General features: G+C 40.8%; 56 protein-coding genes and 3 riboswitches (2 of these 59 cut by a window edge). Of the genes, 22 read left to right on the top strand and 34 right to left on the bottom strand.

Going from position 1 to position 57,671, the window contains the following annotated elements; all coding sequences use genetic code 11:
* The 4 genes in view from VB732_RS05300 to VB732_RS05285 are tightly spaced (each overlapping or abutting the next) and all read left to right on the top strand, a layout consistent with a single transcriptional unit that may run on beyond the window.
* Window positions 1-28, top strand: partial view of an energy-coupling factor ABC transporter permease gene (locus VB732_RS05300; protein WP_323229808.1) — the 3' portion only. 752 nt of this gene lie to the left of the window's left edge; only the last 28 of its 780 coding nucleotides appear in the window; its start codon lies off the left edge, out of view; the stop codon is at window positions 26-28.
* Window positions 15-317, top strand: a complete 303-nt coding sequence (locus VB732_RS05295) for an energy-coupling factor ABC transporter substrate-binding protein (protein WP_322677886.1) — start codon at window positions 15-17, stop codon at window positions 315-317. The genes VB732_RS05300 and VB732_RS05295 overlap by 14 nt, the downstream gene beginning before the upstream one ends.
* Complete coding sequence (cbiQ, locus tag VB732_RS05290) at window positions 314-1,126, top strand: cobalt ECF transporter T component CbiQ (RefSeq protein WP_323229806.1); 813 nt, start codon at window positions 314-316, stop codon at window positions 1,124-1,126. The genes VB732_RS05295 and cbiQ overlap by 4 nt, the downstream gene beginning before the upstream one ends.
* On the top strand, window positions 1,101-1,934 hold the full coding sequence (locus tag VB732_RS05285; RefSeq protein WP_323229805.1) for an ABC transporter ATP-binding protein: 834 nt from the start codon (window positions 1,101-1,103) through the stop codon (window positions 1,932-1,934). The genes cbiQ and VB732_RS05285 overlap by 26 nt, the downstream gene beginning before the upstream one ends.
* Before the next feature lie 41 nt (window positions 1,935-1,975).
* Here VB732_RS05285 and VB732_RS05280 read toward each other — a convergent pair whose 3' ends face one another.
* The 19 genes from VB732_RS05280 to VB732_RS05190 all read right to left on the bottom strand — a co-directional run bounded on the left by VB732_RS05280 (window position 1,976) and on the right by VB732_RS05190 (window position 20,627).
* Window positions 1,976-2,989 carry an ABC transporter ATP-binding protein gene (locus tag VB732_RS05280; protein WP_323229804.1) on the bottom strand — a complete coding sequence of 338 codons (1,014 nt, stop codon included), beginning with the start codon at window positions 2,987-2,989 and terminating at the stop codon, window positions 1,976-1,978.
* Between the two features lie 72 nt (window positions 2,990-3,061).
* A complete protein-coding gene (locus VB732_RS05275) occupies window positions 3,062-4,144 on the bottom strand; it encodes an iron ABC transporter permease (protein WP_323229803.1) in 1,083 nt (360 codons plus the stop codon).
* 2 nt (window positions 4,145-4,146) lie between these two features.
* Window positions 4,147-5,364: an ABC transporter substrate-binding protein gene (locus VB732_RS05270; RefSeq protein WP_323229802.1), complete on the bottom strand. Its 1,218-nt coding sequence runs from the start codon at window positions 5,362-5,364 to the stop codon at window positions 4,147-4,149.
* 180 nt (window positions 5,365-5,544) lie between these two features.
* Window positions 5,545-6,417: a (2Fe-2S) ferredoxin domain-containing protein gene (locus VB732_RS05265; RefSeq protein WP_323229801.1), complete on the bottom strand. Its 873-nt coding sequence runs from the start codon at window positions 6,415-6,417 to the stop codon at window positions 5,545-5,547.
* Between the two features lie 35 nt (window positions 6,418-6,452).
* Window positions 6,453-8,519: a TonB-dependent receptor plug domain-containing protein gene (locus VB732_RS05260; protein WP_416235729.1), complete on the bottom strand. Its 2,067-nt coding sequence runs from the start codon at window positions 8,517-8,519 to the stop codon at window positions 6,453-6,455.
* Window positions 8,520-8,899: 380 nt separating this feature from the next.
* Window positions 8,900-9,050: riboswitch (cobalamin riboswitch) on the bottom strand.
* A 242-nt stretch (window positions 9,051-9,292) separates the two neighbouring features.
* The gene (locus tag VB732_RS05255; protein WP_323229799.1) at window positions 9,293-10,702 is read right to left on the bottom strand and encodes a serine hydrolase; all 1,410 of its coding nucleotides are present in this window, start codon (window positions 10,700-10,702) and stop codon (window positions 9,293-9,295) included.
* Window positions 10,703-10,973: 271 nt separating this feature from the next.
* Window positions 10,974-11,135 carry a hypothetical protein gene (locus VB732_RS05250; RefSeq protein ID WP_323229798.1) on the bottom strand — a complete coding sequence of 54 codons (162 nt, stop codon included), beginning with the start codon at window positions 11,133-11,135 and terminating at the stop codon, window positions 10,974-10,976.
* Between the two features lie 262 nt (window positions 11,136-11,397).
* The gene (locus VB732_RS05245; protein WP_323229797.1) at window positions 11,398-12,519 is read right to left on the bottom strand and encodes a fatty acid desaturase; all 1,122 of its coding nucleotides are present in this window, start codon (window positions 12,517-12,519) and stop codon (window positions 11,398-11,400) included.
* Window positions 12,519-14,174: a radical SAM protein gene (locus VB732_RS05240; protein WP_323229796.1), complete on the bottom strand. Its 1,656-nt coding sequence runs from the start codon at window positions 14,172-14,174 to the stop codon at window positions 12,519-12,521. Before VB732_RS05240 ends, VB732_RS05245 begins: the two co-directional genes overlap by 1 nt.
* Window positions 14,175-14,224: 50 nt before the next feature.
* Window positions 14,225-14,680 (bottom strand): hypothetical protein, encoded by a 456-nt coding sequence (locus tag VB732_RS05235; RefSeq protein ID WP_323229795.1) that lies wholly within the window; start codon window positions 14,678-14,680, stop codon window positions 14,225-14,227.
* A 5-nt stretch (window positions 14,681-14,685) separates the two neighbouring features.
* Window positions 14,686-15,546, bottom strand: coding sequence for a class I SAM-dependent DNA methyltransferase (locus VB732_RS05230; RefSeq protein WP_323229794.1), 861 nt, complete (start codon window positions 15,544-15,546; stop codon window positions 14,686-14,688).
* A gap of 169 nt (window positions 15,547-15,715) precedes the next feature.
* Window positions 15,716-16,141, bottom strand: coding sequence for a ubiquinol-cytochrome c reductase iron-sulfur subunit (locus VB732_RS05225; RefSeq protein ID WP_323229792.1), 426 nt, complete (start codon window positions 16,139-16,141; stop codon window positions 15,716-15,718).
* A 138-nt stretch (window positions 16,142-16,279) separates the two neighbouring features.
* Complete coding sequence (locus VB732_RS05220) at window positions 16,280-16,669, bottom strand: hypothetical protein (protein ID WP_323229790.1); 390 nt, start codon at window positions 16,667-16,669, stop codon at window positions 16,280-16,282.
* Between the two features lie 339 nt (window positions 16,670-17,008).
* On the bottom strand, window positions 17,009-17,473 hold the full coding sequence (locus VB732_RS05215; RefSeq protein WP_181927356.1) for a hypothetical protein: 465 nt from the start codon (window positions 17,471-17,473) through the stop codon (window positions 17,009-17,011).
* Window positions 17,460-18,515: a cobalamin biosynthesis protein CobW gene (cobW, locus tag VB732_RS05210; protein WP_323229787.1), complete on the bottom strand. Its 1,056-nt coding sequence runs from the start codon at window positions 18,513-18,515 to the stop codon at window positions 17,460-17,462. The genes VB732_RS05215 and cobW overlap by 14 nt, the downstream gene beginning before the upstream one ends.
* A 117-nt stretch (window positions 18,516-18,632) precedes the next feature.
* Window positions 18,633-19,634: a methyltransferase domain-containing protein gene (locus VB732_RS05205; protein WP_323229785.1), complete on the bottom strand. Its 1,002-nt coding sequence runs from the start codon at window positions 19,632-19,634 to the stop codon at window positions 18,633-18,635.
* A gap of 23 nt (window positions 19,635-19,657) precedes the next feature.
* A complete protein-coding gene (locus tag VB732_RS05200; protein ID WP_181927352.1) occupies window positions 19,658-19,912 on the bottom strand; it encodes a hypothetical protein in 255 nt (84 codons plus the stop codon).
* A gap of 259 nt (window positions 19,913-20,171) precedes the next feature.
* Window positions 20,172-20,321, bottom strand: coding sequence for a hypothetical protein (locus VB732_RS05195; RefSeq protein ID WP_181927351.1), 150 nt, complete (start codon window positions 20,319-20,321; stop codon window positions 20,172-20,174).
* Window positions 20,285-20,433: riboswitch (cobalamin riboswitch) on the bottom strand. Its footprint overlaps the gene before it by 37 nt.
* Window positions 20,434-20,492: 59 nt before the next feature.
* Complete coding sequence (locus tag VB732_RS05190; RefSeq protein WP_323229783.1) at window positions 20,493-20,627, bottom strand: hypothetical protein; 135 nt, start codon at window positions 20,625-20,627, stop codon at window positions 20,493-20,495.
* A gap of 169 nt (window positions 20,628-20,796) precedes the next feature.
* Here VB732_RS05190 and VB732_RS05185 point away from each other — a divergent pair, with 169 nt between their 5' ends.
* The 5 genes from VB732_RS05185 (at window position 20,797) to VB732_RS05165 (ending at window position 26,126) form a co-directional block, all read left to right on the top strand.
* A complete protein-coding gene (locus VB732_RS05185) occupies window positions 20,797-21,762 on the top strand; it encodes a DUF4351 domain-containing protein (protein WP_323229781.1) in 966 nt (321 codons plus the stop codon).
* Between the two features lie 82 nt (window positions 21,763-21,844).
* Window positions 21,845-23,293, top strand: a complete 1,449-nt coding sequence (locus tag VB732_RS05180) for a ribonucleotide reductase N-terminal alpha domain-containing protein (RefSeq protein WP_323229779.1) — start codon at window positions 21,845-21,847, stop codon at window positions 23,291-23,293.
* Window positions 23,265-24,044: a hypothetical protein gene (locus tag VB732_RS05175; protein ID WP_323229777.1), complete on the top strand. Its 780-nt coding sequence runs from the start codon at window positions 23,265-23,267 to the stop codon at window positions 24,042-24,044. The genes VB732_RS05180 and VB732_RS05175 overlap by 29 nt, the downstream gene beginning before the upstream one ends.
* A gap of 179 nt (window positions 24,045-24,223) precedes the next feature.
* Window positions 24,224-25,282 (top strand): ribonucleotide-diphosphate reductase subunit beta, encoded by a 1,059-nt coding sequence (locus tag VB732_RS05170; protein ID WP_323229776.1) that lies wholly within the window; start codon window positions 24,224-24,226, stop codon window positions 25,280-25,282.
* Window positions 25,283-25,550: 268 nt separating this feature from the next.
* Entirely contained in the window at window positions 25,551-26,126 is a 576-nt protein-coding gene (locus tag VB732_RS05165) for a restriction endonuclease (RefSeq protein WP_323229775.1), read from the top strand.
* Window positions 26,127-26,233: 107 nt separating this feature from the next.
* On the opposite strand, the gene VB732_RS05160 is transcribed toward VB732_RS05165, so the two are convergent.
* From VB732_RS05160 to VB732_RS05140, 5 genes are all read right to left on the bottom strand, one after another.
* Window positions 26,234-26,617, bottom strand: a complete 384-nt coding sequence (locus VB732_RS05160; protein ID WP_323229833.1) for a DUF4346 domain-containing protein — start codon at window positions 26,615-26,617, stop codon at window positions 26,234-26,236.
* Between the two features lie 183 nt (window positions 26,618-26,800).
* Window positions 26,801-29,053 (bottom strand): 5-methyltetrahydropteroyltriglutamate--homocysteine S-methyltransferase, encoded by a 2,253-nt coding sequence (gene metE / locus VB732_RS05155; RefSeq protein WP_323229774.1) that lies wholly within the window; start codon window positions 29,051-29,053, stop codon window positions 26,801-26,803.
* A gap of 75 nt (window positions 29,054-29,128) precedes the next feature.
* Window positions 29,129-29,539, bottom strand: coding sequence for a DUF1636 domain-containing protein (locus VB732_RS05150; protein WP_323229773.1), 411 nt, complete (start codon window positions 29,537-29,539; stop codon window positions 29,129-29,131).
* 298 nt (window positions 29,540-29,837) lie between these two features.
* Window positions 29,838-29,981, bottom strand: a riboswitch (cobalamin riboswitch).
* A gap of 355 nt (window positions 29,982-30,336) precedes the next feature.
* Window positions 30,337-30,576: a hypothetical protein gene (locus VB732_RS05145; RefSeq protein ID WP_323229772.1), complete on the bottom strand. Its 240-nt coding sequence runs from the start codon at window positions 30,574-30,576 to the stop codon at window positions 30,337-30,339.
* A gap of 62 nt (window positions 30,577-30,638) precedes the next feature.
* On the bottom strand, window positions 30,639-30,851 hold the full coding sequence (locus tag VB732_RS05140; protein WP_185564453.1) for a high light inducible protein: 213 nt from the start codon (window positions 30,849-30,851) through the stop codon (window positions 30,639-30,641).
* An 81-nt stretch (window positions 30,852-30,932) separates the two neighbouring features.
* Between VB732_RS05140 and VB732_RS05135 the strand changes: the two genes are divergently transcribed.
* The 3 genes from VB732_RS05135 to VB732_RS05125 all read left to right on the top strand — a co-directional run bounded on the left by VB732_RS05135 (window position 30,933) and on the right by VB732_RS05125 (window position 32,628).
* A complete protein-coding gene (locus VB732_RS05135) occupies window positions 30,933-31,181 on the top strand; it encodes a hypothetical protein (RefSeq protein WP_323229771.1) in 249 nt (82 codons plus the stop codon).
* 39 nt (window positions 31,182-31,220) lie between these two features.
* Window positions 31,221-31,556: a cytochrome c6 PetJ gene (gene petJ, locus VB732_RS05130; protein WP_323229769.1), complete on the top strand. Its 336-nt coding sequence runs from the start codon at window positions 31,221-31,223 to the stop codon at window positions 31,554-31,556.
* Window positions 31,557-31,653: 97 nt separating this feature from the next.
* Window positions 31,654-32,628 carry a tetratricopeptide repeat protein gene (locus tag VB732_RS05125; protein WP_323229767.1) on the top strand — a complete coding sequence of 325 codons (975 nt, stop codon included), beginning with the start codon at window positions 31,654-31,656 and terminating at the stop codon, window positions 32,626-32,628.
* A 184-nt stretch (window positions 32,629-32,812) separates the two neighbouring features.
* On the opposite strand, the gene VB732_RS05120 is transcribed toward VB732_RS05125, so the two are convergent.
* Window positions 32,813-33,658, bottom strand: a complete 846-nt coding sequence (locus VB732_RS05120) for a M56 family metallopeptidase (RefSeq protein WP_323229766.1) — start codon at window positions 33,656-33,658, stop codon at window positions 32,813-32,815.
* Window positions 33,658-34,077: a BlaI/MecI/CopY family transcriptional regulator gene (locus VB732_RS05115; protein ID WP_323229765.1), complete on the bottom strand. Its 420-nt coding sequence runs from the start codon at window positions 34,075-34,077 to the stop codon at window positions 33,658-33,660. The genes VB732_RS05120 and VB732_RS05115 overlap by 1 nt, the downstream gene beginning before the upstream one ends.
* A 537-nt stretch (window positions 34,078-34,614) precedes the next feature.
* Between VB732_RS05115 and VB732_RS05110 the strand changes: the two genes are divergently transcribed.
* The 6 genes from VB732_RS05110 (at window position 34,615) to VB732_RS05085 (ending at window position 40,715) form a co-directional block, all read left to right on the top strand.
* Window positions 34,615-35,115, top strand: a complete 501-nt coding sequence (locus tag VB732_RS05110; protein WP_181927336.1) for a DUF2231 domain-containing protein — start codon at window positions 34,615-34,617, stop codon at window positions 35,113-35,115.
* Window positions 35,112-35,717, top strand: a complete 606-nt coding sequence (locus VB732_RS05105; protein WP_181927335.1) for a DUF2231 domain-containing protein — start codon at window positions 35,112-35,114, stop codon at window positions 35,715-35,717. Before VB732_RS05110 ends, VB732_RS05105 begins: the two co-directional genes overlap by 4 nt.
* Window positions 35,718-36,623, top strand: coding sequence for a cytochrome c oxidase subunit II (locus VB732_RS05100; RefSeq protein WP_323229763.1), 906 nt, complete (start codon window positions 35,718-35,720; stop codon window positions 36,621-36,623). It abuts the gene before it with no gap.
* 43 nt (window positions 36,624-36,666) lie between these two features.
* Entirely contained in the window at window positions 36,667-38,346 is a 1,680-nt protein-coding gene (gene ctaD / locus VB732_RS05095) for a cytochrome c oxidase subunit I (RefSeq protein ID WP_323229761.1), read from the top strand.
* 117 nt (window positions 38,347-38,463) lie between these two features.
* Complete coding sequence (locus VB732_RS05090; RefSeq protein WP_323229760.1) at window positions 38,464-39,084, top strand: heme-copper oxidase subunit III; 621 nt, start codon at window positions 38,464-38,466, stop codon at window positions 39,082-39,084.
* Between the two features lie 80 nt (window positions 39,085-39,164).
* Entirely contained in the window at window positions 39,165-40,715 is a 1,551-nt protein-coding gene (locus VB732_RS05085) for a GMC family oxidoreductase (RefSeq protein ID WP_323229759.1), read from the top strand.
* A gap of 455 nt (window positions 40,716-41,170) precedes the next feature.
* Here VB732_RS05085 and VB732_RS05080 read toward each other — a convergent pair whose 3' ends face one another.
* From VB732_RS05080 to VB732_RS05045, 8 genes are all read right to left on the bottom strand, one after another.
* On the bottom strand, window positions 41,171-41,548 hold the full coding sequence (locus tag VB732_RS05080) for a DUF1636 family protein (RefSeq protein WP_323229757.1): 378 nt from the start codon (window positions 41,546-41,548) through the stop codon (window positions 41,171-41,173).
* 4 nt (window positions 41,549-41,552) lie between these two features.
* Window positions 41,553-42,515 carry an iron-siderophore ABC transporter substrate-binding protein gene (locus VB732_RS05075; RefSeq protein ID WP_323229756.1) on the bottom strand — a complete coding sequence of 321 codons (963 nt, stop codon included), beginning with the start codon at window positions 42,513-42,515 and terminating at the stop codon, window positions 41,553-41,555.
* Between the two features lie 55 nt (window positions 42,516-42,570).
* Window positions 42,571-45,084, bottom strand: a complete 2,514-nt coding sequence (locus VB732_RS05070) for a TonB-dependent siderophore receptor (RefSeq protein ID WP_323229755.1) — start codon at window positions 45,082-45,084, stop codon at window positions 42,571-42,573.
* Between the two features lie 106 nt (window positions 45,085-45,190).
* The gene (locus tag VB732_RS05065) at window positions 45,191-46,189 is read right to left on the bottom strand and encodes an AraC family transcriptional regulator (RefSeq protein WP_323229754.1); all 999 of its coding nucleotides are present in this window, start codon (window positions 46,187-46,189) and stop codon (window positions 45,191-45,193) included.
* A 124-nt stretch (window positions 46,190-46,313) separates the two neighbouring features.
* The gene (locus tag VB732_RS05060; RefSeq protein WP_323229753.1) at window positions 46,314-46,532 is read right to left on the bottom strand and encodes a FeoC-like transcriptional regulator; all 219 of its coding nucleotides are present in this window, start codon (window positions 46,530-46,532) and stop codon (window positions 46,314-46,316) included.
* 28 nt (window positions 46,533-46,560) lie between these two features.
* Window positions 46,561-48,897 (bottom strand): Fe(2+) transporter permease subunit FeoB, encoded by a 2,337-nt coding sequence (gene feoB, locus VB732_RS05055; RefSeq protein WP_323229751.1) that lies wholly within the window; start codon window positions 48,895-48,897, stop codon window positions 46,561-46,563.
* Window positions 48,894-49,139: a FeoA family protein gene (locus VB732_RS05050; RefSeq protein WP_181927325.1), complete on the bottom strand. Its 246-nt coding sequence runs from the start codon at window positions 49,137-49,139 to the stop codon at window positions 48,894-48,896. Before VB732_RS05050 ends, feoB begins: the two co-directional genes overlap by 4 nt.
* 301 nt (window positions 49,140-49,440) lie before the next feature.
* Window positions 49,441-49,812, bottom strand: a complete 372-nt coding sequence (locus tag VB732_RS05045) for a FeoA family protein (protein ID WP_323229749.1) — start codon at window positions 49,810-49,812, stop codon at window positions 49,441-49,443.
* A gap of 529 nt (window positions 49,813-50,341) precedes the next feature.
* On the opposite strand from VB732_RS05045, the gene VB732_RS05040 reads away from it, so the two are divergent.
* The 4 genes from VB732_RS05040 to VB732_RS05025 all read left to right on the top strand — a co-directional run.
* On the top strand, window positions 50,342-52,900 hold the full coding sequence (locus VB732_RS05040; RefSeq protein ID WP_323229748.1) for a TonB-dependent siderophore receptor: 2,559 nt from the start codon (window positions 50,342-50,344) through the stop codon (window positions 52,898-52,900).
* A gap of 11 nt (window positions 52,901-52,911) precedes the next feature.
* The gene (locus tag VB732_RS05035; RefSeq protein WP_323229747.1) at window positions 52,912-53,928 is read left to right on the top strand and encodes an ABC transporter substrate-binding protein; all 1,017 of its coding nucleotides are present in this window, start codon (window positions 52,912-52,914) and stop codon (window positions 53,926-53,928) included.
* Window positions 53,929-54,165: 237 nt separating this feature from the next.
* Window positions 54,166-56,694 carry a TonB-dependent siderophore receptor gene (locus tag VB732_RS05030; protein ID WP_181927321.1) on the top strand — a complete coding sequence of 843 codons (2,529 nt, stop codon included), beginning with the start codon at window positions 54,166-54,168 and terminating at the stop codon, window positions 56,692-56,694.
* Window positions 56,695-56,856: 162 nt separating this feature from the next.
* On the top strand, window positions 56,857-57,671 hold the 5' portion of the coding sequence (locus VB732_RS05025) for an ABC transporter substrate-binding protein (RefSeq protein WP_323229746.1). The gene runs 214 nt beyond the window's last position; the window shows 815 of its 1,029 coding nt (coding positions 1-815); the start codon lies at window positions 56,857-56,859; its stop codon lies off the right edge, out of view.

Genomic DNA, 57,671 nt, shown 5'->3' with positions numbered 1-57,671 from the left:
GGAACCCCAAGGAAATGAGTCAATCTAAAAAAGGGTTGAGTAACTGGCTGTTGGTAGTAGCTGTATTAGCCTTAGCAGTTGCACCGTTAATATTTGTGCGTGGTGGCGAATTTGCCGGTTCCGATGACAAAGCAGAAAAAGCAATTACTGAAATACAACCTGGATATAAACCCTGGTTTAAATCATTTTTTGAACCAGCTAGTGGTGAAATAGAAAGTTTATTATTTGCTTCGCAAGCAGCTTTAGGTGCTGGAGTAGTCGGTTATGCAATTGGGTTGTATAAAGGACGTTCCCAACAACAAAAACGTGAAGAATGAGCCTGCAAATAGATACTTTAGCTTATACTAATCGACTGCGAAGATTGCCACCAGAACATAAACTAATTTTTGCATTTACTACTCTTGCTATTTCCCTTGCTACCCATCCGCTAGTGCAAATTTTAATCGCGCTTTGGATGGGTATTTGGACAGTTATTTATGCAAGAATTCCGGCTGGTGTTTATTTTCGGTTGTTAATGTTCACCATAGTTTTTTGTTTGACGAGTTTACCAGCATTAATGGTGAATGGGGTTGCGATTAATGATTTGCCAAGGGTACAATTAGATTCCTGGTATGGACTAACTCTCGGACACTTCTATATTTATATCAGTCATAGTGGCAGTATCCAAGCATGGGGAATTCTAACCAGAGCATTAGCCTCTGTTTCTTGCCTATATTTTCTCATGCTAACTGTCCCTTTTACGGAAATTTTACAAACTCTGCGTTACTTAGGATTCCCAGTGCTTTTAACCGATTTATTATTATTAATGTATCGGTTTATTTTCATCCTGCTGAACACAGCCGATGAATTGTGGACAGCGCAAAATTCCCGTGGTGGCTACCGTACTTGGCGAACTGGAATGAAAAGTTTAGCACTACTAATCGGACAACTATTACAGCGAACCTTACAAAAATATAGTCAGTTCTCTCTCGGATTGCAAGCACGGGGTTTTGTAAGTGAATTTCGAGTTTGGCATCCTCGTCGCTATCGTCCTCAAGCACGATATATCATCGAAGCGATTTGCGGTTGTGTAGGATTAATAGGATTAGAGTTTTGGCGAAATGCAGGAATATTTACTCGAATTTGAGCAGGTATATTACACCTATTCAGGCGCACAGGAATCAGCTTTGAATGGTCTAACACTGAAGATTCCATCTGGTAAAAGATGTGCGTTAATTGGGCAGAATGGTTGTGGTAAAACGACGCTATTTTTATTAGCTAACGGTTTATATAAACCTGATTCTGGCGTTGTCCGTTGGCGTGGTGAAGCGTTAACTTATAATCGTAATTATCTGGGTAATTTAAGACAGAAAGTTGGACTAGTATTTCAAGACCCAGAACAACAATTAGTAGCTTCCACTGTTGAAGAAGATATATCTTATGGTTTGTGTAATTTAGGTTTACCAGAACCAGAAATTAAAGACCGAGTAGAACAAGCATTAGTTGAATTTGAACTGACTACTTTAGCAGAAAGACCAGTGCATCATCTGAGTTTAGGACAAAAAAAGCGAGTTTCCATAGCAGATGTGATGGTGTTGCAACCAGAATTGTTGGTGTTGGATGAGCCAACTGCATATCTAGATATAAAACATACTCGTAACTTGATAGCAACCATGAAAAAAATTCATGAAGATGGAACTACTTTATTGATGGCAACCCATGATTTGGATTTAGTCTATCGGTGGGCAGATTGGGTTTTTGTCATGGATAAAGGGCGGCTGATGCTAGAAGGTAAACCACAAGATGTATTTAGCCAGCGTACACTTTTATCAGAGTTAGAGTTGGGCGTACCATTGATATATGAGATGTTATTTGATGGGCTATCTGCTGAGGAGGGAGTAGTTATAGAACGAGTGCGACAACGGATATTAGAGCGATTTCGTAATTTTTCCTGATTATATAGTTAGAGAATCTCAATAAATTAGGGACAATGCTTTTATAAACAATCCAAAAATTTAATCAGTTCATACAATGAATAATAAGTATATACAGTCTGGCTGTTTGTGATTTTCCACAAAAATTGTTTAGAGTTTGATATTACTTCTACTGAGATTGGTAAGCTATTGTGACTTTGATTAACTTTGAAGCCTGCACGTTTTAAAGCACGAATAGTCCATATAGTTGCAATACCCTCACCTATCAAATTAATTTCTCCTTTGTGGGATGTATGGAGATGAAATTCCCCAGAAGCAACATCAAACTCTACACCTTCACTCTCAAAAGTATCAGCAAATGCACCACTCAACACTAAATCTTCCGGTGCGCCAACGTGTAAAATCCCATTAGCTGTTAATAACCAAACCTTATCAGCCAGACGCAAAGCTAAATCTAAATCGTGGGTAGAAAGGAGAATTGCTTGATTGGTTTCTCGTGCTAACTGACGCAATAATTGCATAATTTCCACCCGTCGCGGTAAATCCAGAAAAGCTGTTGGCTCATCAAGTAACATCACAATAGGCGACTGAGCCAAAGCACGCGCAATCATGATTTTTTGGCGTTCACCATCGCTTAATTCGCTAACTTGGCGTTGTGCTAAGTGTACTGCTCCTACAGATTTTATTGCCCAAGTTACTATAGCTTCATCTGCGGGTGTCAAATTTCCCCACCAATCAGTGTAAGGATATCGCCCCAAACTCACCAAGGTGTAAGCTGATAGCATTCCCACATCAACTTTCTCGGTAAGTACCAAACTCAGGCGTTTGGCTAATTCTTGTGGTGCTAACTTGTAAATATTTTCGCCTAAGAGTCGCACTTCACCTGATATTGGGGGTTGCATTCCGGCGAGCGATCGCAGTAATGTAGATTTACCCGCACCATTGGGGCCGAGTAAGCAAACAAGTTCCCCAGCTTGCAGAGATACAGAAATATCAGACGCAACACACCGAACAGTTTTTCGGGATGTCTTATAACCAATAGTCAAGTTATGAGTTGTTAAAATCGAGTTACTCATGAGAAACTTCACCTTAAAAACACTTTGCGTACCTCTGCGCTTACCTTGGCGTACCTCTGCGTTTCAAAAATCTTAAAAAGACTTTTGGGAATTACGCCGCAGAATTACCCAAGTAACAACAGGAGTTCCAATCAAAGCAGTAACAGCATTTAAAGGTAAAACCATCTGACTCACCGCAAGTTGAGAAAACAAATCTGCAAACAATGCTAAGATTGCACCCATCATTGTTACACTAGGGATTAATATCCGATGGTCGGAAGTATTAAAAAGACTACGACAAAGATGAGGAATTGCTACACCTAAAAATGCGATGGGGCCACAAAAAGCAGTAATTGCTCCAGCTAATATAGATGCACTAGTAATAATGGAAAATCTAGTTTTCTGCACCGTTAAACCTAAACTACGTGCATAAGATTCACCTAGTAAAAGTGCATTCAAGGATTTTGATTGCAACACTGCTCCCAATAAACTCAAAAGTATCACAGGAATTAAAACAACTAACTGTTTCCAAGTCACCCCAGCAAAACTTCCAAAAGTCCACATAATATAACTTTGAATGCGTTCTTTGGAGCTAAACTGCAACAAAATACTAACAATTGCACTAGTAGCATAACCAAACAATAAACCTAAAATTAATAACGTCATCGTATCTTGCACTCGGCGAGAAACAATTAACATCATCCCTAAAACTGATGCTGCGCCGAGACTTGCGGCTATGACTAAACCAAAATCGCTAATGATTCCCAAATCTGCTAATAATGTTGGTGTTGTAGCACTTGCTGTCAGCACAACTAACGCTACACCTAAACTTGCACCAGAACTAATACCCAACACAAAAGGCCCAGCTAAGGGATTTTTAAATAAGGTTTGCATTTGTAAGCCACTCACACCTAAAGCCGCACCTGCTAAAGTTGCAGTTAAAGCTTTAGGTAGCCGAAATTTGAGAATAATATGAGTCCATGTCACTTTTTCTGCTTCTTGTCCGAGCAAAACTTTGACTACTTCATTAACAGGAATATCAACTGAACCTAAAGCCAAGTCTAATAAAAAAGCCAAGATTAAACTTATAAGTATAATTAAGAAAATAATGGTTTTGAAAACCGGATTTTTTTGGTTTATTAGGGGAATTTTAAATTTATATTTTTCGCTGAACATTATTAATTAAGTTTGTGGTAATAAAATAGTTTATGGTTAGGTAATATCTCTGGATGCAGTATTTTAATCAAGTCAGATAAAACCATATCTGGGTTACTAATTCCGCCTTCCCAGTAATCATTACCTCCGTTTTCATTGACACGGGCATTATTATTGTAAAGATTGCCCGTTTTCACAGCCTTAAAATCAGCATAGCGATTATCTTCTGCGACTAAATCCTTTAATTTATTCCAAGATTGACTAAAATTCAACCAGTAGTCAGCATTGGCTGCACGTTCCAAAACAACTTCAAAAGATAAAGGTAAACTACCAGAGGATTTATCATCACTCCAAAGATAGTTTGCTCCTGCATCAGCCAGATATTTAGCTACATAACTTTTACCTCCAGGCATATACCAAGTTCCTTTAAAATTGAACCCAACAAATATAGTTGGACGATTTTTTACAGATTTAGCTTTTTCAGCTACTCGTGCATATTTATTGGCAATTTCACTAAATATTTTTTCTGCTTGTTCGTCTTTATTAAAAAACAGAGCCGTAAATTTTAACCATTCGCTTCTTCCCAATGGCGCATCTTCCATATATTCAGAATTTATACCCACTTTCAAACCCGCCTCTGTGAGTTTGCCATAACTATCAGTTTGGGAGTTTCCAGTACCAAAAGTTGTCACTAAGTTGGGATTTAATTCTAATAATTTTTCTATATTCACATTTGAATTATTCCCTACTTGTGCTATCTTTCCGGCTTTGATTCTCTCGACTACATCAGGAGTATTGACTTGTTTAGTATTACTAATACCAATCAATTTATCAACTACACCTAATTTCGCTAGGTGGGGTAAATGAGTAGTAGATAGAGAAACTATGGAATTAATGGGAACTGTAATTACCTGCGCTTGATTAAATTCTTTTGGTGTGGGAGTTCCACATTGGACTAAAACATATTGAAACTTGGTGTTGGCATTCTGCAAAGGATTTTTTGTAGTGACGATTTTGTAGTGTTTATGATACTCTACTGCGAAGCCTGTGGCATGAGTAATCTTGATTTTATTAGGGAAGTAATCAGTATTAGGATCATAGTTTTGAATACAGCCGTTATTATTAGCATTTGTAGAGGTATCAATTGCTGTACTATGGCAAGCAATAATTAAAGTGGCAATTAAGAAGAATTGGCATAAAAAAATAATGGGTTTTGAGTGAGTCAGTTTTACCAATTTCATGGGGTTTGAGATAAATATTATTATTATCACGCAGAGACATGGAGGTGGGCACTTCCGTGGGCGGGTTTTCCGACTTGTACCCCTACAGAGAAGCAAGCTACGCGCAGCGTCTTCGTCGTGCAGAGAGGAATACCAAGAGTACTGCTTTATATCTTTGCGTGAAATTTTTAAAAGGATAAATTACACAGACTCTGGTGGATAACAATGTTCAATAACTTTGTTACCTTTTAGTAAATGTTCATTGACAATAGTTTCAGCTACGCTTGAGTTAACGCGAGTGTACCAAGTTCTATCATCAGAATGAAATACTACTGGCCCTTGTTGGCAAACTTCCAAACAGCCAGATGTTCTCACTTCTATATCTAAACCAGCATTTTCAACTGCGGATTTTAAAGCATCAAATGTGGGTTGCCATTTGCGTGAAGGAAGACAGCGAGTAGAAGTACAAACTGAAATATAAGAATGCTTCAGGGGATTTTTGCTAAACGGGATTGGTTGAATACCCAATACATAAATATCTCTTAATTCCTGATACAAAGCTAATTTTGATACATCAGGTTTCCCTTCTGGTAATAAATTTTCACCATCAACGAAAGGATTCGGTAATAAAATCGTCATCAATTGTTCATCTGCACCATTCCAAAATTGAATTCCCCAACTTCTGGGATTTCCTTCTGTATTAAACCGACGATAAAAAGCCGCACGGCTAACTTGACGCTGCTTCCTGACTCCTACAGGGGTTCTACAAAGAGGCCCACCAAAATTAGTATCAATACACAAATGTAAATGCCAACCTTCAGTCGCTACCGTCAAATATCCATCGTAGAGAATACAAAGTTTTGGTGCAGCATTAAATTCTAATTCCAAAACACTACCTTGGACAATATGCCCCACCCCTACCTGTTGCCAATTTTGCTCAAATAAAGTGTAAAGTAACGATGACAAAATATTACTTCCACAATCAAAATATTCATACTCAATTGTCCCACCTGTAAACAAAGCTTCAGTCACAACTTGATTTAACGGTGTAACCAAACAATTAAATTCACTCATCTTCAACTCTCCTCTGCATGAAAAAACTCTTAACCTTAGAACCTAGAACTCAACCCAACCTGAAAAACCCTCCCCCCATCAGGAAAACCCGGAAACAACTGATAACGCTGGTCAAATATATTATCTACACTACTTGTCAGTATCAAACTATCACTTAAAGGGACGCGCACTTTGAAATCTAAAGTAGTGTAACCAGACAAAAATTCTGTATTTGTGTTATTCGTTGGATACCCATTCAAAGAATTCATGAGCAATCCTAAATACCAACCTTGAGGATTTTCATAAGAAACACCCAAATTTAATTTATCCGCACCTGCAAATCGTAACTCCTTATCAACTTCTGCCGGATTAGAACTTTCTAAAATCCGTGGATCATTAGCTGTATAATTAGCAAAAGCATAGAAATTTTTCGCTAGTTGTAAGTTTAAAGAAGCTTCAATTCCTGTAGTTCTAACCAGTCCGATATTTTCAAAAGTACCTGTATTGCCATTCACCGGTGGTGTCAACCGCTTAAAGGCAATTGTATCTGATACTGTGTTACTAAAGAAGGTCAAACGTAATAAGCCTATGTTACCTAACTTTTGGTCAATGCCAATATCAAAACTATCACCCTTTTCTGGTTTAAGTTCAGGATTACCAATATTAGTAGGATTATTGTTAAATAAATTAGCAATGGTTGGCGCTCGGAAGTTTCTGATATAGTTAGCTCTAAGTGTTGTGGAGTCAGAGATTACGAATTTTGTACCTACAGATGGTGATGTAAATGAGCCATTTACCAAGCTACTGAAATCTTGGCGTACTCCTAAATTGACACTTAAGCTAGAAGTAAGATTATTTTCATATTTAGCGAAAATGGCTCCTTGACTAATACTGTCATCGTAATTTTCTCTATTGAGATTACTGCCATAATTAAAGGTGGTATTACGCACATTTGCATTCCGGTAATCAAAGCCGTAAACCAAAATCTGATTTTTGGTAAGATTCCAACTGTGTGTGGTTTGAATACCGTAAGAAACTTGGTTAGAATCAAACCGATTCTGAGATGAAAGTGCGCCACTACGGTTATCAAAACGAGTATTGAGAAAATCAGTATAAACTCTGGCTGTTAAAAGTGAATCATTACCATTCCCTAATTTGGAATTCCAGGTTAAATCCGTGAGAACTTGGTCTGTGTATTTGCGATTATTCTCGGTGAGAGAATTGAAAAACCCTTGCCCAAATTGGGGTTCAGGAATTGCTACCCCTCCTGGTACTCCCTGTTCTTTGCTTAAGTATAGAGTTGAGAGAGTTAAGGTATTGCGTGTTCCTAAATCTGCCTCTAGTTTGACATTGAAGTTGTTAAATAGAGCATCATTATTTGTTCTAGTTCCTGTAAAATTGGCTTCAGGAATTGTAAAAGGATAATTATTTTCTGCTTGGGTACGGTTGTAACCTACAACCCAAGAAATTACCCCGGCTTTACCACTATTTTGAATACTTTGTTGGTTTAGTCCATAAGCACCAATATTTACTTTAGCTTCTGTTGTAATATTCTCTGTGGGGCGACGAGTGACAATATTAATTACCCCTCCTATCGCATCAGAACCATAAAGTGTTGAACCTCCTCCTGGTAACACTTCAACTCTTTCAATATTATTGGTGGTAAATTCTGAAAGGTCAAAACCACCGCCACCAAGATTATTAATTGGTCTACCATCAAGCAATATTAATACTTGACCGGTATTAGAACCTCGGATAAATTGACCGCTTAAGGCGTTTACTTCTGTGCCAACTGTACCATCAGGCAAGATACCTGTCAGAAATTTTAGCGCTTCTCTAACCGTTCTAGCACCCTGTGCTTCCATCTCTTCACCCGTAATTACGTAAACCGGACGGGTAGAATCTTTCACTGTCCCCTCGCGGCGAAAGGGCGAATAAACGGGTTCATTCAATAGCTTGTCGATGACTGTTAATTCAATATCTGGTTCTTCTGTGGATGCTGGAGTATTTTCAGGTGTTACTTGTGCAACTGGTTGTAAGTCTCTTGCAGAACCTTCATACTTGGGAAACTCAGATATTTGTGGAACTTGATTAGCAATCGCTACATTTCTTCCGCAGACCATCCCATAGATTGCGGTAAAAACAAAGATTTTTGAGAAAAATTCACAATAAGTAACTATGCGGGAAGTGGACATGAAACTCCTCGTTTTCAGTAAATGCAGGTATTTATTTGTGCTGTTGAATTTCTAAGATTTAGGGTTTAACTAGCTTGCTACAATGCATTGCCATAGCTAAATCATGGTGGATACTATTTTGATAGCAAAAAGACTTTGTGGTATTCCTTATGGATACCCAAATTCCTATAAGACAACCAAAAATTAAGTGTCGTTACTAACAGCGAAGCGAATTAGTAAAACTTGCAGAGGGTACCGTCTTAAAACAGTATCTGTACCCATAAAATTTATTAATCAAATGTATCATCTGTGCCTCGCAGATAAATGTTTTGTGTCTAGAGTGAGTCGGCGGGCATTCTGACTAAGAGACACGTTATATTCGTCTCATTACAGCTGCGGGACAGCGCCGGATTTACACCGAACTTTCCCCCTTGCGCCTGATGGCTGCTCCCCATCAGAACCGACAGTTATGTGTCACATTACCATAGTTATTGTGTATATGTAAATTTCCATTAGTAACAATTTTAATTCTCCACATCACTTACTGGATATAGAATTATACTTACACTAAAGTAAACACGCATAAAAGAAATCCCCTAACTGTTAGTAAAGGGGACTTTGCGGACATTGTAGATTTAATTTCGCCAGGTGTCTTACGTTCCTAACGTATTTTTGTGGAGGCTACAAAACTGAAGTTTTGCATTTCGTTTAATCGACATTCCTTAAGGTAACTGAGTTAATTTTGGTTGGTCTAAGTATGTATATACCAACTGAGAAACTTGACGAATAAAATCCCTACCTCTGGTGTCATTGTAAGGTCTTCTCACAAAAATCCCTGCTAAGTAACGCTTGCCATTTGGCATCTCAATAATACCTGCATCCCCAATAACAAACCCAATATCACCTGTCTTATGAGCAATTACTGCTCCCGAACCCAAACCAGCTGCCAGCAACTTTCTGTTATGGCAATGATTTAAAATATCTATTGCCTGGGAGCGACTCGCATCTGAAATTAACTTATGATACTGAATCAATGCTGACAATTTTACTAAGTCGGCGGGACTGGTGGTATTAGTTCCCTTAAAATCTCCCAGTAAATGACGAATTACAGTATTTTTCAATCCCCAACTGCCAAACCGCTGATTTAATTTTGCTTTACCACCCAAGCGGTCAATAATCATATTTGTGGCGGTATTGTCGCTGATAGTAATCATTTTATTTATGGTTTGCAGCACAGTCAACTTAGTTCCCACACGTTGATACTGCAAGTCTCCAGAACCACTTGCAATCAAGTCTCGCCGCATTACCAAGGTGTCATTTAGTTTGACTGTACCAGCGTCTATTCTCTCAAATAAAGCAATCAGAATTGGGAACTTAATCGTACTCGCGGCGGGAAATACTTTGTCGCCACTAATATCCAAATAGTTACCCGTCTCTAAATCCACAAAAAACATCCCTGGCTTGAGGAAACTGTAGCGAGCCATCAATGCATTAATTTGAGATTTTAGTTGTAGTATTTCCTCACCTAAAGGAACTACCCCAGCAAACATAGAAGCATTGATTGGTTTAGTGAGTATACCTGGTGGACTCAGTTTATTAATAGCTGCAATATCTTGTAAAGGCGCTTTATTTTGGAATAAGAGAACTTGGCGTTTTTGCTGGAGATTAGGAGTAATGGAAATTGGTGTTTGGGAGGATTCTTCCCCAGCCCCTATTCCCCATTCAAAAATTCCCGTCGCAGGTATTTTTTCAATTGATAATAGTTTTACGACCCAATGAAAGTTAGAATCTCGTCGGACTATTACACTTTGCGGAGAGACAGTGTAACCGGGTGCTAATTCAATTACAAGTCGGGTCGTCTGGGGGTCAAGCTGTGCTACCCGAATTTCTCGAATCTTTGAGCCAAAGTTTTGTTTAGTTGTAGAGTAGTCGAAAGTAGTTCCCGATAAGTCAATGACAAGCCTTTTAGGGTTATCAATTAAAAAAACTCTCGGTTGAATACCTGAGTCAGTGGTTAGGTCAAGCTGATTCTGATTGGGGTCAAAGTGCCAAGATTCTAATCGAGTTGCTCTTGCAGGAGAGGATAGGAGCAAAAGACTAATTAAGCTCAACAAGAACCAGCGTAATTTCATACAGTATTGTGAGGATAATATTGAATTTACTTACAGAGATTTTCCGGGAAGTAAATCAAGTCAGAACTGATTGAGAATCATAAGCAATAAAATATGTAATGTCAAGGATTTTAAATAGACAATAAAAACTTATACAGCGTAGCTAGATTAGCTTGTATAAAAATCAGTATGATTTCATTCACACCAGTTTTTTTTTAAACGGGTGAATAAAGCTTTCTCAAGTTACTATAGAAGCACCCATTAACTTGGGACTTTACTGTTGAGTATTAGTTCATTGAGAATCATTCTGTGTTTTTTTATCTGTACAGAGTGTGATTTTTTTTGCTGGTGAAAGATACTCACCTTCTACTCCGATAGTGATTCCCCTTGCCTGACGCAGCGCATTTATCGCTTTTCGCAATTGGGATAAAGCGGTAAAACCAGAAAAATTCATCCACTTGATGATTGTCTGCTAGACATTAGTTCTGGATCTGAGCAAGAGTCAGAAGAACCACTTGATTGAATCCCCAGATTATTCGCGATGTTTACTCGCAAATAATCTTTATTTTTTTATTTTTGCCAAATTGGGATGCTTCCATTGTTTCAAACAACGGTATTCTTTACGAAAAAGATAAGGTTCAAAGCCGTACTTCGTCCCGCTACGCTAACGCCCCTTGTGAGCGATAGCTCCCTTGCTCCCCTGCCCCTCTGCTTTTTCACGCCTCGTTAGCTCTCTCTAGGTCGATGGATTGTGCAGCTTGACGAAACAATGCTATCGACGTGAGGCTACTGGAGGGACAATCCCACAGAATGTATTTGAAGCAATCAGGAATATCTACCATTCGCAGCGTTTTTGCACTCCTAAGCAGGTGAACATTTTTATTGTGGCAAGCTTGGAGGTTGTAATTGGGGATTCTGTCGCAAAGATGATGAATGTTATGGTAGCCGATATTGGCGGAAAACCACTTTAAAACGGTAGGGAACTCCAGATAACTGCTGCCCTTAATTGCTGCTTCGAGATAGTCCCACCCTTCAGTTTTGTGGGCGTAAGAGCCATCAAAGTTGTGCTGAACAAAGAAGACGCAGATAAGGATTGCCGCAGAACAAGTTAGCGTGATTGAGTAAACGCTCACGAAAAAACCAAATCCAAGTAAATACCCCAGAAAAATCCAGATACCGACTACACAAATGTTGTTGAACAACAGATGCCAAAACTCAGCCGCAGTGTACCAATTTCTAGACTTATGAGAGGAGATGATTCGAGGTAAATCCATAAAAGGATCTTGCTGCAAACAAGTCAGTAGATGAGTGATAAAATCATATGTTCCGGCAATCAGGGCGAGTCTTGGCTTAATCGCGACATAGAAAAAACCTCCCGGAAAGATAATGAATGGGTGCCTCAGTAGTTCATAACGCCTTTGGGCAGATGGACTGAGGCGAGCAAACTCCTCAGTAGAGAGTAATGCACTAGGACCGCGATAGCGTTGCCAATCACCGTTGGTTTTGTGGTGATAGGCATGTCCTCTTGACCACGGATATTGAGGGATCGCGTTTATCACCCCCAGAATAAAACCGATAATCTGATTAACCCTTTTTGAACGAAAGAGTGAATAGTGTCCGCAATCATGCATTAAAGAAAAACAACGCGCTGAAAACAGCGTCATCAAAACTATAGTAGGCGCAAGCAACCAAAAACAAATAGCAGCTGCTTTGTATGCTAAAAACCATAAAACCACATAAGGCACAACCGTATTCAGGATTTGATAAGTTGCCCGCAAGTCGCTGCTGTTCATGTAAGGATTCAGGACAAAATCCGACTTTTTCACTGCGGTTTCCATTAAATAAAACTTTCTCCTAACGGCTGAAGTTCTTTTTGGGGTAAGTTGAAATAACTGGTAGCATCAGCCAGATGCTTTATTAGTGTGGATTGTGGTAAAGGTCCTTGCAAGTGATTCCAAGGTAATACAATATCTGTTGACCATTTATCATGAACGTAGAAATCTAAGTTAGGTATTTGTCCTTTAAGTTGTTTGAAAGCACGACGATAACTGCCCAAGGAGTCGCCATAATTACGGGTAAGTTCCAAAAGGTGGGATAGTCTGCGATCGCCCCTGGATAACAAAGCTTGAATGATTGACCAATTATAACTTTCCGGTCGAAACTCGATTCCTTGCGGCTTAAGTTGTTTCTGTAAAAGTTGCAACCGCTTTTCTGCTTGCCGATTGACTCCAAACCACTGAAATGGCGTGTGTGCTTTGGGAACAAAGGTGCTACAGCCAAATGTTAAGCGCAATCCTGATACAGTTTTTTTCAGAGAGCGCATCATTGCCACAGTTTGTTCTAAATCCTCTGGTTCTTCACCGGGAATTCCTACCATTCCATAAAGTTTCAGGTTTGTTAATCCACCAGCTTTAGCATTGATCGCTGCTTGGATAATTTCATAATTTTGTAACTTTTTATTGATAATTTTCCGTAAATTCTCTGATCCACTTTCTACGGCAATTGTGAGCGATCGCGAATCTCGTTTCGCCAAAATTTCTGCTAATTTTACTGTTACGGTATTTGTCCGTACTGAGGCAATGCTGAGACGCACATCATCGTACTTTGGCTGATTCAGATGATCTAGTAGTCTTTCAAACTCCGGATGCTGAGTGACAGAAGCCCCCAATAATCCGATGCGTTTTGTCACTGATAAACCTTTTTCAATCGCTGGAATGAGAGAACCTTCCACACTTGCTGTTCTAAAAGGAAGCGTTAAATAACTTGCCAGACAAAAGCGACACATTTCTGGGCAACTTCTGACAACTTCCACCATATAAATATTTTCCCACGCGGCTTTTTCCGTCACAACTGTTGATGTTGAGAGGATATCTCCCCGATAGGTTTGCTTTTGCACCACGGCAGGGATTTCTGTTGAGATTGGTTGAATTGACTTGATAGTGCCGTCTAATGTATGATAGCTTACATCGTACAAACTAGGTACATATATTCCCGGTACTTGTGCAAGTGCTTGCAGTTTAGTTTGTCGAGAGGCATTTCTGACTTCTTTGTAAACGTCGATAAAATTTCCTAGCAGGTTTTCGCCATCTCCTAGCAAAATGACATCAAAAAAATCTGCGAAAGGTTCGGGGTTAGCAGTGAGTACGGGACCGCCACCAAAAACTATGGGATGACGATCGCCACGGTAAGCTGCCCTGATAGGAATTTCTAAAGATTCCAATAAATTCAAAATATTGACATAATCCAGTTCCCAAGACATGGAAAAGCCGAGTATTTCTGGTTCTCGCGGAAGTTGTTCGTGGGTATCGGTAAACAGGCGACTCACCTGCATATCAGAACGCATCGCTAAAGTTGCCCACACAACTTGATAGCCAAGGCTTGTTATCCCCACCGTATAATCATTGGGAAAAGCGAAGATGGTGGGGATGGCGTCTGTGTTGGGAGTTGCGGGGATAAAAAGCAGGCGTTCGGTAGCGAATACGGATGATGTCACAGGCATTTGTTTTGTAACTATACATTATTGTTGATTTTTAGCTCTTTTTTTCAGTGTATTGTTGCTCCTATTGAGAGAGAGTGCTGAGGTTGGAATTCTGCCCATTCTTTGCATACAGTTTGGTAACATTGAGGTGGTGTAATTGGTAAATTAGTTAAATAGAAAAAAGCAGCTTGATAACCGTATTCCAACAAAAAAACAACATCTTTCTGGGGATTATACTTATCTACCGCTTCGAGAATATGAGCATTCATGAAGTGTCTTTGTAACAGTACGGTGTCGGGTGCTGCTAACCAAGCATTTAAGAAAGCTGCAAGCTTTTTACGCGGGATAAAATGCGCTTTAAATGTTTCGCCAGCCATACTTAAATGCGGAGAATTAGTGCTGCAAATTACGACACCACGTTCTCCTCCTAAATAACCGATCCAAGCGTTGTTACCAATTGCTAATATATTGGTGGCGATAAAAGCTTGTTGCCAATCTTGGGTGTTTATTTCTGGGGTCATTTCGATTAAACTCCTTGTGATAACTGCCAGAGTTGAATTTCATAACATAAATAGCTCTCAAAAATTGCGCGTGCTGCTAATCCCTCGACAACTAACTTTTCTAGCCAACGTTTAAATGCCCAACGACCGAGTGAGTATAATGGTGGAACGGCGATCGCTACAACATCAGCAATATATTTAACTGTAGTCAGCCCAAAAATACGAAAATTATCAACACACAAGTCAATCGTTGGCGCAATATGGGTTGAAATGTCTTCAGTCTTGATTAATTTGAATCCAGTCTGTTCCAACGCCGCTTGGAGTTCGCTGGCGACATGACAATTAGAAAAAATACCTTCTCGGTATTCGGCATCAAAACGCATCATATCTGCAAGCAGCAGGTAGCCACCACTATCCAATAAACGAGCCGCGCCTTGAGCTAAATCGAGAGCAGCAATATATTGACTGCTTTCGCTAAATAAAATGAGGTCGTAGGAGTTTGAGGTGCGAAAATCTTCAAATCTCGTTAAGTAGAAAGGTACTTGGCCATTGGTATTTTGAATAAATCTCTCTTGCTGGAGTGCGTCGGGTGCTAATCCCTCAACACTGAAACCGCAGCTGTACAAATACGCTGCGTTACCACCAATCCCACAGCCGACATCCAGCACAGTTTTTGTCCCCTCTGGAATAAAACTCAAAAGTTTAGCTGTATATGCTTGCTGCGCCGCACGCAGGCGAGTCAGAGTTAATTCTTCACCCCTTTTAGGTAGTGGTTCCCAATACCCGTAATGAAGATAGGAAGAACCTGTTAGTCCCATATAATAATCTATCGCTGCATTTTGGTAGCGAGTCGCTTTTGGAATATTGACTAGTTTTGGTTTTTGCATTTATAAATTGATAGAAACAGTTACACATTCATGCTTAATATTCCAAGCGATATCAGTTTGTTAATTTTGTCGTTTTATTAACTAACGTATTACTGGTAATTTCTGCGTAATACTAAATTTTAGTGGAAATTTAAAACCCCAAATGAAAGCTAAGATTATTAATTACGAATTATGAACTACGTTTTACAATAACTAAATCACCCTCTATTTTTGTCTCGTAATTTGATAGTGGTTTTGTAGCTGGCCCCATCTGAACATTACCATTAGGATCAAATTCCGAAGCATGACAAGGGCATAAAAATATTTTTTCTTCTGCAAGCCACTCCACTGTACAACCCATGTGAGTGCAGATAGGGTTCACAGCCACTAGATTTTTACTTTTAGAAGTACCAATTACCAATACTGCACCAACAGGTAGATTTTCATTTAATAGTTGGCCAGCTTTATCCAATTCGGCAATTGTTCCCACTGTTTGCCAATCTCCAGATGTTGATGATATTGCTGTAGTTTCTGGAGGAGAAGCCACAACTTTTTCAGGTAGGCTACTTGCAAAATAACCTAAACTAAAGCAAGTAATAAAATCACGACGTTTCATATTATTTAAGTTTTATAGAAACAATTTATTGCACTCTGAAACTTCTAAACACAAAACTGTAAAATAGTGAGGGAAGAGATAAAAACTCTTCCCCTATCCCCTGCTTTTGGGAAGATGAAAAACCAAGGAAATTAAATTCTACGGGAGGCTATTCCGCAGACGGCGTAAACAATTTATCGATGCAGCACAATCACAACCAAACATAGCTACAGCAGCATCACTTTCTGCATCCGTAACCCCAAGCAGAGCCTTTTCACTGTCATCCGATGTAACATCAATCTCTGCTACGCCTTTTTGCAAATGAGATAATTCTTCAGCATGAGCGCAGAAAAACTTACCGAGTTTCGGATGTCTTACACAAGCTTTTTGGTCTGACGCTGCTACTACACCAGTATCAGCATCAGGACGGTCTACTGGTTGCGGATTTACTGGTTCACCAGCTGTGGTCACTTTACTGGTCATTACCAATGATGCTAGGGACATCAAAGCTGCGGATTTGGTAGTTAAAGTTATTAAAGCTTTCTTCATGCAATTGTCCTAGAAGTAGGTTGACAATTAAGGTTAATGTTCTCTCAGCTTGGTAGGGGAATGATGTTTTCTAAAAACCTGGATACTCGAAGCAATTCACCCATAATATACACCAGAAAATAAATTGCTATCTGAGATTCACAGATTCTTGAAAAATAGTTGCAAAAAATCAAAGTAAAATCTTTTATTTTTCACTTTGTATCTCTTACATTGATTTATTTCCCAAACAGGAGGTTTTCCTGTTTTATATACTTAATAGCTACTTGGTAGAGAGATAGCAATTGATTATACTCCAAGTTTAAAAAGTGCAACTATATGTGTTGATATCCTGTATATCTTCTACGGCATTAGGCTTGGTTTAAATTCTGACCAACGCTTGCGAACTTGTTCGTAGCAATCGGGTGGAGTAATTTTTAGTTGGTGTAAAAAATTAACCTCAATCTGAGGTTCAGCCTTTAGCACCAGAAGAATATCTTGATGGGGATTGTATGTTGCGATCGCTGGGGAAATTGATGAAATCATGGATGAGCAGATTGATTGCGATATAGCTCCGCTATCTTGAAACGAACGCAAGTAAAACCCAATCAGATCGGAGGGAAGAAATTGCAGGGTGAAGGGAACTGTATCAAGACTTGTATTTGTAGGGTGAGTAACTTTAGTATCCACATCACAAATGACAACTCCCCGCCCAAATGACTGAAATCCTTTCCATCCTGTGTAACCGATTACCAGTAGATTATTATGGATAAAGCTGTTTTGCCAGTAGCCGAAATTTCCTTGCCAAACACTATTAGATGGTCGCATTGACTTCCTCCCCCAACACCAATGATTCAATGCGAACCTGATTGAGTTCCTGTCCAATGAATACTAATCTTGTTTGACGGAGTTCGTCGGGTTTCCAAGGACGATCGTAAAAGTAGTCAAATCGATTACCAACACCCTGTAATACCAGACGCATAGCTTTATTCGGAACTGCTACAAATCCCTTAATTCGATAAATTTCTTGCTGTTGCACTAATGTTTGCAAGCGTTTGACTAGGACAGTCGGCTCAAATGCCTGGTCTAACAGTAGTTGCACTGCATTAATCCCTTCATCATGTTCGTGGTCTTCTTCAGTATCGTGATGACTAGGACGACTATCTAAGTTGTCTTCTACCGCAGCGTTGAAACCGAGTAATAAATCGCCACTGATTTTACCATCCTGACAAGGAATGACTTTTACACCAGGCGATAAGTTCTGCTTTAGCCAATCTTGCACCCTAACTTGCGTTTGTTCGTCAACGCGATCGCTCTTAGTCAGCAATACTAGATCGGCACAAGCCAGTTGATCTTCAAACAGTTCCTCAATGGGTGTTTCGTGTTCTATGCTAGAGTCGGCTTGTCTCTGTGCTAAGAGTGCTTCTAAATCACCTACATATTGATTAGTTGCCAACGCTTCACAGTCCACCACAGTAATTACGCTGTCTACTGTAGCGCCTGTGCGAATCTCCGGCCAGCGAAATGCTTGCACCAATGGTTTTGGTAGTGCTAGTCCAGAGGTTTCAATCAACATACAATCAAGGTTCGCGCGTCGCTTCAGTAATTCTTGCATCGCTGGGAGGAATTCTTCTTGCACCGTACAGCACAGACAACCGTTGGTGAGTTCAACAATATTACTGTTGGGGTCTTCTTCATCGTCACATACTTGGCAATCACGTAAAAGTTCGCCATCAATTCCGATTTCTCCAAATTCATTCACCAAAACAGCAATGCGTCGTCCCTCATTGTTTTGGAGTAAATGGCGAATTAACGTTGTTTTGCCTGCACCAAGAAATCCTGTAATTACTGTGACGGGAATTTTTTGCATATAAAGTGTGTCGTTTGTTGATCGTTAATTTTGCGATGTGCAGAAAGAAGTTCTAACCGCAGATATCACGCAGTCAGCTGGTGTTAAAATCCAAATATTCATCACTAGCTGCGATCGCTACCTAATCAAGCTTGAGGGAGTTTGCTTGGCAAAGTTTCTATCGCTCAATTCTGTACTCCCGTTTCCCCGCACAGCGCGGAACATTCCAAATCGGCACAGCCCTGCACCAAACGCCAAACGCATCAGCAAAAGCGTCGGTACCTCGCGCACAGACTTGACAAAACCAGACAGTCCAAAACGCACCAATCCCTCTGGTCGAGCCACTCCTTGCCAAATCGAATCGAACCAAGAAGGAAGGGTTTCTTGAGTCCAGTCTGCCGTAATTACCTCCCCCTCAACTAATTCTGTCCCCGCTAAAAGCTCGGAAAAGCCTTCAATGCTGGAAAAAGCTGGATGAGACCACTGTTCGAGGAGTTGCCGCATTACTGGTTTCTCCCAAAAATTTAGGGGCTTTTGGCGGTCATCCCTCTGATTCCAGTCAGCTACAACCAACACCCCACCAGGCTTTAGCACCCGCATTAATTCTCTAGCAAAAACGGCTTTATCTGGCATGTGGGGGCCGGCTTCGATTGACCAGACTACATCAAAACTGGCATCTGGAAACGACAATGCCATCGCATCATCGACCGCAAACTGGACGTTTAGCCCGTCAGGTGTTAACTCCTGGGCGCGGTTAACCTGAATAGGGCTGATGGTAATCCCTGTGACCGCAAACCCATAATCTCGCGCTAAAATCCGGCTGCTGCCGCCAATACCACAGCCAACATCTAAGACGGTAGTACCATGAGGTAATTTTTCTATTCCTCCCCATTTAACCATCTCATGTACAAAATCAGATTTAGCAGCTAAAAAATCCTTGCGTCGTGGCGGCGAACCGTAGTGACCGAGGTGAATGTGTTCCCCCCAATAAAACTCTAGGATGCCGTCAAGCGTCCATTGATCGTAGGAATTGGCAACTGTGGATGAGGATTGATACTTGCGGGCAGTTAGGAAATAAGCCGCAATTCCAATTACTAAAAGCATCAGAAAACCAATTACAGAATATAATAAAGTTGACATTTTTTTTGAACGTTTTTGTACACCTATTTGAGTCGATCTAACGGTTTACTTATTGCTGCTTGTCCCGAATCAGACGAGCGATGTCGTAACCGCCCGACAAAGGCAATTGCAATATAAATCATCCGATACATCGACATTGCAATATTTTGAACATCTGGAATAATTTTCCCTTGAAATAGACTGGGCTTGTGTTTATCTTGGGGGAGAGCCGTTTGTTTGACAAAGGGGTGAATAGCAGTAGGAATCTTCCCAGTTCGGTGAAGATAGAATTTCGGCATGATAATTAACTGAAGTATTAATTTAGTAAATTAGCAATTTCTATGCGTGATTGGGAAAGTATTTGTTCAGTGGTGAAACAGGACTATGTACTTCATACACGCCATTTACTACCTGTTTGGAACAACTTCCATCTGTTAGTTAATACAGCGTTTTTTTGTTGCTGTGATTATTTGCAAGCGATACTTTTATAGGGAGTGGCTTATAGCGATCGCTGCATCTCAAGACACAATTTGTACCGGAAATTAATCGCTTACCCTCTCATAGAAAGTCATAATCTGTAGCGTCTTGATATGTCGGGCTATGAGAACGTAAAGCTGAGTAGTTGTAGAAATCTTCATAAAAATACTTATCTGTGCCTCGCAGATGTACAAAATTTACAAGTTCACTTCGGCGGGCATTCTGACTCACAAAGCTTGCCTAGCCTTGATTACAGCTGCGGGACAGCGCCGGATTTACACCGGACTTTCCCCGTTTCCTCTAGCGGCTGTTCCCCACTAGAACCGAGATTCATCTGAATACTAACACAACTGTGATTTGCTTGCATAAAAATCAATGGTCGATCTATACTGGCATTCGTCATTAATCGGGGCAAGTCTCATTCTTTACCAAAGCTTGCTCTGGATTTTTGTTGGGCAATTCTTCTAGAAATTTTTCAACCAAACAAACTTTTTCGGGTTGCCAGCGTTTGCTGACATAGCGCTGGCATTGTCCCACAGACCATTTTCAGGACTTACGTAAAAATTGTTAAAAAGCTTAATTTATCGTTCGCGAAACTCATACCAAACCGCTTTCTCGTTGGCGGAGCCTAAAAAGAGAAGAATTAGCAGATTGGGCGTAAGTCCGAATTTTTTTATTTGTCAGTCCACCATCTACCAATCAACTGATGACCGAGGAACTTCAAAGAGCAGATAATGATAGTCCGTGGAAAGAAATTTTAGAAGCTTACTTTCCCCAAGCGATGCAATTTTTCTTCCCCCAAACAGCAGCATTAATTAATTGGGAACGTCCCCACGAATTTCTCGACAAGGAATTTCAACAAATAGCCCGTGAAGCAGAGCAAGGTAGGCGATATGCAGATAAATTAGTCAAAGTATGGCAAATTCAAGGACAAGAACTTTGGCTATTAATCCATGTAGAAATTCAGGCAAAATCAGAAGACATCTTTGCAGAAAGGATGTTTTCTTACAACCTACGAATTTTTGATAAATTTGCCAAACCTGCCATTAGTTTGGCGATTTTGTGCGATACTGACCTGACATGGCGACCAAATCAATATAGTTATAATTACCCGGATACTAGGCTTAACTTTGAATTTGGCATCGTCAAGCTTTTAGATTATCAAAATAATTGGGCAGAATTAGAAGCCAGTGACAATCCATTTGCAACCGTAGTCATGGCGCATTTGAAAACACAGCAAACAAGTAAAAAGCCAGGAGAACGTAAAACTTGGAAATTTAGCTTAATTCGTCGGTTGTATGAATTAGGATTACAGGAAAGGGACATTCGTAACCTGTACCGATTTATTGATTGGGTTATGATTTTACCAAAAGCCTTGGAAGCAGAATTTTGGCAAGAGTTTAAGCAATTTGAGCAGGAGCGGACTATGAGCTACATTACCACAGGCGAACGCATTGGCTACGAGCGTGGGAAGGAAGAAGGAAAGCAGGAACAAGGACAAACTCTTGTAATACGGCAACTACAAAAACGGGTAGGAGAGTTACCAGAAGAGGTTCGGGAGCGCATTCAAACTCTTTCTTTAGAGCAATTAGAATCACTTGGTGAAGCTTTGTTAGATTTTACAGCTATTGAAGATTTACTTAACTGGTTGTCAGTAAATCAGACGACATAGAAAATGTCTTTTTGCCAAACCTAGTTAACAATTATTTTGCATTTTTGCAATTATTTTTCTACCATTCATCAACACATCTTGTATGCAAGCTTCATCCACACTTTTTGAGGACTCCACAACGGATATCCATGTTGTTCGTCGTGATGGTTCGACAACACCGTTAGAAATTAATAAAATTCGCACAGTGGTTAATTGGGCTTGTTGCGGACTTTCAGCAAATTCTATTGCTTTAGAAGCACATCTGACAACTCGATTGCGTCCTGGAATTACCACGCGAGAAATTCAAGATAATTTAATTCGCTGTGCTTTGGATTTGTGTAGTCCTCAAGAACCTGATTGGCGCTATGTAGCAGGGCGATTACATATTTGGAGTTTGTGGAAAGAAATAACAGTTAGCCGTGGTTATCAGTACGGTTATTATGCTCGGACTGTACATTCCAAAGTTTTATCAGAACAATACGATCGCCGCATTTTAATCTACACGGACGCAGAATTAGAGATTGCTAACACTTGGATCAATCCCGACTGGGATGCCGACTATGATTATGCCGGAGCTGTATTACTGACGAAGCGATATCTTCTGGCGAATGAGCTACCCCAAGAAGCATTTTTAACTTGTGCGTTATTGATTGCCTCCGTGGAAACACCAGAGAACCGATTAACCTGGGCGCGGAAATTTTATGAAGCGATCGCCCGTCGTCAAATATCCTTAGCAACCCCCATTTTAGCAAACTTGCGGATTCCTAATGGTTCGCTTGCTAGTTGTTTCATTACGGCGATGGACGACAATTTGGAAAGCATTTTTGATGGGATTCATGATGCAGCTCGGATCTCCAAAAATGGTGGCGGCGTGGGCGTAAATTTATCTCGCATTCGCGCAACGGGCAGTTGGGTAATGGGGAAAGCTAATTCCTCTGGTGGCGTGGTTCCCTGGATTAAGTTGTTGAATGATACAGCGATCGCAGTTAATCAAGGTGGACGCAGAGCCGGTGCTGTCACTGTCAGTCTGGATGTTTGGCATTTGGACTTGCCCGAATTTTTGGAAATGCAAACCGAGAATGGGGACGGGCGACGCAAAGCTTATGACGTGTTCCCGCAATTGGTTGTCAGTGACGAATTTATGCGGCGAGTAGCAGCAGATGAAGAATGGACATTAGTTGATCCCTATGAGGTGCGAACTCGTTTAGGCATTGAATTGGCAAAAGTTTGGGGTGAAGCATTTGAAAAGGCTTATCTTCAAATTGAAGCCAGTTTAGAAAGTGAGATTACACTTTACAAACGGGTGAATGCTCGTCTTTTACTCAAACAGGTGATGCGAACCCAATTAGAAACCGGGATGCCTTACCTGTGGTTTAAAGATACCGCGAACCGAGCTAATCCTAATCAGCATGAGGGCTATATTCCAGGTGGAAACCTGTGCCAGGAATCTTGGTCAAATGTGAAACCGAGTGAAGAAGCACATACGTGTAATCTCGTAAGTATCAATCTGGCAAATCTTGAGGATGAGAAACGAACAGAGATTTGCTGCTAGTGCCACCCACAACGCCAAATATCGCACAATTGGAGTGGGCTGTATGGGATTAGCCGATTGGTTAGCAAAACGTCATCTCACCTACACCCATCTTCAGGAAATCAGCGATTTATTTGAAGATATCGGTTACTATTGCACCGCAGCATCGATGGAATTAGCGAAGGAACGGGGTGCGTATCCTGCTTTTACGGGTAGTGAATGGAGCAAGGGACATTTAATCGGAGCAAAACCTGTGCAATGGTTTTTGCAACACGCTAGTCTTCCAGAACGCTTCGCAAAATTGAGTCAGGATATCAAACAACATGGTATTCGCAATTCACACATTACAGCGATCGCACCCAATACTTCTTCATCTTTAGTTCAGGGTTGTACAGCGAGTGTTTTACCCGTTTACAGCAAATTCTTTTATGAAAAGTGGGCCAAGGGTTCAGTACCCATCGCACCGCCTTACATTCGGGATAATCTATGGTTCTATGTCGAAAATAAGACACTAGATCAGAAAAAAGTGGTGAGGGCGATCGCCACAATCCAACAATGGATTGATACAGGAATTTCGATGGAACTACTGTTTAATCTCAACGCTGGAGTTTATTTCCCCGACGAACCAGAGCGTTCTCTCACCGCTCTTGATATTTTTGAAACCATAATGCTGGCTTGGGAATTGGGTTGTAAAGCAATCTACTATATTCGCACTGTCCAAAAAGATAGTTTCAAAGAATCGAGCGAGCAATGTGTTGCTTGTGCAAGCTGAACACCAGTTATCACTAAACAGTTACTTGTACTGAGTGAAGTCGTACCCCTACGGGGAAGCAAGCTACGCGGAGCGTCTCGCTCCAGAAGTATCAGTTATCAAGCATAGCAATCGGCAATGAGCATTGGGCATTACCCATTGCCCAATTAAGAGTGAAAACTAATCAAAACAGAATTAAAGTGTACCAACCAAGACAATCATTAATGCCGATTAATCCCGTTTTCAATCCGAACGGAAATGATGATACAGGAAACCGTTTGATATGGTTCGGAGAGACTACGAACTTAATGCAATTAAACGACGTTCGCTATTCGTGGGCTGTGTCTCTCTACCGTCAAATGCGAGAGAACTTTTGGATTCCCGAAAAAATAGACATTACTCAAGATGTAACAGATTACGTCAATCTCACGCCTGGAGAACGACGTGCATTTGATGGCATCCTTAGTTACCTGACGTTTCTCGATTCAGTGCAAACCTGTAATGTGCCTCACATCAAAAACAGCGTGACAGCACCAGAAATTGCATTGTGCATGGCAGAACAAATTTCTCAAGAGGCGATGCACAATCAGTCTTATCAATACATTATTGAGACGGTGATTCCCAGCGATCGCCGTACACACGTCTATGATTTTTGGCGGAGCGATCGCATTCTCAAAGCTAGATGTGAATTTATCGCTGGGTTATACCAAAAGTATGTCGATAAGCCGACACTAGAAAATTATTTCGTATCGCTGTTGGCGGATTATTTGTTGGAAGGGTTGTATTTCTACAATGGGTTTATATTTTTCTACAATCTGTCATCACGGATGCTCATGTCTGGGAGTGCCGATATCTTTAGAATGATTAACCGAGATGAACTCTCCCATGTGCGCCTGTATCAAAAATTGATTCCAGAAGCGATGCAAGTTTTCCCCCATAGTCGCGAACAAATCTACGAAATGTTTGCTCTAGCTGTCGAGCATGAATGCAAGTGGACAGGACATATTGTCGGAGATGATATTCTTGGGATTACGGCAAACAGTACAGAACAGTACACAAAATATCTGGCAAATGCTCGCTTGAAGGCGATCGGTTTAGAGCCATTATGGACAGAAGCTATCTATAAGAAAAGCCCTTATGCTCACTTGGAACGTTTCTCAGATACTAAGAAAGAAGCTCACACGAAGGCAAACTTCTTTGAGGCGAGTGTCACCAGTTACGTCATGTCTTCTAGCATTGAAGGTTGGGATGATTTCTAAAAAGGATTTATTATTGGTTTAGATGTAGAGACGCGATATATCGCGTCTTTAAATTAAGAATTTAATCAGCGCTTATTGAGATGGTGTTCACGTAGTGTCTCTGAAAGAGAATCGCCAGTTTTCTCAACACAGAGGTATTATATTTTACAGATTGTAAACTAGGACGTGGACAATAAAACCGTAACGTATTGCATTGCAAGCGTTTGGGCAAAGTGCCAAATTTTTACAGACAAGAGAGTGTCAAAAAATATGCTTAAGGAACTTTGAAATGAACAAAGGAACTGACTATGAACTCAAGGTGATAAACCTTGTGAGACTTAAGTTAGAAGAAGAAGAGTTAGGCATTAGTCCTAAACAAGCCAAGGTTTCTCATAAGCCAGCCTATTATTCTAGAGATCGACAGAAAGATATTATTTTTGATGTATCTATTGAAATATGCCGTAAAGATGCTGAAACACCCTATTGGATTTGGATCTGGGAATGTAAAAACTATTCACACAAAGTGCCTGTTGATGATGTTGAAGAGTTTCATGCAAAATTAAACCAAGTTGGTGCTAATCGAACAAAGGGTACAATTATTACCCCAGTAGGATTCGATGAGGGTGCATATGAATTTGCACGTTCTAAAGGAATTGGCTTATGGCGTTGGATTCCTGAAGGAACTCCTGTAATTCGTTTAGATACTGGTTACGACTCATGGTTAGACGATGCAGTTCTATATGGTCTCACAAATGAGGTTACTAATGGCTTTCCTAGTGATGATTTTGTTTTCGCTTTAACGACTGATGGGCAGTTAACTACAGTATGTTCTGAGATGATTGCTCAAGAGTTTTTGAATGCGTAACATAAATATTGTCTAACAATTCGATTGGAGCGGACTGCCGGAAGCCTCTGGTGTTGATGCCAAGGTTGCTTATATCCGCTCAACCGCACCGTTAAGTCATCAAAAGTTTAATCCTGTACGTAGTCTTGTCCTGTCACCAATGCCCATTCTGCTCGCATAAACTCACGTCCCAAGTAAGCTGCATGATCCAATCGGCTCACTGGGCAAGGTTTTGTTGACTCAAACAGTTGAATGCAAATTTCTTTAGCAGTTCTTCCTGTAAATAGGACAGTAGGTTGTCGTTCTACTTTGACCGTTGCAGGGATGGGCTTTCCGGTTTCTGGATCGATAGCCAATCCTTGCTCATTAACTTCATTGGTAAAATGTTTCGCACAGATCAAGCCTGCTCCCCGATCTAAGTAGATGATAAAGTAGCCTGCCGGATCGAGTTCTAAAAATCGCTTGGATAGTTTGTAGTCAATTGCTGCGATTGTTTCCACTGTCATTATCATCATTTTTAAACTCCAAAACAAAAAGCACCGCTCCAAACGTCAAAAGAAGTCTGAGCTTCATATCTTCAGTGAACGCAGAGAAGAATAATGTAGATATTGGGCATTACTGTTGAGTTCAACAATAAACAAGAGAGCAAAAGTCTTAAAGCACTCCCAGACTAATGCCTGTGGCTACTTTTACTGTTATTTCACAGTCGCATTCGCTTCCTCCCGTAGAACTTTCGTGGCTTCCACCATATTCTTTAAAGCCGGAATCACCTCTGACCATCGCCGAGTTTTCAAACCACAATCTGGATTTACCCAAATTTGTTTTACAGGTAAATTAGCAATTCCAGTCCGCAATTGTTGTAAAATCTGCTCAGTTGTCGGCACGACAGGACTATGAATATCGTAGACTCCATTACCAACTTGATGTGAGTAACCACCCTCTGTGATTTCTCGCAAAGTTTGATTGTTGCTGCGACTATTTTCAATTGAAATAACATCAGCATCTAACCGTTCGATATCCTTGATGATGTCACCAAATTCGCAGTAGCACATGTGGGTATGAATTTGCGTTTGGGGTTGGGCTACTGCTGTCGCCAAACGAAATGCATCTACAGCCCAAGATAGATATTCATTCCAGCGCTCAACCTTCAGGGGTAAACCCTCACGCAGCGCGGGTTCATCTACTTGAATTACCTTTGCACCAGCCGCTTCCAAATCCGCTACCTCATCCCGCAACGCTAAAGCAATTTGGAAAGCTTGTTCTGATTTGGAAATATCCATCCGGGGATAAGACCAATTTAAGATAGTTACAGGAGCCGTCAACATCCCTTTTACAGGTTTTTCCGTCAATGATTGAGCTACTTTAAACTCACGTACCGTCATTGGCGCAGTCCGAACCACGTCACCATAAATAATTGGTGGACGAACATAACGGCTACCGTAGCTTTGCACCCAACCATTTTCAGTGAAAGCGAAGCCTGATAACTGCTGTCCAAAAAATTCCACCATATCGGTGCGTTCAAATTCACCATGAACTAAAACATCTAATCCTAATTCCTCTTGTAGTTTAATGCTTTCAGCAATTTGAACATCAATTGCAGCTTCGTATTCTGACTGACTCAATTCACCCCGTTTGTAACGCATTCGGAGTTGGCGAACTTCAGAGGTTTGGGGAAAAGAACCAATTGTAGTTGTGGGGAACAGAGGAAGCGAAATTTGGGAATCAAGCCGCAATCCATAGGATAAGGAGCGCTGAAAATCATCAGTTTTTAAAGTTTTTAGTCTTTCTTGAACTGACTGATTTGCTGGATTAAACTCCTCGAACTTATTCCAGCTAGTCTCGATAATTTCTTGTTCTGTTTTAGTATTTTCTCCTATTATTGTCCGAGCCAAGAAAACCACTTCTTGAAGTTTCTGTTCAGCAAAACTCAAGACATTACGTAGTGGTGATGGTAATCGTTTTTCTCGTTTGGCATCGTAGGGAACAAATTGTAAGGAAGCAGATGGTTGAATATGTAGAGATGTTCCATGTAAAGTCTCTACAATCTCTTGTAAAATGGGAATAACTTTCTCGGAACGAATTTGCCAAATATTTCTTGCGTCTATAATCCCTGCACCTAGTCGCTTATTTGGTGGGAAACCGTAGGTTTTGATTAACTCTAAGTTGCGTCCGCGTGTCAAGTCTAAGCTAATAGCAGCAACGGGTAAATCTATCACCCAAGGGTAAGTTTCACCCAAATCATCAAAATAAGTAACCAAGTGTAGGGGTATTCCAACTAACGAAAGTGATTGATAAACTTTATGAAAGTGTTCTTTCCAAGAATTAGCATCACCTAAAACAAGTGCAGGTTCATGTATTTGTACTTCTTCTACTCCCAGATTTTTTAATTCAGTGAGTAGGTTTATGTATAGCGGAATTAACTTTGATACTGCTTGCTGAATATTTAGTGATAGTTTGCTTAAGCGCAGCAGAGTACAGGGGCCAAGTACAATCGGAATTGCTCGTTTACCTAATATTTTTTGAGCGCGGCTAACTCGTTCTAAAAAGTCACTGAAATCAGATGGTAATGTTGATTCAGCAATTTCCGGGACAAGATAGTGATAGTTAGTATCAAACCACTTGGTCATTTCCAAGGCGGGAATTCCTTCTTTACCTCGTGCCATTGTAAAGTAGCGTTCTAAGCCAGAAAGCTGTTGAAATCTTTCAGGAATTAGCCCAAAACGAAATGTCCAGTCAAGTACATGATCGTAGAGAGTTGTGTCTCCAATTCCAATATAATCAATTCCGGCTTCAAGTTGGGTTTTCCAGTTAGATTCCTCAACTTTTTGTATGGTTTGCAGTAATGATTCGGACTCTATATTACCACTCCAAAATGCTTCTAGCGCTTTCTTTACTTCCCGGTTTTTACCAATGCGGGGATAGCCTAATGTTGCTGTTTGAATCTGCATTACTTTCTGTTCCTTTTAAGATTAATGATTTAGGTACTAGAGATTGGAAACTGAGAAATTTTATCCAATCATCAATTAACAACAACTTATGTTTAATTTTGCCCACTTATTTAGTGGTGGAATCTTTGCTAAAATCCCTTTTTTCAAAGGTTCAGGTCGTTCTGACCAAGGTAATAAACCATCAGGCTTAGTATAATATTGAGTTGCACATTTCAATACAGCAGATGCACAGCCGTCAACTGGTAAATCGCCAAAGAGATAGGTTGATTTACCTTCTGCTGTAAAGGCAATGACGCAAGAATGGTTACAAGCACTCATGCATTCAACTCCCTGAATGTGGAATTTATTTCGCAATTCCCAGTTTTGTGCAAGTTGTTGAAGTTGCTTTAGTAGTTGTTCACCTTTACTTTCACCAACTCTTTTACCGTTTTGCCAAACGCTGGCGCAAGTCGTGCAAACAAACAAAGTATGTTGTTTATTGAGCATTAATTTTGAAGTTTGTAGAAAGAAGTCTGAATCGCAGATATGACAACTTTTTGCAGTCGTACAACTGCAACATAACGTGTCAATTTGGCAAAAATGATCTTGCAAAAGCTTTCACGCCAACAAAAAGCTAGCGCAAATGACAGTTGCACCAAAGCATAATTGCAATTATCAATAAACTGCCTATAATTTCACAGCCATGAGTAGTCTGTGGAGTATCTCTGGCACTATGAGAACGTGAAACTGATGTATCGTTGAAATATTTATGGCAATATTCACCTGTACCTCGCAGATGGGTATGAGTTTACGTGTTGCTTTCGGCGGGCATTCTGACTCACAAGGCGAACCTTGATTACAGCTGCGGGACAGCGCCGGATTTACACCGGACTTTCCCCCTTGCGTCTGATGGCTGACTCCCAACAGAACCGAGTTGATATTGGTCTAATAATAGCATGATTATGAATTTAATCATACTTAAACTGACTGGTTGCAATAGCTACCATTTGTTAGTGGGACTGAGACAAAAACAACCAAAAAAGAACCTCAAATCTATATACAGAAAGACTTTAACATCGTTTTGCTTAGTTTATTAATATATCTGAGGTTTGGGCTATTTTTGAGCATAAGGTGTATTTCCCTTACGCTGCATGGGTTTGAGACTTGTTTTTCCCTCAAAAATGTTTAAGTCCCGCTAAATACACAGTTACTAATAATTGATTCCTAAAATTTAAAAGAAGTCTTGGTTATGTCCACCAAGACTTCGGATATATTTATTCAACTTAAAACCTGAAGCCAACTTTTTATCCCAAATTGCTGAAATAGATTGCCCAAATGGTTCCTGTTACTCCCACAGCAATTAAAAGGTTAGTGAAAAACTTGCCTAATTCAGTTGATTCTCCCAGTACTTTATCATCTTGACCTGCACTGAAAAATAATGACCAGGCTTGGTTAACATTAATTGTTTCAAAGTTGTTGAAATTGGGGCGAAAAACAACGGGGCCAATTAAATCTTTTTTAGGGAAATCAAAATCAGTTTTCATAGCTATCCTCTGGTAATTTTATATCGGTTAATTGAGTGAAATTCTTCAATATTCAGATTTAGTTATAGGTTTGTCAGCCATCCAATCAAGCCGTGTCCTGTAACAACTTCTAGAGCTATGAGTGAGACAAAACCAATCATCGCTAAACGTCCGTTGAGTTTCTCGGCGTACTCGGTAAAACCTGCTCTTGGGGTTTGATCTACATAAACCTTTGGTTCGATTGCAAAGTTGTTGAGTTGACCAAGTTCGTTCATGGTAAAGCCTTTGCTTGTCATGTCTTTTTTCCTTTACTTGCTTATGTAATAAAATATAACATTATGTAAATATTTTTTACAAGTACTTGACAGAAACAAAGAATGTGGTTTTCCGTACTCAGCAGGTTAGGTTTACCGTATGTGCGATCGCACATAGCATCTCCCTTTTGGGCGATCGTCTCTGGCGGGTGCAAAGCACCATCGCGTAGCGTCTCGTACCCCTCCCCTACTCTTAAGCAAACTACGCGCAGCGTCGACCACAGGAGAAGAGAAGCCATCGCACAAAGCCAAGCCAGACAGTTTGACAGTTTGTCATTTGACGACACCACCCATGAACAAGAGAATTGTTGAGGATGTCGAATAAGCTTTAATTGCAGAGGGAACATTGGGATGAAAAAGATTATTTCAGTGCTGTTGCTGGGTGTAGCGATTTTCACTTTTGCCTTCAATAATCCAGCTTTAGCAGCAGACGCAGCCAGTGGAGCCAAAGTCTTTAGTGCCAATTGTGCTTCTTGTCACGCAGGTGGTAAAAACTTGGTTCAAGCCAACAAAACTTTGAAAAAAGATGCTTTAGAAAAGTTTGGGATGTACTCAGCAGAAGCGATTATCGCCCAAGTTACAAATGGTAAAAACGCTATGCCTGCTTTCAAAGGTCGTTTAAAACCAAATCAAATTGAGGATGTTGCAGTATATGTGCTGGGACAAGCAGACAAGGATTGGAAATAAAGTCAGAATACGACTGTTGTTCTCTAGTTAAGAAATAGTAGGTAGGGTATGTGCCTTATCTACTCATTTTGCTCTGCTAATAAAGTGAGATATTATTATGAGTCGCTTTTACCGATTCATCCTCAATTTTGGTATTGCCGTTGTACTCGTCTGTCTTTTTCTCACTTCGCCTGCATATTCCTTAGCTACATCGGACGCGAAAATCCTAGAAGGCGACTTATTCAAGCTAGGGATTGAAAAAATGCAGCACGGCAGTTACCCTGAAGCTATTCAAGATTTTACAGAGGTAATTAAGCTCAAAAAGGATTTTGCTGTAGCTTATAGCAATCGTTGTCTTGCTTATCTGCAATTAGAAGATTATCAGAATGCGATCGCCGATTGCAATCAAACTCTAAAGTTAACACCCAACAATGTGGAAGCACACCTCAACCGAGGACTAGCATACTACAGACAAGGGGACTATCAAGCAGCGATCGCTGACTACAATCAAGTTATCCAACTCAAATCTGATGATTTTAGAGCCTACTACAACCGAGGGCTAGCTCATGTAGCTTTGAATAATTACACACAAGCAATATCAGATTACAATCTAGCACTCACTAATATTCCCCAATCATCCAGTCTCCTAAAAGCGGATGTTTACAATGACCGAGGACTAGCTCATTTTGAGTTGTCAGACTTAAAAGCCGCTACGATCGACTTCTCAGAGGCAATTCAACTCAATCCCAATGACTATAGAGCTTACTATAATCGGGGTTGTGCTTGTGGTAAAAGTGGCGATAACTCTTGTGCTGTTAGGGATTTTACGGAGTCACTCAAACTGAACTCAACCAATGCTCAGGCTTATCTTAATCGGGGTATAGCCTACCATCAACTTGGTCACGAACCAGCAGCGATTGCAGACTTACAAAAAGCGGTTGAATACTTTGCCCAACAGGGTGAAACTACACTCTATGACAAAGCTTTATTGTTACTGAAAAATTTACAGCAACAACTCTCATCATTATCAGAAATTGCTCTAATCCCCAGAGACGCAAAGACTAAGGAATATGGAGCAATACAGTTCAGTTAAGCTTTTTTCTCTCCCCCTGCTTCCCCTGCCTCCCCTGCTCCCTCTGCCTGCCTTAACAGATAAATTTGCTTAACTGAACCGTATTGGAATATGGAGTTAGTTCTTGAAACTGTCTAATTATTTAGGACTTACGCAAAAGTACACGCTCGCTGTATGGGCAATTCATGAATTTGACCTAATTACTCTAATGATGAAACGGAATCACCAGTAATGGCACAAGCACCAAAATTAACCACACCCAAGACCATATTTTTGGCTGTCCTATAGAATCTGGTTGCTGCAAAAGGGCATCTATTCTCTGTGTGACATGATTAGTTGGAATATGCTGGGCAAAAGCTGCACAAAAATTTACCTCTAGTAAAATTGGAGTATTGACAACCAAGAGTAAAGCCTCTGCCAATAAAAGATTATCAACTTGCCTAGTTGCCCAATAATCAGCCCGTATTTCTCTTAAAAGTAACAACTCTTGCCATAAAGATTCTGTGTGCGGTAGCCAAGAGGTTAACTGACGTAGCCACCCCAAAAAGAAAAACCAACAGGTGTCGCGGTAGTGGCGATGTCCATCTTCATGGGCTAGTACAGCTTTGAGATGGGGGACATCTAAGGTATCTAATAATCCCTGACTGATAATTAACTCAGGTTCCCAAAAACCAACCAAAGCACAATAAACAAGAGGCGCATTTAGTAAGCGTGCTGGTGTACCGTAGACATAAACTATGGGATAGGTGCGAATTTGTTCTAGCATCCGGTTTCCCTCCCATGCCAACTTCAGCCATAAGATACCTGCAAATCCTAAGAAACTAATAGCAAGTCCGTAGCTAACCCAACCTTCCCACCCCCAAACCATAATATGTCCATGAGGCCCCATACAAAACACTGCAAATGTTGTGGTTAACAGAAGTAATGGCGGTAGGAGAAATAACAACAAGGCGCGGGGAAAACGTTCCGTCCAGCTTCCCATAGGGGATGACCAATAATATCTCAAGTACCAAGCTAGGATTAACGCCATCACTACCATCAACAGATGCATTACTTCTTCTCCCTGAGTTCACGAAGTGCTTGGATTTTTTGGGCGATCGCCTCAAACTGTGCCACACTAGCCTCATCTAGACTGTCAGCAAAAGCAGCTACAATCTCCGGCTTGCCCAATTCGAGAAATTTCTGTAACTGTTCATAAGCCTCTAACGCTTGTGCTTCAGAATAGGAAATCAAAGGTCGCCAAATATAGTGGCGGTGCTGTTTAACACATTCTACCCAACCCTTATTGTTAAGACGATCCAGTATTGTTGCTACTGAGGAATAAGTTAACTCGCGTTCTGGATCGGCAATGATGCGTTCATGTATCTCTTTGACTGTGGCAGAATTCAGAGAGTAAATAATGTTTAAAATCTCTGCTTCTAATGGGCCTAATTTCAGTTTGTTGGGGCGGTAATTTGGCAGAGAACTCATCTTGATTTTTAGTGTCTTTTAACTAGATTAACCAGAATTTATTTATGATAAATTCGCTTGAAAACTTCATAACTAACTTTGACAAGTTGTCACATTTAAATCTGACAACTTGTCTTTTGACATTTCACACCGACTGACTTAAGGTCGGAGGGGATTTTTAGCTTCAGTTGGCTTAATTTTTTCCAGGAATTGAAGCTCATGACAATCTTGATTAAACCTCCAATTGTTGATTAATTAAGGAATATGCGTATTTCAAATCAATCAATAAAATTTACCAAATATTCAATCTCTTCTGAGCAAGCAGTTATCTTTAACCCAGATTACTTAGAAGTAGTATCAAGAAGTCTATCTATTTTATGGTGAGATTTTTACAAATGTCAAAAGACAGACTGTCATTCTTTTCTTTGACATTTTGTCAAACTAAAAAATCTATAAAAAAGTTAAAGAATATCCAGACAAATCATTATTGAAGACATTATTTGAAGAATATATTTGTTAAGTTTAACTAAGTGCAGGATATTTGCACTGGAGCAGACCATGTTTGAATATCTTCCACCTTTGAACGACCACAACTTACCTTACCCAGATACAATCCATCCGATAGTTGTCCACTTCGTGATTGCAATGGTATTGTTTGCCTTCTTCTGTGATGTAGTTGGTTATTTTAGCCATAACGCCCGTCTTTTTGAAGTGAGTTGGTGGAATATGTTTTTCGCCACGATCGCCATTTTTATTGCGATCATCTTTGGTCAGATTGAAGCGGGTTTAGCCGAACCTTACAACGCAGTTGAACCAATCCTAAATTTACATACCCTGATTGGCTGGTCGCTTTCAGGAATCATCGCCGCGATAACAGGTTGGCGTTATGTCATTCGGTTACGTGACCCAGAAAAATTACCAGTTCCCTATCTGGGAGTGGGACTACTTTTAACTTGTTTGGTGTTCTTCCAAGTGTATTTGGGAGATGAATTAGTGTGGGTGTATGGACTGCACACAGTACCAGTTGTAGAAGCTGTGAAGGCAGGTATTTTGCGATGAATACCCAACTAATTGAACAACTCAGATCGCAACTAGGTGCAAACGGACTACCTTACAGCATTCCCGTTCATCCCAACTTAGTCCATCTCACCTTGGGTTTATTTATCGTCGCCATTGCCTTTGATATTGTTGGTGTACTATTCCCCCTAGAAAAACCAGTTTTCAAATTTTTGGCAATACCCGCTAATCGTGCCGGCTTCTTTGATGTGGGTTGGTACAATATGCTGGCTTCAGCCATCATCACCTTTTTCACCGTGGCCGCAGGCTTTTACGAAATCATGTTGGCAGAACCACCAACAGATTTAAAAAGTGCTTGGGGATTACAAGGGATGGAGACAATGCTATGGCATGGTGTCGGTGGTGTCCTCCTCTTAGCGCTGATTATTGGCATGACTGTATGGAGAGGATTTCAGCGTTATTTATGGCGAAAAGATGTCGGTCAACAAGTGCAGTGGAGTTATCTTGCAGCAGGGTTTTTCATCATGTTTATTATGTTCGTTCACGGCACATTAGGAGCGCAACTAGCGGCAGAATTTGGCGTACATAATACTGCTGATAAATTACTGAGATTGGGTAAAGACATTAACGCGGTATTGAAGTAAATGAAAATTCAGAATATTTTGATTTTAATTGGCTGTGCGATCGCCCTCACAGCTGCTAGCCTCTGGATGGGAGAACAAGCCTATTCCTGGTTTCCCCCCCAAGCCGCCGCCGAATCCAAACTCATAGATGAACTCTTTAGCTTTTTAGTCACCTTGGGAACCTTCATTTTCCTGGGCGTAACTGGAACCGTCACCTATTCCATAATTTTCCATCGGGCGGGTAAATATGACACCAGCGATGGCCCGCCAATTGAAGGAAATGTCACCTTAGAAGTAGTTTGGACAACAATTCCCATTCTGTTGGTGCTATGGATTGCAACCTACAGTTACAACATCTATGCAGAAATGGCGATTCAAGGGCCAATGGAAGCCATGCACATACATAGCCCAATGTCAATGGCATCAGCCCATGCAGCAAAAATGGAGATGGAAGCCGAACCCATTGAAAAAATAGAAGTGCTTGCCAAACAATGGGCTTGGGTCTTTCGCTACCCCAACCAGAATGTTACCAGCACAGAATTACATTTACCAGTTAATCGGCGCGTTAGTTTAGCACTTCAATCAGCAGATGTTCTCCACGGCTTTTACATCCCAGCCTTTCGACTCAAACAAGACATAGTACCCAAACAAACCATCGACTTTGAATTTACTCCCATTCGCCCCGGCAAATATCGACTGCGCGATTCTCAATTTAGCGGTACTTACTTTGCAGCCATGCAAGCAGATGTAGTAGTCGAATCAACAGCAGATTACGACCAATGGCTGAAATTAGCTGCAACCCATAAACCAGTCCCCGCCAATAATCAAGCCGCTAACGAATACACCCAAAAAATCAAAGGCGCATTCACCACAGGCTATCCCACAGTCATACCCGCACCACCGCCTTTAGTCAATTTCTCCTCTTAAACTCAATTTCTCTGCGCCTCTGCGCCTCTGCGTGAAAAATCCTATGACAAATACCCAAATCGAAAATCCCAAAATAGCAGAAACACACCACCATCCCCCCACCACCTGGAAAACCTACTTCACCTTCAGCACCGACCACAAAGTTATCGGTATCCAATATATTGTCACCTCATTCATCTTCTTTCTGATCGGTGGCATCTTGGCAATGATTATTCGCGGCGAACTGATTACCCCAGAAGCCGATTTAGTTGACCGCACAGTATACAATGCCATGTTCACCATGCACGGCACAATCATGCTGTTCTTGTGGACTTTTCCCGTCTTAGTTGGTCTAGCAAACTACCTTGTCCCGCTAATGATTGGGGCGCGAGATATGGCATTTCCCCGCCTGAATGCCGTAGCCTTCTGGATGGTGCCAGTATTTGGAATTATCCTCATGGCTAGTTTCTTCCTACCTGGTGGCCCAGCCCAAGCAGGTTGGTGGTCTTATCCCCCAGTTAGCTTGCAAAACCCTACAGGTAATCTCATTAACGGTCAATTTCTCTGGCTGATAGCTGTAGCCATATCGGGTGTATCCTCGATTATGGGTGGTGTTAATTTTGTTACCACAATTGTCAAAATGCGCGCACCAGGAATGACCTTCTTTCGGATGCCGGCTTATGTTTGGGCAGTGTTCAGCGCCCAGATTATCCAACTGTTTGGATTGCCTGCACTGACGGCAGGTGCAGTCATGCTGCTACTTGACCTCAGCATTGGTACAGCCTTCTTTGACCCTGCCAAGGGCGGTAATGCAGTTCTCTTTCAACATTTTTTCTGGTTCTATTCACATCCAGCAGTTTACGTAATCATACTACCTGTTTTTGGCATCTTTTCCGAAATCTTCCCAGTTTATAGCCGTAAACCTCTGTTTGGCTACAAAGTAGTTGCCGTTTCCTCACTATTGATTGCCGGCGTAAGTGGTTTTGTTTGGGTACATCACATGTTTGCCAGTGGTACACCAGCCTGGATGCGGATAGTGTTCATGGTTTCCACAATGTTCGTTTCCGTACCCACGGGGATTAAGGTGTTTGCTTGGGTGGCGACAATTTGGGGAGGTAAACTGCGGCTGACTACCCCGATGCTGTTTGCTTTGGGTGGATTGATTATGTTTGTGTTTGCCGGTATCACAGGCATTATGCTTTCCTCTGTACCGATTGATATTCACGTTAATAATACTTACTTTGTCGTGGGTCACTTTCATTACGTCCTCTACGGAACTGTGACAATGGGGATGTTTGCCGCCTTTTATCATTGGTTTCCCAAGATGACTGGGCGGATGTACTACGAAGGCTTGGGTAAGCTGCATTTTTGGTTATCATTCATCGGGACTAACCTGAATTTTTTACCCATGCACCCATTAGGCTTACAAGGGATGTTGCGTCGGGTTTCTTCCTACGACCCAGAATATGCTTTTTGGAATGTGATTGCTAGTATTGGTGGATTTTTGTTGGGGATGTCTACACTACCCTTTATTTTGAACATGATTGGTTCTTGGGTGCAGGGTGAGAAAGCACCGGATAATCCTTGGCGGGCTATTGGGTTGGAGTGGCTGGTGGCTTCTCCGCCGCCGGTGGAGAATTTTGAGGAGATTCCTGTGGTGATTTCTGAACCTTATGGGTATGGGAAGTCTGAACCGTTGACGGCGAATTTGGAAAAGCAAGAGTTAGCAAGAGATTTGAATTAATTCATACTTGAAACCTAGTGCGATGTTCGTAGTAAGGACTTCAGTCCTTAATTTTGTTTCCAGGAGAGGACTAAAGTCCCCACTACAAACCAAAAAAAAATTAGTGAAAATTCAACTATGACTGTGAATAGTTCTATTAGTCGAGAAGAGTTGCAGGAGTCTTTGGAGACGAGGACTGTTGAACATACTCATGATGAAGCCGCCAATAGTATGTTTGGCTTTATCGTATTTTTACTTTCGGAAAGCATCATTTTTCTGAGTTTTTTCGCAGGATATATTGTTTATAAAACCACGACTCCTGATTGGCTACCTCCTGGTGTAGAGGGATTGGAGGTTAGGGAACCGGCGATTAATACGGTAATTCTGGTTTCTAGTAGCTTTGTGATTTATTTCGCGGAACTTGCCCTGAAACGCCATAATATGTGGGGATTCCGTCTGCTTTGGTCAACAACAATGGCGATGGGTAGCTACTTCTTGTATGGTCAAGCAATTGAATGGAGTAGTCTGCATTTTACTGTCACATCTGGTGTATTCGGGGGAATGTTTTATCTATTAACAGGATTCCACGGGTTGCACGTTTTTACTGGTGTGTTGTTGCAGTTAATTATGTTAGTGCGATCGCTCATTCCTGGTAATTACGATCAAGGTCATTTTGGCGTAGATGCAACTTCCCTATTTTGGCACTTTGTTGATGTAATTTGGATTATTTTATTTTTCCTCATTTATATCTGGCAATAAATACTTTATCTGAAAAATCCTCCTCTCCCCTGCCCCTCTGCCCCCCTGCTTTCTCATTTCCTTCTCAAAGAAAAACCCTTATGATTATTGACGATCAACACTATGACATTATTATCGTTGGCACTGGTGCTGGTGGCGGTACATTAGCATATAAACTCGCCCCAACAGGCAAAAAAATCCTCATTCTAGAACGCAGCAATTTTCTCCCCAAAGAAGAAGAAAATTGGAGTGCTGTTGAAGTCTTTAAAAAAGAACGTTATCACACTCAAGAACAATGGTACGACAGCGCCGGCGAACCTTTTCGTCCCCAAATTAACTATTGGATAGGCGGAAATACAAAAGTATATGGTGCAGCACTGTTGCGGATGCGGGAACGGGATTTTCAAGAAGTCAAACATCAAGATGGAATTTCAATTGAGTGGCCTTTGAAGTACCAAGACTTTGAACCCTACTACACTGAAGCCGAGAAACTCTACCACGTCCACGGTAAACTAGGCAATGACCCAACAGAACCACCCCGCAGCGAAACTTATCCTTATGCAGAAGTAAGTCACGAAGCGCGGATGCAAACAATTGCTGATGCTATCTCCCAACAAGGGCTACATCCAACACATCTACCTTTAGCACTCAAGAGTGATTGTATCCGATGTCATACTTGTGATGGTTTCCCTTGTAAAATAGATGCCAAAGCTGATGCTCATACTGTGGGAATTAACCCAGCTTTGTCACATTCTAACGTCACCTTAAAAACCTCAGCTAAGGTTGTGCGTTTACACACTAATCCATCTGGTATGGAAGTAAAAGCTGTGGAAGCAGAAATTGATGGACAATCCTATCTATTTTTTGCAGATATCGTAGTTCTAGCTTGTGGTGCGGTAAATTCGGCGGCGTTGCTGTTGCGTTCTGCAAATGACAAACACCCAAAGGGACTTGCTAATAGTTCTGATTTGGTGGGACGTAATTTTATGAAACACCTGATGACGGCGATGGTACAACTTAGCCCGACAGCAAACCCGACGGTTTTTCAGAAAACAATTGCTGTGAATGATTTTTATTGGGGAGAATCAGATTTTCCTTTCCCAATGGGTCATATTCAAAATACAGGTAGTATTCTGCAAGAGATGATCCCCGCCGAAGCATCGCCTTTGTTATCGCTAATGTCGAGGTTAGTACCTGGGTTTGGAATGCGACAGTTAGCCAATCATTCTATTGGTTGGTGGTTACAAACGGAAGATTTACCTGACCCGAAAAATCGGGTGCGGGTTGTGGGTGATAAGTTGTATTTGGATTATACGCCTAATAATACTGAGGCACACGATCGCCTGATTTATCGCTGGACTGATGTGCTAAAAGCTGTAGACCGCACTTCGGAAAACCCGGTGTTTCGTCGCGGTATTTATCCCCGTAGTGATAGCCCGATTCAAGTGGTGGCGAATCAGTGCGGTACTTGTCGGTTTGGGGAAGATACAAAAACATCTGTGCTTGACCTCGATTGTCGCACCCATGATGTGAATAATCTCTATGTTGTTGATGGTAGTTTCTTCCCGTCTAATTCTGGGGTGAGTCCGGCTTTAACTATTATTGCCAATGCTTTGCGAGTTGGCGATTATCTGATTCAAAGATTGCATTAGGTGGATGCCTAAACCAGAAAGTCACCTCCCTGACTTGGCTACAAAACCGTGCATGAAATGCTGAACAGGCTGATGATGTTCTTTATCAGGAGTTCTGATGGCTCAGATTTTGTTAGATACATCTGCACTAATTGTTATGGCAAATACAATTGTAGAATTGCGGAATATGTTGTCATCAAATTTAGATAAAATCTAGATGCAAATCAAGGTAATAAGTAACCTGAGTTCGGGTTAAGCCAGAAGCTAAAAAGCTTATTCTGTCAGGATTGAATAAAACTGGAATTGATCAAAGCAGGGATAAAAGTGGAATCATTTTGTCAATAAGGTTCACAAATGAAACTAATCTCAGCAATATGTCTTATTGACAATAGATGAAAACAGAGCTTTAGACCGAACAACGATAATTCAAGGCTTTTGAGGATTTATTATCCCGAACTCAGGTTAAGTAGTTGTAATTATGAATTATTAGGCGGAATTTGCGCGAAAATAGCCGACTGTAAAACTTGCGGAAGCTTTTCCCAAACTACATTACCTTTACGGCTTTTGATATATAGTTGCATAAATTCTAGTAAGGCGGCTGCGCTTTCTTCTGGAGTGAGATTGACAAAGAGATAAGTGGGTTTCTCATCACTTGATACAGCTACAACACAGCCTTGACTGCACGCCCACAAACACCCAACAGACTGAATTTTAATTTCGTTAGAGGAAAGTTGTTCAGAGCATAAATTATTTAGTTTGTCAAGTAAAATATCGCCATCAAAAGGTGCATTTTCTGGTCGTTCCTCAGATGAGCGGTGGCAGGATTTACAGACAAATATGGTGTGTTTAGGCATAAAGTTAGGGACTGTTTACGAGGTATTTAAAAAGGTCATCAAGGATGGCATCAGCCGCAAGTAAATTTCCTCCTCTCCAAGTCAAGTAATTGATAGGGTAAACATGATTTTGTTGAACTGCTCGAAGATGTTTCCAAAGTGGTTTTTGTTTGAGTTCTTCCAGAAATTTTTGACTATCATCAGTCAATGTTCCCACAAACATAATATCACCGTCGGCTTTCGCTAATTCTTCTAGCGAAAAATACAGTTGTCCAGAAGGTGCGATCGCTTTTTGGGCTTTGGGACGTTGCAACCCTACATCCTGAAGAATAAAATCAGGAAACGAGTTTTTTGTTTCACTAAATATCACACCAGGAGCTAAAAAAACCAGAGAAATTTCCTTGTTTTGATAGCGGTTTCCTAAAGCTGCTTTGAGTTTTTCAACTCGTTGATGATAATGTTCCCAAGCTTGCTGTGCAGCCTCTTGTTTTCCTAAAACCTGAGTCACAAAATCAAATAACTCTCGCCAAGTTTTATTTTGCCAATTAAATAGTACAGTAGGAGCAATTTGCGAAAGGAGAGGATAAAATTGTCTTTCCGCATTCCAACCTATAATAATATCGGGCTTAATCAGTAAAATCTTTTCTAAATTAGGTGAAGAAATTCCTAATGAATTGATACCTTCAACTTTACCTTCTAGATATGTATGTTCACCCAGCATATCAACATAGGTACTTCCCAGGGGCTTAACTCCCAAGGCAATTGCATTACCTAAAGTCGGTAAAGAAAAAGTGACAATACGCTGTGGGTCTATAGGAACACAGGTTTCTCCCATTGTGTGTTGAACGACGCGGCAATCTTTACTTGCTAAATTAGTAGGAGAAACTGTGTTTTTAACTGTGTGATGACTACAAGCTGTAATCAGCCCAATAATCAAAAACATTAATCCTAAACAACGTATCCAATAGCGTATTGTCACTCTTTTCATGCTTCAGTCAACTTCTCAAGATGTCCGCAAAATTATCTCTGAGATAAAACCTAAATTAAAACTGCACTGAAACTGAACCAGTCACGGCAAAAGGTGAACCTTGAGAAATGTTTGCTGAATTGTTTGAACCGGAAGCATAACGAATATCAAAGAGATTTTCAATACCTAACCGAAAAGTCAGGTTATTAACTTTGTAAGCAGCACCTAAATCTACTCGCACGTAGCCAGGAAGCTCAAAACTATTTTCGTTATCTCCTTCTCTTTCACCCACATAAACTAAACCAGTACCTAAACTCAACCCTTTTAGCGAACTTCCAGTAAACTGGTACTTGCCATAAAGACCTACAGTGTGTCGTGGAGTATTAATTGGGCGGTTCCCTTCTTGTCCAGGGACGACACTTTTGGTAATTTCTGAATCTAAGTAGGTGTAAGCTGCAATCAAACTAAAATTCTCGGTGACTTTTCCACTGATATCTAATTCAAATCCCCGACTACGAATATCGCCTACAAGGATGCTGACATCAGGGTTTGTGGGATCGGTTTCTGCAATGTTTGTTTGCTTTAAGTTAAATAGTGCAGCAGTAACAGTCAACCTATCCTTTAACAGATTTACTTTAGCACCAACTTCATATTGAGTAGCGTCTCTAGGATCAGGAAAACCACCGTCTGCAAGTAAACCATATTGTGGCACTGTGGATTGACTAAAGCTGGCATAAACTGAAGCTGAGTCTGTCAAGTTATAAACTAAGCCGATGCTGGGAGAAACAAAATTATCTGCGCTACCAGTTACAGAATCAAATCCGCCGTAGCGCAAACCTGCTAGTAAGCGAAATTGCCCAAGTTTGATGAAATCTTGAATGTAAACACCCCAATCACTGTCGCTAAAATCAGATGAACTCTCAGCCGGATCGGTGGGAAGAGGAACATCAAAAGTAGGATTGGCAATGTCAATATTCCCAAAAAAAGCAAGATTACCATTAAAGCGTGAGCGATACTTGTTGTACTCTGCGCCTACTAGTAACTTATGTTCTGAGGCTCCAACATTAAAGTTTCCTCGGACTTCACCACGCAGGTTGTATTGATAATAGTCATCAAAGAGTGTTCTGTAGAAACGGTTGAGAGTATCACCGTCAAAAAAACCTGATGTCAAGAGAGGATTGAGATCCCTTTGAGTATTAAAATACTGACCGCTAAGATTAATTGACCACTGTTTACTAATTGGCTGGTCTAAGTAGGCTGCAATCCGATAGTGATCGTAAATTTGGCTATTGCGGGGGTCTGTATAACTGCGATCGTAGAAAAACTCACCATTTAAGTATTTAGCTCCACTATTAGTATCTTTATCTTGTCGGTAGTACTCCCCTTCAATTGTCAGAGAACCGCCTCCACCCGTTAAGAAGGTGAGTGAGGGAGCAACAAAAATACGATTATCTTCAACGTTGTCTACAAAAGAATCCGCATCTTGAAAAGCTAGATTGAGGCGATAAAGCACATTCTTGTTCTCAGTTAAAGGCCCTGTTAAATCAACCTCAGTGCGATAAAAATTAAAGCTACCTGCATCGACTGAAAATTTATAACCGGGTGTGGCTTGGGGCTTCTTGGTAATGTAGTTAACTACTCCACCAGGTGAACCTGTGCCGTAAAGTAACGAAGAGAAACCTTTCAAAATTTCTAGACGTTCAATATTTGCAAAGTCTCTGATTAAAGAACGGTAATTATCTCGTAACCCATTGATATAAACTTGGCTACCTGTACTAAATCCACGAATTTGGAAGTCAGTGAAGAGTCCACCCTGTCCATCATTCCCTGCTGTGACTCCGCTAATGTAAGGGGCTAAGTCTTCTACTCGTCGGGGTGCTTTATCCTCAATGAATTCCTCTGTAATTACGCCAATTGATGCAGGTGTTTCTAGTAGTGGAATATCTAGCCTACTTCCAGTGCTAGCATCTGGTACACGATATCCATCTTGTTCTCCTGTCACTACCAACTCAATCGCATCATCTTGCTGCGCTGCTGGTTCTTTTTGCGGTGTCTGAGTTTCTGGTATTTCTTGTACTGGTGGCGTTTCCGGCTGCTGTGGTGGCTGCATCGCGGTTGCACTAGAATTTATCCCAAAAACCAGCCCTGTATTGTCATCAAATAATTCAACTGTTGGTAAACTTGTTTCACCTACCACTGTCACCCGCACAGTATTTGTGTCAGTATTGATAACTGTTATTTCAGTAATTCCCGCACTTGGTTTTTCTGAACGGAAGTTGAAAGCATTGCCGTTAGGTAAACGCAATTGAGCATTAGGAATATCTGCAATGAAATTGTTACCAGTACTGCGATTTGTAATTTGTAGTTGTTCTCCAAGGGGTGTCTCTAAAATTACCTCCACACCATTTTGGGTGGAAGTTGCTTTTACTCCCGCGATCGCGATAATTTTTGATGTAGGTGTTGGTGACTGTACCAAAATTTGAGCATTGTTAGCAGAATTTGTATCCTCTGCCCATGTTGCTTGCACTCCCAGAAGAAAAAATACACCTGTCAGCAATAGTAACCGCCGCAGTCGTAAAAAATTGACCATCACTCCCACACCTTGAAGCTTAATAAAAATTTTTCCTAATTAGCTTAGGGAAAACTATGGAGGTGAAGATAGAGATAATTCGGCTCAAACGGAATTTCTATTCGGCTCAAACGGAAAATTTTTTCATACAATCCCGTGGACGGATGCCAAATTTTTTCCGAAAGGCTCTCCCAAAAGCAGTCAAATCATTGTAACCGACCATATTGGCAACTTCTCCAACTTTCCAGGTTCCCGTTTGCAGCATTTGCCATGCTTGTTCCATGCAATAACCGTGGAGAAAACCAAATACTGTTGTACCAAACACCTGACGAAAACCTTGCTTGAGAGTACATTCATTTAAGCCTACCAGTCTTGATAACTCTCTAAGACTAGGTGGATTATCTAGTCTTTGTTGCAAAATATCCCTAGCATAATAAATTCTGTCTACTAAATCGCCTGTCAATGGATGAGGATTGCTCTTACTTCCTTGAATTTCCATTTCCACAGCTAACAACATTCCCATCAACTCTAAAGCTTTACCTTCCAGATAAACCCGCTTGGCGATTCCCCGATAAGGACAGTGGATAATTTGCTTGGCGACAGTTTGCATAGCTGGTGTGGCAATACCATCACGACAGTAGCATGGTTGTGCAGATGTTCCGACCAAATGCTGTAATTCTCTTGGTATTTCCCCATCTGGATGACCAGCCATAGAGTGCAGTGTTTCAGGCAACATTTCGATAATCACTTCCAAGAAAGGCTGTTTGGTGGAAATATCACCTAGTGATTCTTTTTCTATCCCTCTACCGTAGACACCATATCTTCCACCTTCCAGAAAAGTTTGCCGACACTGAGTTTGTCCAGACAGATGAAAGTGATACTCTATGCCGGTTGTATCCAGATCGGAGAATTCTATCATTAGGCGATCGCACACTCTATAGTCAGCAAGGGTCAAATTAAAACCTTCCCTGAGTTGAATTTCTCGCCAGTAACCCCTTCCCAATGGCTGCGGATACTTGTGTATCACATCAAACTTGTCCTTGGGGTCAGGATAGTGACTAGTTCCATTAGTCCCTATCTCTTGCCACAGTTCGTCGTAAGCTTGTTGGGAAATCGTGATAGTCATTTTTGGATAAATTCTTCACATCTAATTAAGAAATTATCTCATTAAATTCAGCTAGAGGCGGTGAAATCAGTACGTAAAACCTTATGACTACATTATTGTTATCTGTGGTGGATGATTGCCAACTTTAACAAACCCATTCATAAAATTCAATCGCTTCTGGCTGACAACTGTGACATCCACCACACTTTTTCGCATCCTCCATTTTGCGGACTCGACCTTTACGGATTAGCTTACTCAGCATTCCTCGTAAAGCATCTCCATCCATGCGAAAGTGGAGTTGCATATCTGCAAGAGAAGCTTTTTTGTGTTGGGCAAGGAATTGTTGTAGTTCACTTAATATCATGGTTTTGTCCTTTGCTAATGACCAATGATTAGTGACTAATAACTTCTCTTGTACGTGTAGTACCTGCCATCTTCAGTCCGAAAATCGCCATCGCCATAACAAAAGCTAATCCCACTACCCAAGCAATAGAAGAACTTGGATGTTGTGTAAATGTCGCCAGTTGGTAATATAAAACCGCCACCCAGTAAGCTAAACCAGTAGTCCACAATCCAGCAAATACCGTCCACCCCAAATTAGTCTCCCGGTAAAGTGCAGCCGTCGCAGAAACGCAGGGAAAGTACAACAGCACAAACAACAGATAGGCGAAAGCCGCAGATGTACTACTAAACCGTTTGGACATTTCGCCGTAAGTGCTAACAGATACACCTTGAGCTTCTGCGGCTTGCTTTTGGTCTGTCGAAACATTGGCAGCACTTAAACCAAGGGGGTCAAATAGTTGACCAGGAAGTTTTGCCAAATTCTCTGGAATGCTGGCAAATGCTTTACTAATACCACCCCAAAAACTATATTCTTCCGGTTTTTCTGGCTCTGCTGTGGCTGCTTTTTCTGCTTCTGCCAATCCCGTATACAGAGAGTTCATTGTACCAACCATCACTTCTTTCGCAAATACCCCTGTCATCAAACCAACGGTAGCAGGCCAGTTATCTTGAGTAATTCCCATTGGTGTAAATACTGGTGTGACTGTACGACTCATGGCACTGAGAATCGAATCTTTGCTATCTTGCTTGCCGAATGTGCCATCAGTACCAACAGAATTCATGAAGCCCAGGACGATCACCATAATTACAATAGCAATGCCGGCTTTGGTGATGAAAGCTTTGAGGCGATCGCCTGCACGCAAAAAAACACCTTTAATCTTGGGTATATGGTATGGGGGTAGTTCCATGATAAAAGGCGCGGCTTCCCCTTGGAGAATGGTATTTTTCAAGATCAGTCCGGTGAATATGGCGGCTAAGATACCCAATAGGTAAAGACCTAAAACCATATTTTGACCGCCAACGGGGAAGAAAGCACCAATAAATAGGGCGTAAACTGTCAATCTGGCGCTACAGGACATGAAGGGATTCATCATCACTGTCATCAGGCGATCGCGTTTATTTTCTAATGTCCGCGTCGCCATAATTCCGGGAATGTTACACCCAAAACCCACAATCATCGGGACAAAGGATTTACCAGGAAGCCCAATTAAACGCATCAACCGATCCATCACAAAGGCTGCCCGTGCCATATAGCCAGTATCTTCTAACACCGACAGACACAAGAACATCATGCCTATTTGGGGAATAAAAGTGGCTGTGGTTTGAATCCCACCACCTGCGCCCTGTGCTAATAGTCCAATCAGCCATCCTGGTGCATTGATGTTTTCCAGCAGTTTACCGAAACCATCAACAAAAATCGTGGCAAAGCTAATATCAAAAAAGTCAATAAAAGCACCACCGACATGAATCGATATGGTGAATATCACGTACATGATTAACAAGAAAATTGGTATACCCAACCAGCGATTGAGTACCACTTGGTCGATTTTGTCGGAAATGTTAGTTTTAACTTCTCTGCTGCGTTCGGCTGCACCTTGAATTAAGTTACGAATAAAGGTGTAACGACTATCGGCGATGATAATATCTAAATCATCATCGAGGGTTTGATGGACTTGTCGTCGGTGTTCTACAACTATCCTCTCTAATTCCTTACTCCTCAATTCTGGTGCAATTCGATCCTCGTATTCCAAAAGTTTCAGGGCTGTCCACCGGGGATCTACTGTGCGGTTGGGACTATGTTCTGTGATGAAAGGGACTAATTGCGCGATCGCATCTTCAATTACGGCAGGGTAAGCAACGTAGGTTGGTGGTACTAATAAGTTAACGAAAGATTGATTAATCGCATCTTGTAATTCTGGAACTCCCTTACCTGATGTTGCACTCATGGGAATCACCGGACAACCAAGACGCTGTGAAAGTAGGGCGGGATTTATCTTAATTTCCCTGTCTTTAGCCACATCCATCATGTTCAACGCCACAATCATCGGTAAGCGCATTTCCATGATTTGGGTAGTCAGATACAAGTTGCGTTCTAAGTTGGAAGCATCAACAATGTTAATAATCACATCCGCTTCACCAGCAAGCAGATAATCTCGCGCTATCAGTTCATCAAGTCCCGTGTCACTATCTTCAGCATCCAGAGAATAAACTCCTGGTAAGTCAACAACAGTAATGTTTTTCCCCTTGTGGATATATTTGCCTTCTTTGCGTTCCACTGTGACACCAGGCCAGTTACCAGTTCTTTGATTAGCACCTGTCAAGGCATTAAATAAAGTAGTTTTACCACAATTAGGATTACCTACCAATGCAATTATCTGCTTCGTCATTGTGTTACTTCCTCTACAAATAAAGCATTGGCTTCGTCTTTTCGCAGACTCAATTTGAAACCCCGCACTTGGATTTCTACAGGATCTCCCAGAGGTGCATGGCGGGTGACAGTAAACTCTGTACCAGGTGTCAGTCCCATCGCCAGCAATTTTCCTTTATAACTACGGGCAGCTTTTTCATAACCAACCACCCGCCCCGTACAGCCCACAGCTAAATCACGTAGTTGTCTTTTTTCACTCATTTTTGTTTGTAAAGCTCGGTATATTTAGTAACGCTATTTAAAAGAGATAGGAAAAATTCACAAACCATAACTGGCTGGCATTCTAGATATAACAGCTTCATATCTGTCTAGTTATGAAACTTTGTTTAATGACATAGAATATCGCACTTATTATTTACAAACTTATTGCAAAAATATGTCAAAGATGTGGACATATTTTCTTGTTTCCATCTTCTATACTTTAGTCAGTCCATATTTTCTGTTTCTCCCCTGCTCCCCTGCTCCTCTGCTCCCCTGCTGACAGGCGTGATGGTATATTTTTTTAGTTGGAAGTCCCTAAATTGGTACATAGTATTTTCTGTGCCATACCTACCCCTAAACCAATGCGGTTATCACCAAGTGCAATGATGACAGAACCATTGGCAATACTAATCACTTGAAGTTCACTTCCAGGAACTAATCCCATACCAATCAGACGACGGACTGTACCTTCTGTCCCTTTGAGTTTAGCGATCGCTAAACGCTCTCCCACACTAGCGATCGCTAAAGGGAAAGATTTACCTGTGTTCACAAAAGAGCCATTATTGAGGGTTTTTTCTTCTAATTCGGGAGTTTCGGGTGTCTCTCCAAAAAACGTAAACCCCCATCCTTTAGGCTTTTGGTGTTGGTTGTAGTTATTTTTGCTATCTGTCATCACCTTTCAAAACAATGGGTGGGTTTGGAGTAATATAACTGGCAACAATACCAACTTTTCCCCCTGCTGCAACTCCTTTGCAAAATGTCACCAAAAAAGGTAGCAAGCATGAAGACTTACGGTTGCCAGAGTTTTAGCCTCTCAATCTAGTTGATAGTATATATCAATTAATAGATGAAAAAGATTTAATTCTTGCAAATAGATATAAAGTAATAATGCAGAGATAGGCTATCTTGTCAAAAGACAACTTGTAAAATCTTACAACCTATGAAAATTAGCAAGTCAACAGATAAGAAATACTAACCTTTTGCCAGCAGCCATAGCATTAGCTCAAAGATGAGGAAATCTTCATTTCCCAACAAAAACAGAGTGAGCTTGAGTTAAGTTTGACACTCTGTCTTTTGACATAGATACTACTTTAACTTATTGTCACAAGTAATATTTGTATATAGTGAAAATCAGTAACTCTATTACTGATTTTTTGGCAATGTGGTGAGTGTCATTTTTGCAAGTGGTGTGAGAAAGTAGGGTGAAAAAGCCTAATTTATCAGTTTATTTGTGGCTAACATCTGCTGCAATAGTCTTAGTTAATTATCCAGTTTATGCAGATGAAATAGTCATCAAAGACATTCCCCAAGTCAGTGATATCCAACGTCCTCACACTAATACCAAAGACTGGCTAGCGCAGCAGACAGAGATTATTTCAGTCACAGAAGTACGTCTGAACCAAACCTCTAGCGGCTTGGAAATCATCTTAAAAACTCCTACATCCGATAAGTTGCAAGTCACTAATAAAACTGAAGGGAATAATTTCATTGCAGATATTCCTAATATTCAACTACGTTTAACTAGTGGTGATTCCTTCCGTCAAGAAAAGCCAATTGCAGGAATTACGGAAGTAACTGTTAGTAACGTAGATACAAATAGTATCCGAGTAACTGTGACAGGCGAGGCGGATGTACCGAAAGTCGAGTTAGATGACAGCAATGAAGGTTTAATTTTTGTTGTCACACCAGCTACATCTTCCACACCAAATAAACCAAGTAGCGAAACGCCACCTACGCAACCATCGGCTGAAACTAATCAACCCATTGAATTGACAGTGACAGGAGAGAGAGATGGGTATAATGTCCCCACCGCCACCACCGGCACTAAAATAGAAGCACCACTACGCGATTTACCTTTATCTATTCAAGTCATCCCCCGTCAGGTAATTGAGGATAGAGGCGTAGTTAGACTAAATGATTTAGCTGATAATGTGGCGGGTGTCCAGCAAGAACCAGGTTATGGTTCTCTACCCTCCGTAGGTTTTCGCATTCGCGGGTTTACAACAAATTTTGGCAACTTACGCAACGGTTTTCAAGATTTTGGCTATGTGACACCTCGTGATATCGCTAACGTCGAGCAATTTGAGATTCTCAAAGGCCCAGCCTCAGTTCTGTATGGAGGTGGCCAATTTAGTTCAGGTATTCCCAGTGGTGTTGTCAATACCGTCACAAAAAAGCCTCTAGCTGAACCTTACTATAATGCCAGTGTTACTTACGGAAGTTACAACTTTTTTCGTCCTACAATTGACTTGACTGGGCCACTCACAGAAGATAAATCACTTCTTTATCGCCTGAATGTCGCTTATGAAAATGCAGATAGTTTCCGCGACTTTACTAGAAATGATAGTTTCTTTATCGCCCCTGCACTCACTTGGAAAATTGGCCCGCGTACCAATCTAGCTCTAGAATTTGAATACCAAAACTACAATCTCAACTTTAACTACGGATTTCTTCCAGAACCAGAATTTTTAACACTCCCCAGAAATAGATTTTTGGGAGAACCTAATTTTAGTGAAAGTAATACTCGTTCAACTGCATTTACTTATAATTTTGAACATAAATTTAGTGATAACTGGAGATTTCGCCAGGGGTTTAACATAGTTCAGGCTGATTTAGATACCAAATCAACATTTCTCTTCGCCTTACAAGATGACCGCAGAACAGGAGATAGAGGTTTAACAAAATCAGATGAAGCTAATAATAATCTGACCTTGCAAAACGAAATTTACGGTAAATTTAATACTGGTTCAATTCGCCATAATCTGCTATTTGGAGTAGAAGTATCTCGATATAAATTCCAGTATGATTTTACAGAGGGGGATGTAACTTCAATTGATATTTTCAACCCCCAGTACAGTACAAATTTTGTGATTCCATCCTCGCCAACTTCTGGTAGAGAATATGGCTCAGACAACATCGGAATTTACATCCAAGATTTAATCGAAGTTCTACCTAACCTGAAAATATTAGCTGGTGGTCGCTTTGATGCTAATGAATTATTCAGAAAAAATCGTGTGACAAACGCGATAATTAACGAACAATCCAATTCGCAATTTTCCCCACGAGTTGGTATAGTTTATCAGCCTAGTCAAACAACTTCACTTTACTTCAATTGGTCAAACTCTTTTGCTCCTAATTACTCTGCTAGAAGCCGGACAGATGAGCAGTTTAAACCAGAAATTGGCGAACAATTTGAAGTGGGAATTAAACAAGATTTGATTAAAGACCGTCTTTCGACTACGTTGGCATTTTATCAAATTACTCGACAAAATGTGCTAACTCCAGATCCTGTTGATCCTCAGAATTTCAGCATTAACACGGGCGAACAAAGAAGCCGAGGGGTAGAATTAGACATTACAGGACAAATTTTACCGGGTTGGAATATCATTGCTAACTACGCCTACACCGATGCTGTGGTGACAAAAGACGAAGATATTCCTGTTGGTAGCAGATTGTATGGTGTACCCGAAAATAGTGCTAGCCTGTGGACGACGTATCAAATTCAAAGTGGTAATTTACAAGGGCTAGGATTCGGACTGGGGCTAGCTTTTGTGGGAGAACAGGAGACTAGATTACCAAGCACTTTAACGCTACCTTCTTACGTCAGAGCCGATGCTGCTATTTTCTATCGCCGCGATCGCTATAAAATTGGGTTGAACTTCAAAAATATTTCCAATGTCAGATACTACACTTTAGATGGTTACTTTATTTACCCCGCCGCACCGTTTACAGTCCAAGGAACAGTGTCGTTTGACTTTTAAGGGGGTTAATAATGAAACTTCCTGATTTTACTTGGTGGCGAAATCGCTATATACGTTTCCTCATAACTGCTTTATTAGTGATAATGACTGCTTGTCAGATGCAGGTAGAAAATACTAAAAATCTGCAATCTGTGGCTGCTAATTTTACCCCAGTTACAATTGAAACCTGTGGTATTACTATTACCTACAAACAACCACCAAAACGTGTAATTACTCTCAACCAACCTGCAACAGAAATCATGTTAGCACTAGGTTTAGAGGCACAGATGATTGGTACAGCTTATCTAGACGATCGCATTCTGCCAGAATACCAAAAAACCTACTCTCAAATTCCTGTCATTGCCGATAAATATCCCTCAAAAGAGGTCTTATTAGGTGCAGAGCCAGATTTTGTTTATGGGTCATTTCCAGGGGCTTTTGGTAAGGATGCTATCGGTGGACGTAAAGAGTTACTTAGCTTAAATATTAACTCATATTTGGCAGCAGGAGCTATAGAAGTTTGTCCACAAAAAAGAGCTTTGGTAGAAAATATTTATAGTGAAATTCAGGATATTGGTAAGATTTTTGGAGTAAGCGATCGCGCTGTTAAATTAATTGCTGCTTTAAAACAAAAACTGCAAGATACTCAAACAAAATTGGGCAAAGTGAATCCTCCCAAACCTGTCTTTTGGTATGCTAGTGAAAGTCCACCTTACACTGTCACTGTTGATAGTTTACCAAATCAAATGTTGGAATTTGCGGGAGGTCGGAATATATTTCAAGAAAAAGCTCAAGGTACTTATATAAGCGTTAATTGGGAAGATGTAATTAACCGTAATCCCGAAATAATTATTCTGAGTGACGCGAGTTGGTCGCCTGCGAAAGAACAGCGACAATTGTTTCTCACAAATCCAGCCTATGGAAAAATTAGCGCAGTCCAAAAAGATAAATTTATAGTTATTGATTACAGCTACAGTACATCCGGTGTCAGGTTTGCTCAAGGAGTTAAAATATTAGCTCAATCCTTGTATCCAGAAAAGTTTAAATGATAAATTGTCAATGTTAATAGAATACATTTTGGCAAAATTTTACATGAATTTATCAAAATACGTGGTGTTCAGATCCTCGACTTTTCAAATAAGTCGGGTATCTTGTTTCTCTCGCATGATTGAAGATTGCTTTAGCGTAGTTTGACACTATGTCTTTTGACATAGGTAGTACTTTGACTTATTGTCACAGTATCTACTTTGTGGTGTAATTTACCGTCAACGGTGTGAGGATCGAGGGTGAAACAACATAGTTTATTTGCTTATCTGTGGCTAACTTCTACCATATCAATTTTTACTAATTTCCCTGTATACGCAGAAGAAATAGCGATTAAAGACATTCCTCAATTAAGTGAAATACAGCTTCCTCACACAAGCGTTAAAGACTTATTCGCACAGCAACAAAATCCAGTCATTCAAGTGACAGGAATACGTCTCAACAAAACTCCTAGCAATTTAGAAATAATATTAGAAACTCCTGCATCTGATAAGTTGCAAGTTACCACTAAAACTGAGGAAAATAACTTTATTGTCGATATTCCTAACGCGCAACTAAGTTTACCTGCTGGTAATTCATTTCGTCAAGAAAAACCATTTGCAGGAATTACAGAATTAGTCGTCACCAATCAAGATGCAAATAGTATCCGGGTAACAGTAACAGGTGAAACCGCTATACCAAAAGTTGAGTTAGATGACAGCGATGAAGGGTTAATTTTTGTCGTCATACCAGTCACATCACCTACTAGCGAAACACCACCAAATGAACCGATTGAACTGACAGTGACGGGGGAGAGCGATACATATTCAGTACCCGATGCTAGCACTGCAACAAGGACAGATGCACAACTCAGGGATATTCCCCAATCAATTCAAGTCATTCCCCGTCAGGTGATTGAAGATCGAAATGTTGTGCGTCTTTCGGAATTGGCGGATAACGTTAGTGGTGTACAACCAGAACGGGGATACGGGGGATTGTCGTCATTAGGATTTCGGGTGCGTGGGTTTCTCACCAATTTTGAAACTTTACGCAATGGCTTTCCCGATTATGGTTACTTCAGTCCGCGAGATGTGGCTAATATCGAGAGGTTGGAAATTCTCAAAGGGCCGGCGGCGGTACTTTATGGTGGTAGCCCAACACAGTATGCAGGTGGAAGTGGTGTTATTAATACAACTACCAAAAAGCCGCTTGTAGAGCCTTATTACAACGCGAGTGTAACTTATGGAAGTTATAACTTTTTGCGTCCGACTTTAGATATTAGCGGCCCACTGACAGATGATAAATCAGTGCTGTATCGTTTGAACGTCGCCTATGAAAGTTCTGACAGTTTTCGTGATTTTGTTGAGTATGACAGCTTTTTTATCTCCCCTGTGGTAGAGATCAAAGTAGGCGATCGCACTAAACTCACCTTTGAATACGAACACCAGAAATATAACTTTGTTTTTGATAATGGTTTTCCTATTGAGCCAGAAGTTCTCCAACTTGGGCGCAATCGATTTTTAGGAGAACCCAATTTTGCTAATGGGGAAGTGACATTTAACTCATTAACCTATAGATTAGAACACGAATTTGACGACAACTGGAAATTTCGCCAAGGATTTAATGTCCTCAGTGCTAATTTGAATGACGCAAGACAGGTATCTCCTGGTTCTTTGCGAGAAGATCGTCAGACATTAGACCGTTCTTTTTACGCTTCGGATGAGGAACACGAAAATATCACTCTCCAAAACGAAATTTCTGGCAAGTTTTCTACTGGTTCTATTCGCCATAATGTGCTATTTGGAGTAGATTTAGCTCGAAATTTATTTAACTACATTTTTGCCCCAGACCTTGAACTATCAATAAATATTTTTAACCCGCAATATGGTGGAACTCCTACTCCTGTAGAAGATGGTTCTCCCTTTGGTCGAAAAATTGTCTCCGAGAATGTTGGTTTATTCGCGCAGAACTTAATTGAACTTACACCTAATTTCAAAGTTTTATTAGGTGGTCGCTTGGACTTTAATGATTACAGTCGTCAAGGCCGTGTGAGTGGCGATATTCTCGATAAACAATCAAATACTCGATTTTCGCCGCGAGTTGGAGTTATATATCAACCAAGCGATGCTACTTCGCTTTACTTCAATTGGTCTAATGGTTTTTCTCCCCAATTTCAAGCCAGAAGTCGGACAACTGAAGAATTTGAACCGCAAACTACCCAGCAATTTGAGGTAGGGGTGAAACAGAATTTTCTTGACAATAAACTTTCTGCAACTTTGGCATTCTTTCAAATTACCAAGCAGAATGTATTGACACCAGATCCAGTAGACGATTTATTTAGTATCCAAACGGGAGAACAACGCAGTCGAGGTATTGAATTAGATATTGCAGGTGAAATATCACCAAGTTGGAAAGTGATTTTCAACTATGCTTACATTGATGGCGAAGTGACAAAAGATAATGTGATTCCTGTAGGAGACAGATTATTTGGTGTCCCAGAACATAGCGCTGGATTGTGGACAACTTATGAGCTGCAAAGTGGTAGTTTGCAGGGATTAGGATTTGGTGCTGGATTGTATTTTGTTGGGGAGCAGGAGGTGGATTTACCGAATACGTTTCAACTTCCAAGTTATTTACGAGCGGATGCTTCTATCTTTTATCGACGGCAAAATTATCGATTTGCAGTCAACTTCAAGAATATTTCAAATGTTAAATATTATGAGGTTGATGGGTATAGTATTGACCCTGCACCACCGTTTACAGTGTTGGGAACAGTGTCAGTTGAGTTTTAATAGGTAAAAATTTTTAACGCAGAGGAACGCAAAGTTAAGCCAGTGCGTTGGGCGGGCAATGCCCGACTTGAAGCAACTGGCGTAGCGCAAAGGAGCGCAGAGGTTTCTAAAGTTAATTCGTTACGATTTTGTTGTCTTAAGAGGATTTGAAGAGGGTTGTGTGTGAGTAAATTACATCGCCGGATCTGGATATTTAAACCCTTTGTTGCAGTCTTAGCAGTGCTGATGCTGGGAATGGTTTCAGGGTGTGCAGGAAATGTCACTGCCCCAACTTATATTACCTCTAATGGAACACCATATACCCCATTTACACTTAAGAACTGTGATTTGACAATTACTTACAAACAACCACCACAACGTGCTGTCACCATGATGCAATCGGCGACGGAGGTCATGTTAGCGCTGGGCTTAGAAAAGCAGATGGTTGGTACAGCCTACCTGGATAATCCGATTTTGCCAGAGTACCAACAAGCATATTCCCAAATTCGCGTTTTAGCGCCAAAGTACCCGTCACGGGAAGTTTTTTTGGGAGTTGAGCCGGATTTTGTCTTCTCCACTGAGGAAAGCGCTTTTGCTAAAGAAGCACTTGGGTCACAGTCAGAGTTGCTAAAACTAGGTATTTCTTCTTATTTGTTGCCCATTGAATGCGATCGCCCAGAACTTAGACCTGAGCGCGTGACGATGGAGAATTTATATCAAGAGATCCGAGAAATCGGGCAGATTTTTGCAGTAGAACAACGAGCAGAAAAGTTAATTGTGCAACTGCGATCGCAACTCCAAGCAACCCAACAAAAGCTAGGGAAAGTGACAACCAAAAAGCGCATTTTCTGGTATGATTCTGAAGATCCTCCTCTAACTGCTTCTAACTGGGGAATACCCAATCATATTATTGAATTAGCCGGTGGAGAAAATATATTCAAAGATATCCAAGAAAAAAAAGCATGGGTAACAGTTAATTGGGAAGACGTGATTGCACG

It is taken from the genome of Nostoc sp. UHCC 0252, from assembly GCF_034931145.1.
In the GTDB taxonomy this organism is placed as follows: domain Bacteria; phylum Cyanobacteriota; class Cyanobacteriia; order Cyanobacteriales; family Nostocaceae; genus Nostoc.
This window is presented reverse-complemented; position numbering and strand designations above follow the sequence as displayed.

Excerpts from the sequence above, each read along its gene's own strand:
- VB732_RS05060 (WP_323229753.1), bottom strand. The coding sequence starts at position 46,532 with ATGATATTAAGTGAACTACAACAATTCCTTGCCCAACACAAAAAAGCT.
- VB732_RS05120 (WP_323229766.1), bottom strand. The coding sequence starts at position 33,658 with ATGCATCTGTTGATGGTAGTGATGGCGTTAATCCTAGCTTGGTACTTG.
- VB732_RS05105 (WP_181927335.1), top strand. The coding sequence starts at position 35,112 with ATGAATACCCAACTAATTGAACAACTCAGATCGCAACTAGGTGCAAAC.
- VB732_RS05110 (WP_181927336.1), top strand. The coding sequence starts at position 34,615 with ATGTTTGAATATCTTCCACCTTTGAACGACCACAACTTACCTTACCCA.
- VB732_RS05165 (WP_323229775.1), top strand. The coding sequence starts at position 25,551 with ATGAACAAAGGAACTGACTATGAACTCAAGGTGATAAACCTTGTGAGA.
- VB732_RS05245 (WP_323229797.1), bottom strand. The coding sequence starts at position 12,519 with ATGGAAACCGCAGTGAAAAAGTCGGATTTTGTCCTGAATCCTTACATG.
- VB732_RS05035 (WP_323229747.1), top strand. The coding sequence starts at position 52,912 with ATGAAACTTCCTGATTTTACTTGGTGGCGAAATCGCTATATACGTTTC.
- cbiQ (WP_323229806.1), top strand. The coding sequence starts at position 314 with ATGAGCCTGCAAATAGATACTTTAGCTTATACTAATCGACTGCGAAGA.
- VB732_RS05050 (WP_181927325.1), bottom strand. The coding sequence starts at position 49,139 with ATGAGTGAAAAAAGACAACTACGTGATTTAGCTGTGGGCTGTACGGGG.
- VB732_RS05085 (WP_323229759.1), top strand. The coding sequence starts at position 39,165 with ATGATTATTGACGATCAACACTATGACATTATTATCGTTGGCACTGGT.
- VB732_RS05075 (WP_323229756.1), bottom strand. The coding sequence starts at position 42,515 with ATGAAAAGAGTGACAATACGCTATTGGATACGTTGTTTAGGATTAATG.
- VB732_RS05235 (WP_323229795.1), bottom strand. The coding sequence starts at position 14,680 with ATGACCCCAGAAATAAACACCCAAGATTGGCAACAAGCTTTTATCGCC.
- ctaD (WP_323229761.1), top strand. The coding sequence starts at position 36,667 with ATGACAAATACCCAAATCGAAAATCCCAAAATAGCAGAAACACACCAC.
- VB732_RS05230 (WP_323229794.1), bottom strand. The coding sequence starts at position 15,546 with ATGCAAAAACCAAAACTAGTCAATATTCCAAAAGCGACTCGCTACCAA.
- VB732_RS05275 (WP_323229803.1), bottom strand. The coding sequence starts at position 4,144 with ATGTTCAGCGAAAAATATAAATTTAAAATTCCCCTAATAAACCAAAAA.
- VB732_RS05175 (WP_323229777.1), top strand. The coding sequence starts at position 23,265 with ATGAGAAACGAACAGAGATTTGCTGCTAGTGCCACCCACAACGCCAAA.
- VB732_RS05225 (WP_323229792.1), bottom strand. The coding sequence starts at position 16,141 with ATGAAACGTCGTGATTTTATTACTTGCTTTAGTTTAGGTTATTTTGCA.
- VB732_RS05125 (WP_323229767.1), top strand. The coding sequence starts at position 31,654 with ATGAGTCGCTTTTACCGATTCATCCTCAATTTTGGTATTGCCGTTGTA.
- cobW (WP_323229787.1), bottom strand. The coding sequence starts at position 18,515 with ATGCAAAAAATTCCCGTCACAGTAATTACAGGATTTCTTGGTGCAGGC.
- VB732_RS05260 (WP_416235729.1), bottom strand. The coding sequence starts at position 8,519 with ATGGTCTGCGGAAGAAATGTAGCGATTGCTAATCAAGTTCCACAAATA.
- VB732_RS05070 (WP_323229755.1), bottom strand. The coding sequence starts at position 45,084 with ATGGTCAATTTTTTACGACTGCGGCGGTTACTATTGCTGACAGGTGTA.
- VB732_RS05180 (WP_323229779.1), top strand. The coding sequence starts at position 21,845 with ATGCAAGCTTCATCCACACTTTTTGAGGACTCCACAACGGATATCCAT.
- VB732_RS05185 (WP_323229781.1), top strand. The coding sequence starts at position 20,797 with ATGACCGAGGAACTTCAAAGAGCAGATAATGATAGTCCGTGGAAAGAA.
- VB732_RS05150 (WP_323229773.1), bottom strand. The coding sequence starts at position 29,539 with ATGCTCAATAAACAACATACTTTGTTTGTTTGCACGACTTGCGCCAGC.
- VB732_RS05220 (WP_323229790.1), bottom strand. The coding sequence starts at position 16,669 with ATGAAGAAAGCTTTAATAACTTTAACTACCAAATCCGCAGCTTTGATG.
- VB732_RS05265 (WP_323229801.1), bottom strand. The coding sequence starts at position 6,417 with ATGAGTGAATTTAATTGTTTGGTTACACCGTTAAATCAAGTTGTGACT.
- VB732_RS05145 (WP_323229772.1), bottom strand. The coding sequence starts at position 30,576 with ATGAAAACTGATTTTGATTTCCCTAAAAAAGATTTAATTGGCCCCGTT.
- VB732_RS05065 (WP_323229754.1), bottom strand. The coding sequence starts at position 46,189 with ATGACTATCACGATTTCCCAACAAGCTTACGACGAACTGTGGCAAGAG.
- VB732_RS05160 (WP_323229833.1), bottom strand. The coding sequence starts at position 26,617 with ATGATAATGACAGTGGAAACAATCGCAGCAATTGACTACAAACTATCC.
- VB732_RS05250 (WP_323229798.1), bottom strand. The coding sequence starts at position 11,135 with ATGAATTTTTCTGGTTTTACCGCTTTATCCCAATTGCGAAAAGCGATA.
- VB732_RS05045 (WP_323229749.1), bottom strand. The coding sequence starts at position 49,812 with ATGACAGATAGCAAAAATAACTACAACCAACACCAAAAGCCTAAAGGA.
- VB732_RS05100 (WP_323229763.1), top strand. The coding sequence starts at position 35,718 with ATGAAAATTCAGAATATTTTGATTTTAATTGGCTGTGCGATCGCCCTC.
- VB732_RS05295 (WP_322677886.1), top strand. The coding sequence starts at position 15 with ATGAGTCAATCTAAAAAAGGGTTGAGTAACTGGCTGTTGGTAGTAGCT.
- metE (WP_323229774.1), bottom strand. The coding sequence starts at position 29,053 with ATGCAGATTCAAACAGCAACATTAGGCTATCCCCGCATTGGTAAAAAC.
- VB732_RS05140 (WP_185564453.1), bottom strand. The coding sequence starts at position 30,851 with ATGACAAGCAAAGGCTTTACCATGAACGAACTTGGTCAACTCAACAAC.
- VB732_RS05215 (WP_181927356.1), bottom strand. The coding sequence starts at position 17,473 with ATGCGACCATCTAATAGTGTTTGGCAAGGAAATTTCGGCTACTGGCAA.
- VB732_RS05255 (WP_323229799.1), bottom strand. The coding sequence starts at position 10,702 with ATGAAATTACGCTGGTTCTTGTTGAGCTTAATTAGTCTTTTGCTCCTA.
- VB732_RS05270 (WP_323229802.1), bottom strand. The coding sequence starts at position 5,364 with ATGAAATTGGTAAAACTGACTCACTCAAAACCCATTATTTTTTTATGC.
- VB732_RS05200 (WP_181927352.1), bottom strand. The coding sequence starts at position 19,912 with ATGCCGAAATTCTATCTTCACCGAACTGGGAAGATTCCTACTGCTATT.
- feoB (WP_323229751.1), bottom strand. The coding sequence starts at position 48,897 with ATGACGAAGCAGATAATTGCATTGGTAGGTAATCCTAATTGTGGTAAA.
- VB732_RS05090 (WP_323229760.1), top strand. The coding sequence starts at position 38,464 with ATGACTGTGAATAGTTCTATTAGTCGAGAAGAGTTGCAGGAGTCTTTG.
- VB732_RS05135 (WP_323229771.1), top strand. The coding sequence starts at position 30,933 with ATGTGGTTTTCCGTACTCAGCAGGTTAGGTTTACCGTATGTGCGATCG.
- VB732_RS05115 (WP_323229765.1), bottom strand. The coding sequence starts at position 34,077 with ATGAGTTCTCTGCCAAATTACCGCCCCAACAAACTGAAATTAGGCCCA.
- petJ (WP_323229769.1), top strand. The coding sequence starts at position 31,221 with ATGAAAAAGATTATTTCAGTGCTGTTGCTGGGTGTAGCGATTTTCACT.
- VB732_RS05205 (WP_323229785.1), bottom strand. The coding sequence starts at position 19,634 with ATGTCAACTTTATTATATTCTGTAATTGGTTTTCTGATGCTTTTAGTA.
- VB732_RS05280 (WP_323229804.1), bottom strand. The coding sequence starts at position 2,989 with ATGAGTAACTCGATTTTAACAACTCATAACTTGACTATTGGTTATAAG.
- VB732_RS05080 (WP_323229757.1), bottom strand. The coding sequence starts at position 41,548 with ATGCCTAAACACACCATATTTGTCTGTAAATCCTGCCACCGCTCATCT.
- VB732_RS05285 (WP_323229805.1), top strand. The coding sequence starts at position 1,101 with ATGCAGGAATATTTACTCGAATTTGAGCAGGTATATTACACCTATTCA.